Annotated in this window: 44 protein-coding genes; 20 read left to right on the top strand and 24 right to left on the bottom strand. The window is 67.0% G+C overall.

The window, feature by feature from the left end; all coding sequences use genetic code 11:
* The 5 genes from WEB06_21800 to greA form a co-directional block, all read right to left on the bottom strand.
* Window positions 1–224: hypothetical protein (locus WEB06_21800; GenBank protein ID MEX2558254.1), on the bottom strand; the 224-nt coding region annotated here is incomplete at its 3' end.
* 163 nt (window positions 225–387) lie between these two features.
* Window positions 388–1,230, bottom strand: a complete 843-nt coding sequence (locus tag WEB06_21795) for a hypothetical protein (GenBank protein MEX2558253.1) — start codon at window positions 1,228–1,230, stop codon at window positions 388–390.
* 43 nt (window positions 1,231–1,273) lie between these two features.
* The gene (gene metF / locus WEB06_21790; protein ID MEX2558252.1) at window positions 1,274–2,164 is read right to left on the bottom strand and encodes a methylenetetrahydrofolate reductase [NAD(P)H]; all 891 of its coding nucleotides are present in this window, start codon (window positions 2,162–2,164) and stop codon (window positions 1,274–1,276) included.
* A 164-nt stretch (window positions 2,165–2,328) separates the two neighbouring features.
* Window positions 2,329–2,838 (bottom strand): peptidylprolyl isomerase, encoded by a 510-nt coding sequence (locus WEB06_21785; GenBank protein MEX2558251.1) that lies wholly within the window; start codon window positions 2,836–2,838, stop codon window positions 2,329–2,331.
* Between the two features lie 29 nt (window positions 2,839–2,867).
* Entirely contained in the window at window positions 2,868–3,371 is a 504-nt protein-coding gene (gene greA / locus WEB06_21780) for a transcription elongation factor GreA (protein MEX2558250.1), read from the bottom strand.
* Between the two features lie 41 nt (window positions 3,372–3,412).
* On the opposite strand from greA, the gene WEB06_21775 reads away from it, so the two are divergent.
* Entirely contained in the window at window positions 3,413–3,682 is a 270-nt protein-coding gene (locus tag WEB06_21775) for a hypothetical protein (protein ID MEX2558249.1), read from the top strand.
* Between the two features lie 177 nt (window positions 3,683–3,859).
* Window positions 3,860–4,480 (top strand): hypothetical protein, encoded by a 621-nt coding sequence (locus tag WEB06_21770; protein MEX2558248.1) that lies wholly within the window; start codon window positions 3,860–3,862, stop codon window positions 4,478–4,480.
* 3 nt (window positions 4,481–4,483) lie between these two features.
* On the opposite strand, the gene WEB06_21765 is transcribed toward WEB06_21770, so the two are convergent.
* Both WEB06_21765 and WEB06_21760 read right to left on the bottom strand, forming a co-directional pair.
* Window positions 4,484–5,110 (bottom strand): HAD family phosphatase, encoded by a 627-nt coding sequence (locus WEB06_21765; protein ID MEX2558247.1) that lies wholly within the window; start codon window positions 5,108–5,110, stop codon window positions 4,484–4,486.
* Between the two features lie 4 nt (window positions 5,111–5,114).
* Window positions 5,115–6,176 carry a phosphotransferase gene (locus tag WEB06_21760; GenBank protein MEX2558246.1) on the bottom strand — a complete coding sequence of 354 codons (1,062 nt, stop codon included), beginning with the start codon at window positions 6,174–6,176 and terminating at the stop codon, window positions 5,115–5,117.
* Window positions 6,177–6,243: 67 nt separating this feature from the next.
* On the opposite strand from WEB06_21760, the gene WEB06_21755 reads away from it, so the two are divergent.
* Together WEB06_21755 and WEB06_21750 are read left to right on the top strand one after the other, a co-directional pair.
* Window positions 6,244–6,852 carry a PH domain-containing protein gene (locus WEB06_21755; GenBank protein ID MEX2558245.1) on the top strand — a complete coding sequence of 203 codons (609 nt, stop codon included), beginning with the start codon at window positions 6,244–6,246 and terminating at the stop codon, window positions 6,850–6,852.
* Between the two features lie 55 nt (window positions 6,853–6,907).
* The gene (locus tag WEB06_21750) at window positions 6,908–7,369 is read left to right on the top strand and encodes a transcriptional repressor (GenBank protein MEX2558244.1); all 462 of its coding nucleotides are present in this window, start codon (window positions 6,908–6,910) and stop codon (window positions 7,367–7,369) included.
* 21 nt (window positions 7,370–7,390) lie between these two features.
* Here the strand turns inward: WEB06_21750 and WEB06_21745 are convergent, their stop codons facing one another.
* The 6 genes from WEB06_21745 to WEB06_21720 form a co-directional block, all read right to left on the bottom strand.
* Window positions 7,391–8,404 (bottom strand): hypothetical protein, encoded by a 1,014-nt coding sequence (locus tag WEB06_21745; GenBank protein ID MEX2558243.1) that lies wholly within the window; start codon window positions 8,402–8,404, stop codon window positions 7,391–7,393.
* Window positions 8,401–8,757: a helix-turn-helix transcriptional regulator gene (locus tag WEB06_21740; protein ID MEX2558242.1), complete on the bottom strand. Its 357-nt coding sequence runs from the start codon at window positions 8,755–8,757 to the stop codon at window positions 8,401–8,403. Before WEB06_21740 ends, WEB06_21745 begins: the two co-directional genes overlap by 4 nt.
* Before the next feature lie 85 nt (window positions 8,758–8,842).
* Window positions 8,843–10,303, bottom strand: a complete 1,461-nt coding sequence (locus tag WEB06_21735; protein MEX2558241.1) for a M28 family peptidase — start codon at window positions 10,301–10,303, stop codon at window positions 8,843–8,845.
* Window positions 10,304–10,348: 45 nt separating this feature from the next.
* Window positions 10,349–11,194, bottom strand: coding sequence for a metal ABC transporter permease (locus WEB06_21730; protein ID MEX2558240.1), 846 nt, complete (start codon window positions 11,192–11,194; stop codon window positions 10,349–10,351).
* Window positions 11,178–11,993, bottom strand: coding sequence for a metal ABC transporter ATP-binding protein (locus WEB06_21725; protein MEX2558239.1), 816 nt, complete (start codon window positions 11,991–11,993; stop codon window positions 11,178–11,180). Before WEB06_21725 ends, WEB06_21730 begins: the two co-directional genes overlap by 17 nt.
* 4 nt (window positions 11,994–11,997) lie before the next feature.
* Entirely contained in the window at window positions 11,998–12,990 is a 993-nt protein-coding gene (locus tag WEB06_21720; GenBank protein ID MEX2558238.1) for a metal ABC transporter substrate-binding protein, read from the bottom strand.
* 55 nt (window positions 12,991–13,045) lie between these two features.
* Here WEB06_21720 and WEB06_21715 point away from each other — a divergent pair, with 55 nt between their 5' ends.
* Window positions 13,046–14,035 (top strand): ABC transporter ATP-binding protein, encoded by a 990-nt coding sequence (locus WEB06_21715; protein ID MEX2558237.1) that lies wholly within the window; start codon window positions 13,046–13,048, stop codon window positions 14,033–14,035.
* On the top strand, window positions 14,032–15,159 hold the full coding sequence (locus WEB06_21710) for a hypothetical protein (protein ID MEX2558236.1): 1,128 nt from the start codon (window positions 14,032–14,034) through the stop codon (window positions 15,157–15,159). Before WEB06_21715 ends, WEB06_21710 begins: the two co-directional genes overlap by 4 nt.
* Window positions 15,160–15,163: 4 nt before the next feature.
* On the opposite strand, the gene WEB06_21705 is transcribed toward WEB06_21710, so the two are convergent.
* Entirely contained in the window at window positions 15,164–15,517 is a 354-nt protein-coding gene (locus WEB06_21705; protein MEX2558235.1) for a co-chaperone GroES, read from the bottom strand.
* 76 nt (window positions 15,518–15,593) lie between these two features.
* Here WEB06_21705 and WEB06_21700 point away from each other — a divergent pair, with 76 nt between their 5' ends.
* Window positions 15,594–16,397, top strand: coding sequence for an alpha/beta hydrolase (locus WEB06_21700; GenBank protein MEX2558234.1), 804 nt, complete (start codon window positions 15,594–15,596; stop codon window positions 16,395–16,397).
* On the top strand, window positions 16,397–17,155 hold the full coding sequence (locus WEB06_21695; GenBank protein MEX2558233.1) for a hypothetical protein: 759 nt from the start codon (window positions 16,397–16,399) through the stop codon (window positions 17,153–17,155). The genes WEB06_21700 and WEB06_21695 overlap by 1 nt, the downstream gene beginning before the upstream one ends.
* Before the next feature lie 3 nt (window positions 17,156–17,158).
* On the opposite strand, the gene pgl is transcribed toward WEB06_21695, so the two are convergent.
* From pgl to WEB06_21675, 4 genes are read right to left on the bottom strand one after another with little or no spacing between them, the layout of a single operon-like run.
* Complete coding sequence (pgl, locus tag WEB06_21690; GenBank protein ID MEX2558232.1) at window positions 17,159–17,902, bottom strand: 6-phosphogluconolactonase; 744 nt, start codon at window positions 17,900–17,902, stop codon at window positions 17,159–17,161.
* The gene (locus WEB06_21685; GenBank protein MEX2558231.1) at window positions 17,899–19,578 is read right to left on the bottom strand and encodes a transaldolase; all 1,680 of its coding nucleotides are present in this window, start codon (window positions 19,576–19,578) and stop codon (window positions 17,899–17,901) included. Before WEB06_21685 ends, pgl begins: the two co-directional genes overlap by 4 nt.
* Complete coding sequence (locus tag WEB06_21680) at window positions 19,548–19,919, bottom strand: universal stress protein (protein MEX2558230.1); 372 nt, start codon at window positions 19,917–19,919, stop codon at window positions 19,548–19,550. Before WEB06_21680 ends, WEB06_21685 begins: the two co-directional genes overlap by 31 nt.
* A 16-nt stretch (window positions 19,920–19,935) precedes the next feature.
* The gene (locus WEB06_21675; GenBank protein ID MEX2558229.1) at window positions 19,936–20,358 is read right to left on the bottom strand and encodes a universal stress protein; all 423 of its coding nucleotides are present in this window, start codon (window positions 20,356–20,358) and stop codon (window positions 19,936–19,938) included.
* A 126-nt stretch (window positions 20,359–20,484) separates the two neighbouring features.
* On the opposite strand from WEB06_21675, the gene WEB06_21670 reads away from it, so the two are divergent.
* On the top strand, window positions 20,485–21,165 hold the full coding sequence (locus WEB06_21670; protein MEX2558228.1) for a Crp/Fnr family transcriptional regulator: 681 nt from the start codon (window positions 20,485–20,487) through the stop codon (window positions 21,163–21,165).
* Between the two features lie 480 nt (window positions 21,166–21,645).
* Here WEB06_21670 and WEB06_21665 read toward each other — a convergent pair whose 3' ends face one another.
* The gene (locus WEB06_21665; GenBank protein ID MEX2558227.1) at window positions 21,646–21,813 is read right to left on the bottom strand and encodes a hypothetical protein; all 168 of its coding nucleotides are present in this window, start codon (window positions 21,811–21,813) and stop codon (window positions 21,646–21,648) included.
* 125 nt (window positions 21,814–21,938) lie between these two features.
* Between WEB06_21665 and WEB06_21660 the strand changes: the two genes are divergently transcribed.
* Window positions 21,939–22,277 (top strand): Rieske (2Fe-2S) protein, encoded by a 339-nt coding sequence (locus WEB06_21660; protein MEX2558226.1) that lies wholly within the window; start codon window positions 21,939–21,941, stop codon window positions 22,275–22,277.
* A complete protein-coding gene (locus WEB06_21655; protein ID MEX2558225.1) occupies window positions 22,274–22,672 on the top strand; it encodes an antibiotic biosynthesis monooxygenase family protein in 399 nt (132 codons plus the stop codon). The genes WEB06_21660 and WEB06_21655 overlap by 4 nt, the downstream gene beginning before the upstream one ends.
* Before the next feature lie 706 nt (window positions 22,673–23,378).
* Here the strand turns inward: WEB06_21655 and WEB06_21650 are convergent.
* The 3 genes from WEB06_21650 to WEB06_21640 all read right to left on the bottom strand — a co-directional run bounded on the left by WEB06_21650 (window position 23,379) and on the right by WEB06_21640 (window position 28,350).
* Window positions 23,379–26,216, bottom strand: coding sequence for an FAD-linked oxidase C-terminal domain-containing protein (locus tag WEB06_21650; GenBank protein ID MEX2558224.1), 2,838 nt, complete (start codon window positions 26,214–26,216; stop codon window positions 23,379–23,381).
* Window positions 26,217–26,288: 72 nt separating this feature from the next.
* The gene (locus tag WEB06_21645; protein MEX2558223.1) at window positions 26,289–27,500 is read right to left on the bottom strand and encodes an amidohydrolase family protein; all 1,212 of its coding nucleotides are present in this window, start codon (window positions 27,498–27,500) and stop codon (window positions 26,289–26,291) included.
* Between the two features lie 115 nt (window positions 27,501–27,615).
* Window positions 27,616–28,350: an enoyl-CoA hydratase/isomerase family protein gene (locus tag WEB06_21640; GenBank protein MEX2558222.1), complete on the bottom strand. Its 735-nt coding sequence runs from the start codon at window positions 28,348–28,350 to the stop codon at window positions 27,616–27,618.
* A gap of 94 nt (window positions 28,351–28,444) precedes the next feature.
* Here WEB06_21640 and WEB06_21635 point away from each other — a divergent pair, with 94 nt between their 5' ends.
* The 5 genes from WEB06_21635 to WEB06_21615 all read left to right on the top strand — a co-directional run bounded on the left by WEB06_21635 (window position 28,445) and on the right by WEB06_21615 (window position 33,502).
* A complete protein-coding gene (locus WEB06_21635; protein MEX2558221.1) occupies window positions 28,445–29,332 on the top strand; it encodes a cyclase family protein in 888 nt (295 codons plus the stop codon).
* A 15-nt stretch (window positions 29,333–29,347) separates the two neighbouring features.
* Entirely contained in the window at window positions 29,348–30,100 is a 753-nt protein-coding gene (locus WEB06_21630; protein ID MEX2558220.1) for an enoyl-CoA hydratase/isomerase family protein, read from the top strand.
* 410 nt (window positions 30,101–30,510) lie between these two features.
* Window positions 30,511–31,206 (top strand): acyl-CoA dehydrogenase family protein, encoded by a 696-nt coding sequence (locus WEB06_21625; GenBank protein MEX2558219.1) that lies wholly within the window; start codon window positions 30,511–30,513, stop codon window positions 31,204–31,206.
* A 6-nt stretch (window positions 31,207–31,212) separates the two neighbouring features.
* Window positions 31,213–32,352 carry an acyl-CoA dehydrogenase family protein gene (locus WEB06_21620; GenBank protein MEX2558218.1) on the top strand — a complete coding sequence of 380 codons (1,140 nt, stop codon included), beginning with the start codon at window positions 31,213–31,215 and terminating at the stop codon, window positions 32,350–32,352.
* Window positions 32,353–32,401: 49 nt separating this feature from the next.
* Complete coding sequence (locus WEB06_21615) at window positions 32,402–33,502, top strand: acyl-CoA dehydrogenase family protein (protein MEX2558217.1); 1,101 nt, start codon at window positions 32,402–32,404, stop codon at window positions 33,500–33,502.
* Here the strand turns inward: WEB06_21615 and WEB06_21610 are convergent.
* Window positions 33,488–34,453: a D-2-hydroxyacid dehydrogenase gene (locus WEB06_21610; protein ID MEX2558216.1), complete on the bottom strand. Its 966-nt coding sequence runs from the start codon at window positions 34,451–34,453 to the stop codon at window positions 33,488–33,490. The genes WEB06_21615 and WEB06_21610 overlap by 15 nt on opposite strands.
* Before the next feature lie 12 nt (window positions 34,454–34,465).
* Window positions 34,466–36,010 (bottom strand): AMP-binding protein, encoded by a 1,545-nt coding sequence (locus WEB06_21605; protein ID MEX2558215.1) that lies wholly within the window; start codon window positions 36,008–36,010, stop codon window positions 34,466–34,468.
* 112 nt (window positions 36,011–36,122) lie between these two features.
* Here WEB06_21605 and WEB06_21600 point away from each other — a divergent pair, with 112 nt between their 5' ends.
* The 4 genes from WEB06_21600 to WEB06_21585 all read left to right on the top strand — a co-directional run.
* Window positions 36,123–37,298 carry a CaiB/BaiF CoA-transferase family protein gene (locus WEB06_21600; protein MEX2558214.1) on the top strand — a complete coding sequence of 392 codons (1,176 nt, stop codon included), beginning with the start codon at window positions 36,123–36,125 and terminating at the stop codon, window positions 37,296–37,298.
* Between the two features lie 102 nt (window positions 37,299–37,400).
* On the top strand, window positions 37,401–38,165 hold the full coding sequence (locus tag WEB06_21595) for a glucose 1-dehydrogenase (GenBank protein MEX2558213.1): 765 nt from the start codon (window positions 37,401–37,403) through the stop codon (window positions 38,163–38,165).
* Window positions 38,166–38,170: 5 nt separating this feature from the next.
* A complete protein-coding gene (locus WEB06_21590) occupies window positions 38,171–39,367 on the top strand; it encodes an acyl-CoA dehydrogenase family protein (GenBank protein MEX2558212.1) in 1,197 nt (398 codons plus the stop codon).
* A 280-nt stretch (window positions 39,368–39,647) separates the two neighbouring features.
* Window positions 39,648–41,792: ATP-binding cassette domain-containing protein (locus tag WEB06_21585; protein MEX2558211.1), on the top strand; the 2,145-nt coding region annotated here is incomplete at its 3' end.

The following is a 41,792-nucleotide window of genomic DNA, read 5'->3' as shown; positions in this document are numbered from 1 at the left end:
CCCATGATGACGCCGACCTGGAGCGGCTCGTCGCGTGCCGTCGCGACCGCGCTGACCCGCACGCCGGCGCCGAGCGCTCCGAGCACACCGAACGTGCCCGCGATCAAGCTGAGAACGGCCGGCAGCCGAGCGGGGAACGTGCGGTACACGGTCCCCGCCGCCTGGTCTGCCCTCACCCGTTCCCGGCCCGCGAGCCCTGGACCCGCTGTCGTTACGTCGGCCACGGAAACCTCCCTCTTCGGAGTTCCGCCTCGTGCCGCCCAAACCCTGCCGATCGAGACTGATTTCGCCGCTTCGGCCTCGCTGCACAGGGTTTCTACCATTCATCCCTTTGCCGAATCCAGGCAAGGTCGCTGCTCGGCTCGCTCGGGGACGCTGGAGGCCGTATCAACCCTTGGAGCGGCGAAGCTTGTCGAGCCGGGCTTCCGCGCGATCTGCTTCGCGCCGGGCCCCGGTCGCCTCCCTGCGCGCAGCCGTGGCCTCGGACTTCGCGTCGGCCGCCGTGCGAGCGGCCGCATCCGCTCGCTTGCGGACCTGCACGGCTTCGTCGTCGGCTCGCCGCATCGCTTTCTCGAGCCGTTCTGCCTCGGCTTCCGCTCGTTCGGCCTCGCGTGTTGCGCGAACGGACGCGCGCTCCGATTCGAGGACCTGCTTCGAGGTTGGACCGGCCGACGGTTTGGCCTTCGGCGCGGGGCGTGACGGCTTCGACGAAGCTTTCACCCGCGGAGACGGCGAAGCCGGTGCGGTCAGGTCCCCGAAGCCGGTGCGCCGCATCTCCTGAGAGATCAGGCCCCGGCGCAAGAGCGTGCGGCCGGTAGTGTCGGCGGCCGCCGCGTACAGCGTGTCGGAGATCCGGTCGAGGGTTCCACGACCCGAGCCCAGGCCGCTCTCTTTCAGGAGCCATTCCGCCGCCTTCATCAGCTCTCCGACGGCTTCGCGCTCGGCGAGCGTCGCTTCCCAGAGGTCGCCGGCGGACGCCCCTTGCAGGAGCTCCTGCTGCGCCCGCCGGAGCTGGTCGCTCGCCGCGATCAGCACCTCGATCTGCTTGGGGTACCGGCGCGCCAGCTGGTTGACGGCCCACGCCGGCGCCGTCGGCTTTCGGAGCGCCTTGACGCGCGCGGACTCCGCGGCGTCCCCGGCGGTCTTCAGTCGTGCGGCCAGCGCGTCCCGCGCCGGCGTGAATTGGTCGAGCGGGAGCGCGTAGAGGCGATCGACTTCCTGCTCTTCCATCGACGCGATGATAAGCCGCGATCCCGCCGATGCCCCTGGAGCGCTACCGCGCGGCTCGCTCCCGAACGTCGTCGAGCCCGAGGCTGTCGAGGATCGCCAAGACCGAGCGAGACCGGTTCATCGCATAGAAATGGATGCCCGGCACGCCGAACTCGAGCAGCCCCTGGACCTGAACGGTCGCGTAGTCGATACCCATCCGAACGGCCGCTTCCTCATCACCGGTCACCTGCTCGAGCAGCCTGCCGAGCCTTTGGGGGATCTTGGAGCCGCAGAACTGGGTGAACCGGATGGTCTGCTCGGCGGACAGGACCGGGAAGACGCCCGGCACGATGGGAACCGTGACGCCGATCGCTCGGGCCCGTTCGACGTAGCGATAGAAGTCCTCGTTGTCGTAGAAGAGTTGCGTGATGACGACGTCGGCCCCGGCGTCGACCTTCTCCTTCAAGTAGCGAAGGTCCGACTCGGCGCTCTCCGCCTGCGGATGGGTCTCCGGGAAGCCGGCGACGGCGATCGAGAACCAACCGTGTGCACGCGCTTCCCGGACGAGATCGACGCTGTACTGGAACCCGTCCGGATGCGGCGTCCATTCGTCCGCGCCTCGCGGGGGGTCGCCCCGCAACGCGATGATGTTCTCGATCCGCCTCCGCTTGAGATCGGAAAGGACGGCGCGGATCTCGTCCTTCGACTGGCCGGTGACGGTCAGGTGGCACATGACGTTGAGACCGCGCTCTCGGTGGATCCCTTCCACCATCTCGACCGTCGTGTCGCGCGTCCCTCCGCCGGCCCCGTAGGTCACCGAGCAGAACGACGGGTCGAGCCGGGCGAGGACGGCGGTCTCCTCCATCAGCTTCCGGACGCCCTCGGCGGTCTTGGGCGGGAAGAACTCGAGGGAGAGCTTCAGGCCGGGCTGGGCGTAGATGTCTCGGAGCCTCATCGAGCCAACAGGGTACCGTGCTGCGCCCGAAAAGCGCGGCGCTTTTGCCCGAAGTCCCTAGTAAACGTGATCGGTCGGGACCCCCTTCGCGCGGGTGGCTGACATGGCTGACATGTCAGCCACCGTTCAGTGCCTCCGCGCCCGGCCCCCGCGATCCGCCGCGACTAGCTTTCCTCGATCTCGACCGACTCCAGGACCACCGGCTCCTTCGGACGGTCGCTCGACGTGGGGACGTGCGCGATCTTCTGCACGATCTCGAAGCCCGACACGACCTTGCCGAAGATCGTGTGCTTGCCGGTCAAGTGGGGCGTAGCCACCTCGGTGATGAAGAACTGAGAGCCGTTGGTGTTCGGTCCCGCGTTCGCCATCGCGAGCAACCCCGGCTTGTCGAACGAAGGGCCGCCCTTGGTCTCGTCCTCGAACTTGTAGCCCGGGCCGCCCGTTCCGGTGCCGAGCGGGTCACCGCCTTGGATCATGAAGTTCGGGATCACGCGATGAAATACGGTTCCGTTGTAGAGGGAGTCGTAGCGCTTCTCACCCGAGCGCGGATCCGTCCACTCCTTCTTCCCCGTCGCGAGCCCGACGAAGTTGTCGACGGTCTTCGGCGCATGCTCCGGCGTGAGCAGCACGCGGATCTCGCCGAGGGAAGTCTTGAACGTCGCGAACTTCTGCACGAGGAACCCCCTTGTCGGTCGAAGGTGAGCTACGAGCCGTCCCACGGACGGATCGTGATGATCTCGTAGGTGAAGCTTCCGCCGGGCGCCTCGTACGTCACCTTGTCGCCGGGACGCTTGCCTACCAGTACCGCGCCGAGCGGCGACTTCGGCGTGATCGTGCGCGCCCCTTTCGCACGCTCCTCGGGCGAGGCGGCGACGAGATAGGTGTCTTCGTCGTCCGCGTCCCCGTCGGTCGGCCGCACCGTTACGAGCACGCCGGGTTGTACCTCTTTCCCATCCTGGTGCGCCTCGGTAACCACGGCCGTCTTGATCATCCATCCGATCTTGCGGATACGGGCCTCCATCAGGCCCTGCTCTTCCTTGGTCGCGTGATACTCGGCGTTCTCGCTGAGGTCGCCCAGCTCGCGGGCGCGGAGCAAACGCGCGGCGACTTCCTTGCGGCCGGTGGTCGTGAGGTGGTCGTACTCCGCTTGCAGTCGCTCGAAGGCGGCCGGCGAAAGGACCGGCGGCTGCTCGTCTCTGGTCGGCACGACGGGCAAGTCTACCCCTCCTCCGGGTAGCATCCGCCGCCGTGGCGATCGAAGTGACGGCCCGCGCCGTCGAGGTATTGAAGCGAGCGTTCGAGCTCGGGCGCATGGACCCGTCGCAGGTGGGCGTCCGGGTCTCGGTCGCCGAAGGCTTGCGCGGCGAGGAGGTGCGGACCGGCTTCGCGGAGCAGGCCGAGCCGGACGAGACCATCGTGGAAGCCGCCGGCATCCGCCTATTCGTCGCAACCCGGCTCGCCGAGCGCGGTGCGGTGATCGACGTCGCCGCCGAGCACGATCAGATCACGGTTCACTGAATCCGGACATCTTGCGATCTGACCAGGACAACTAGTACAGATGCCCCTGGACGGCGGTGTATCGAACGCGTTGAGTAATCGTTGAATTCGCACTAGGTCCTATCGGAGAACCTCGTTCGCGCGCCTGAGGGGTGGCGACGAGTCCGAGGGGCAACGTCGCCCCAGGAGGATTTCATCATGGCGAAGGCTGCCAAGGTTCTTTGCGATCGTTGTGAGTCGAGGATCACCGTCGGCGTCTCGTTCTGCGACCGGTGCGGCGGCCCGACGCAGTGGGCGTCCCACCAGGAACGTGTCGGCTGGGAGTTGACCCAGTGGCAGGCCGCTGACCGGACACATGCCCCCGGTTCCCCTTCGAAGGGCAACGGATCGGCGCGGCGCTGGATCCCCCGGCCGTTCGGACGCAAGGAGAGCGCTCAGCCGAAGCTGACCTTGGTCCCACCCAAGTCGCAGCAGCGCGTTGAAGTCTCCGCTCCCACGCCGGCGGCGGAGCCCGACCCGGTACCTGCCGTGGCCGCGGTGCCCGAACCGCCCACGCGCAAGCCTGATCCCAAGCCCACGGCCGTCCGTGCCGCGGTGAAGCCGTTCCCCTGGGTACAACCGACCAAGGCCGCCCCGAAGATCGAGCCCCGGATCGAGCCCCGGATCGAAAAGGGTCCGCGCGACGCGGAACCGCTTCGCGATACGCCGGCGACCGTGATGGCGATGCGTCTGTTGAACGCCCGCGTTGCCGAGCTCGACGCGAAGGTTCAGCGGCTCGAGCGAGCGCTCGAGGGCGAAGACGCGATCAGCCTTCCGTAACCCTCATCGAAGCGCGATCCCGAGGAACTCCTCGAGCTGAGGGATCGTCTCGTCGGCCGCGTGGTGCCGGATGCCGAGCATCCCCACGGCGCTCGCTCCTTCCGCGTTGACCTCGAAGTCGTCGGCGAAGACGCAATCGGCCGGCTCCGCTCCGATCCGCTCGCAGGCCAGCAGATAGATCTCCGCTTGCGGTTTGCGCAGCCCGACCTCGCCCGACACCACGACGATGTCGAACAGCTCGTCGAACATCGGACGGTCGTACCCGCCCTCGCCGTAGTTGCCCCCCCACGAGTTCGAGATCAGCCCCGTCGGGACCCCCTGGGCTCGCGCACGGCGGACCGCTCCGATCATTGCCTCGTCGGGCCCCACGCGAGAGAAGAGCCGCACTTTCAGGCCGTCGGGCACGATCGAAGAGCCGAGCCGTTCGTTGAACAGCGCCGCAAGCCGCACGTCGAACTCGACCTGATCGATCGCGCCGGTCTCGACCAAGGTGAACGGGTCGTCCTTCGTGCGTGCCACGTCGCGCATGACGGCCCAGAGGGCCTTCGGGTCGAGGCCCTCGTCCTGAGCGAACCCTTCGAAGGATGCACGGACCGGCGTGGTCAGCACGCCACCGAAGTCGAGGAGCAGCGTCTTAGCCAGAGCGGATGACCTCCAGAGCGCGGGCGCCGATGGCGAGCACTCCCTCGGCCAGCAGCGCGAAGAACGGGTCGTCGGTGGTCCCGCGCAGATGCCGCGCGTACGACCCTTCCAACAGGATGCCGAGCTTCCAGATCGCCAGCGCCGTGTAGAAGCGGATGTCGGTCATCGACCTGCCGGACCGCGACTCGTAGCGGTCCACGAGATCGGCGCGCGTTGCCCAGCCCGGCTTGCCGAACACGTCGTTGAGCGCGCCGTGCAGCGGGTCGGGTGGATCGGACGGCTCACGCCAGAAGGAAAGCATCCAGCCGATGTCGGCGAGCGGATCGCCGATCGTCGCCATCTCCCAGTCTAAGATCGCCACCAGCCTCGCCGGTGCCGCGGGCGCGTACATCGTGTTGTCGAGCTTGTAGTCCCCCTGCACGATCGTGGGTGACTGCTCGGGGGGCTGATGTTTCTCGAGCCAGGCGGCGATGCTCTCATAGTCGGGCAGCGGGCGGGTGAACTTCGTTGCGCCGTCGAGCTGCTTGCGCCAACGGACGAGCTGGCGTTCGATGTATCCGGTGGGCCTCCCCCATCCCTCGAGCCCGACCGCGCGATGGTCGACCGCGTGCAACTCCGCGGCCGCGTCGATCAGCTCCTCACCGATGCGCCTCCGCTCGGCCGGCGCGTCGAGCCACACGGGGACGCGATCGCGGATCACGGTGCCGTCCACCTTCTCCATCAGGTAGAAGGGCGCGCCGATCACGTCGTCTTCTTCACAGAACAGGACCGTCGCAGGAGCGCGAACGCCCGTCCCTTCCAGCGCCTTCAGCACGGTGTATTCGCGCTTCACGTCGTGCGCGGTGGGAAGGTACGGCGGCCGCGGCGGGCGTCGAAGGACCCAGTCGTCGGCGCCGCGGCGGATGAAGAAGGTCTCGTTGGAGTGTCCGGCCTGGTGCCGCTCGACCTCGAGCCCGCCGGTGCCGGGCAGCACCTGCGCGAGGTAGCGCTCCAGCGACGCGGGGTCGACGAGGGGCTGGAGCTCGTCCTCGGAGATCGCGTCGTGCCGGCTCATGGGTCAGGGATTGAATCATCCGCCCCCGTGACGGGCCAACCGCGCGCCGCTGACGTAGCATCGTGCCGTGCCCTTCCCGACGCGTCTCCTGACCGAGGGCGAGGAGGTCATCCTCGACCTCCGTCCTCACTGGATCGCGCTCCTCAAGCCGGTCCTGTGGACGATCGCCATCGCCGTCGTGGCCGGAATCGTCTGGGTGAAGGCGGGCGGCGACGTTCAGGACGAGATCCGGATCGCCATCGTCGCGCTCGCGCTCATCTTGTGGATCCCGCTCGCGTTCGTCCCCGCGGTCCGGTGGCGGTTCACGCTGTTCGTGCTCACGAACGAGCGGGTGATCACGCGGTCCGGCGTCATCGCGAAGCGCTCGAAGGAGATCCCACTCGAGACGATCAACGACGTGACCTTCGGTCAGCGCATCATCGAGCGAGTGCTCGGCGCGGGCGATCTGATCGTCGAGTCCGCCGGCGAGTCGGGTCAGAACCGCTTCACCGACATCCGCCACCCCGAAGCCGTCCAGCTCGAGATCTACCGGGCGGCGGAAGCGCGCAAGGGTCTCGGGAAGCCGGGCGGACCTTCGCTCGGCGACGAGCTGTCGAAGCTCGCGGACCTGCGCGACCGCGGCGTGCTGACGGAAGAGGAGTTCCAGGAGCGCAAGCGCAAGCTCCTCAGCACCTGAGCGGCTTCCTGCATCCAGCTCGCAGGTGCATCATGACGCCGGTACACTTGTTCGCGTGAAGACCAAGGCGCCGCGCCCGGACCACGATCACGCGCTCCGCGAGCTGGACGAGCTCATCCGCTCGCACGGATTGCGCCGGACGCCGCAACGCCAAGCCACGCTCGAGGCCGTCGCCGCCGCGAAGGGGCACGCGACCGCCGAGGAGATCGTCGCGCGCGTTCGCCGCAAGCTTCCGGCCGTGAGCCCCTCGACCGTGTACCGCACGCTCGCTTCGCTCGAGCAAGTCGGGATCCTCTGTCACGCGCACCTCGGGCACACCGCGAGCGTCTACCACGTCGGGACGGCCGGACTGCATCAGCATCTGGTCTGCGAGCGCTGCGGCGCGATGCAGGAGGTCGGTGAGGCCCAGACCCGGCCGTTCGCGAAGGAGCTCGAGCGCCGGTTCGGCTTCCGGGCGAACTTCACCCACTTCGCGGTGCTCGGCGAGTGCAAGTCCTGCGCACGCCGCAAGCGCTGATCGATCACTGTTTCATTCCCGCTAAGTAGCTGGGGAGGCCGATGGGCCAGCGGGACGGGAACCATCGTGGGCATCCGGGATCGTTTCGATTCTTCGTTTCGCGCGCCTGTTGAAGATCACTATTGCGAGAAGTACTGCCACGGGCACGGCTATCTGAGTGGAAGTTTCGATCAAGTGCAGCAGCGAATGATTTCCGAAAGTGACGTCTCCGAGCTGCTGGGGCGACCACAGATTGCTATTCCGGAAAATGGCTACGACGATCGCCGTCAGCGGCAGGGCCAGAAGGAGGGACACTCGCCGGGCCCAGGCCGTGTTGAACCGGAAAGCCACACGAGCGACCAGTAGGACGCCGAGGCAAAACGCCACCCAGGCCTCCCGCGCCGTAATCCAACTTGGCCGAAGTTCCACGTCGTCGGAGACGCCGTAGGCGAAGACTGCGACAAGTGCAGCGGCACCGACCAGATAGGCGATCACGCGAGAACGCCCCAACAGCGCGACGCCGCGTGCCGGCCCGGGCGACCAGGTGAGCGCGAGGGCAGCGAGCAACCCCAGTCCCGCCCATTCCTGCATCTCCCCAGCCCCCAGAGCTCCCAGCACGGCCACCACCCAAGCCGCCGTCACCGACGTGCGCCGCAGCCCCACCAAAGCCAGAAACAGAACCGCAGGCCAGGCCAAAACCACAACACCCAGCACGACGTAGACGCTATTCCAACTGCCGCTGTGTTCGATCACGTTGAGGACCAGGAACCCCCCGGCGAACGAGCCCAGGCCGACGCACATCAGGACGGACGCCAGAACGGAAACGATTGCCAGCGCATCGGACCACTCTCGGCCGAGTCTTTCTGGACGCGCCCGACGAAGCCGGATGAGAAGCGCACCGCGCAGCACGTCAGCCGTGTCACGGATGCCAGGCCAGCGTTGTCCGGGCTTCGCGACCGCGAGCAGCACGCCGATCATTTCCTCTTCGTGGGCGGCCCGATGATCGCGAGGGTAGAGGGCAAGCAGGCGTCGGTAGCGGGTCTCGAGCGAGTTCACCACCCGCCTCCGGCCGGCGCGAAGGCCGTGACCCCCGCCGCGCGGAGCCGACGTGAGGCAGCGTTGGCATGGCGCCGCAGGCGTCCAGCCTCGGCGGCCAGGCGGCCAGCGCCCGTTTCGGTCAGCTTGTAATAGCGGCGCAACCGCGCCTCTACGATCTCCTCATGGTCGACCTCGATCAGCCCCTCCTCGCGCAACCGATCCAGCGCGGTGTACAGCGTGCCGGCCCGCAGGTGGACCCCCCCGTCTGAGATGCGCTCGACGTCGCCAATGATTCCATATCCGTGCTGCGGCTCTGCGGCGAGCGCCGTCAGGATCAGGAAGGTTGGTTCCTGCAGGGCCCGCCCAGTCATGGCGTCACTATATACCGACGGTCTATATATCGCCACCTCCAGCGATCCGAGGCAAAGACTTGTTCGCGCCGGAAGCGCTGGCGGGTCAGCGCTCGTGATCCATGTGGTCGTGGAGCACGCGAGCGAGCTCGGCCGACAGAGCCGCAGACGGTCCGAGCGGCGGCCACAGCGGTTCGATCACCCGTCCGATGGGGAGCAGCGCGATGTCGCCGGCGAGGTCGGCCGTCGCCTCCGCCAGCGCCTCGAGGTCGTCGGGGTAGACGGTCGCGAGCGTGTCGCCGTCGGTGTGGTACTCGGGATAGCCGGACACGGGCCAGGCGAACGGGATCCCCAGCGCCGCGAAGTGATGGACGTCGCTTCGCAGGCGTCCGCCGATCTCGCCGGAACCGACCGGGGCGAAGACCGAGGACAGGATCGGAAGCCCGAGGACACCGTGCGCGGCGAACCGCGCGAGGAACGGCGCCTGCAGCAGCGGCTCCTCGGAGAACACCATCGCGCGCCACTGGAAGACCGGCACGTCGGTTCGAGCGGCGGTGCCGCGGGTCATCCCCTGCACGTCCGACGCCCGCGCGCTCGACGCGTCCAGGTTGATCACCGCCTTGACGTCGTCGATCTGCAACGGTGTGCCGCCGTCTCCGACGGCGAGCCCGGCGGTGAGTGACTCGACCAACCGCTCTGCGCCGATGAGCCCGACTTCCTCCGCGTCCATCAAGCCGACCACGACGCCGATCTCCGGCGGCGCAGCGGCGAGGATCTCCGCGGCCCTCAGGACGGCCGCCGCACCTGACCCGTTGTCGGCGGCAGCCTGGAACCATCCATCCGCATGCGCGAGCAACACGACGTAGTCGTTCACCCCGGCGGGCGGGCGGCGCACCCCGAGTACGTTGCGTCCGAGGGCGGAAACGAACCCGCCCATCGCGCGGAGCCGCACGTCGTGGCCGACGATCGACTCCTCGTCGGTGGCCGCGACGACGGTCGGAAGCAGCCGGCGCGAGCTCTGCGCGAACACGAGGTGGCGGTTGGCGTCGCCTTGCACGACGGCGCCGGCGCCTCCCGCGGCGACGATCGCGTCGAGATCGTCGCCCACCGACACGAAGGGCGCGTTCTTCCACTCGGGACTCGCCGAACGGAAGGGGATGAATCCGCAGTCGCCGGGGCCGACGGCGGCGACCGGCCGCACGCGGCAGGTGATGCCCGAAGCCGGCGTGACCGTCTGAAGGTTGAACGCGCTCTCGACCTTGTAGTCGTAGCCGTCGACGACCCGCTCGAGCATCGGCTGGTGTCCCGGCGTGTAGTCGATCGCGTATCGCGTGAACGCGAAGTCTTGCCGGAGGACGCGGTAGCCGCTCGCGGCCAGCCGGCCGGCGGCGTAGTCGGCGACCGACGCCATGCCCGGCGAGCCCGCGCGCCGGTACTCCGGAGCCGGCGAGCGCTCGACGATGGCGCGGAGGTGATCGAACGCCGAGGGCTCGGCCGCCCGGCCGCCGTCCCAGCCGAGGACGGGCGCCAGGAGGAGCGCCAGCGACAAGACCGCGCGGGACTTCACATCAGAAGGGTTCGCCCGGCCGGGCGGCCGGTCCTGCGAGCACGGTCAGATGTGCGCTTCTGCGCCCCGAAGGCGTCGGGCTCCGCGCGCGCCGTAGACGAGGTAGGTGATCGCGAACAGGCTCGTCGAAACCAACACGATGGACGCGCCCGAGGCGATATCGAGGAACCAGGACAGGTACATGCCGACGAAGCCCGACACCGCTCCGACCAGCACGGAGATCCACAGCATCCGCGAGAAGGAATCGGTGAGCATCCGGGCGATCACCGGCGGCACGACCAGCGCCGCCGCGATCAGCGTCACGCCGAGGATGTTCATGGTGGCAACGATCGCCGCCGCGAGCACGAGCGCAAACAGCGCGTCGATGCGTCCCGTGTTGACCCCCGACGCCTCCGCGACCTCGGGGTCGAACGTCGTGAAGAGCAGCTTGCGATACATCGCGAAGATGATCGCCGCCGCCGTGAGCGTGACCCCGCCGACCACGAGCACGTCGGTGGATGTGACGCCGAGCACGTTGCCGAACAGCGCGGCCTCGAAGTTGCGGTTGAACTTCCGCTGCTGGGAGATGAGCGCGACGCCCACGGCGAAGCTGCCGATCGTGATCACGCCGATCGCCGCGTCGGCCCCGATGATCCTCCGGCGCGCGACGCGGTTGATCATCAGCGCGGAGACGAACCCCCACAGGCCTGCCCCCACGTAGAAGTTGATCTTTGTCACGAAGCTCACGATCGCTCCGCCGAAGATCGCGTGCGACATGCCGTGTCCGATGTAGCTCATCCCCCGCAGGACGACGTACACGCCGATCAACCCGCACAGCGCGCCGGCAAGGACCGACACGAGCATCCCGTTGACGAAGAATTCGAACTCGAACGGCTCAAGCAGGGTGTTCATGGTGCTCCTCTCGCAGCGGGACGACGTCGGCCGGCGCCGGCGTGGTCTCGACGACGATCGGCATCCCGCCGTGGGACAGCACCTCCATCGGCGCGCCGTAGGTCCGCTCGAGCACGTCGGGCGTGATGACCTCCGCCGGCGAACCCATGGCGATGATCTCCTTGTTCAGGCAGACGAGTTCCGGCAGGTGGGCGGCGAGCCCGTTCAGGTCGTGCGTCGTGACCAGGATCGCGAGGCCGTCGTGATGGAGCTCGTGCAGGAGGTGGACGACGTCGTGGCGGGTGCGGACGTCGACGCCGGAGGTAGGCTCGTCGAGCAGGAGCAGCTTCGGCCGCCGGAGCAGCGCCCGCGCGATGAACACGCGCTGCTGCTGCCCGCCGGACAGCTCGCGGATGTGCCGGCCCCCGAGCCCGCCGAGCCCGAGCGTGGAGAGCACCCGGTCCGCCTCGCGCCGCTCCGCGCGCGTTGCCCAAGGTGTCTTGCGCTCGTCGAAACGGGCCATAAGCACGGCCTCGCGGACGGTGACCGGGAAGTACCAGTTCACCGTATCGACCTGCGGAACGTACCCGATCGGGACCACGCCGCCGGGGAACGAGATCCGGCCGGCGACCGGCTTGAGCGCGCCGGTAACTGCGCGCAGCAGGGACGTCTTGCCGGAGCCGCTCGGCCCGACGACGCCGAGGAACGAGCCGGCTTCGATGCTCAGGTCGACGTTGACGAGCACGGGCTCGGCCCGGTACGCGCAGGTGACGCGCTCGAAGCGAACCAGCGTGTTCCCGAGCGGAACCGCCTCGCTCATCCCGCTACTCCCGGTAGGTCGCCGAGCCCTCGCCGGCCACGTTCGTCGTGTCGATCCCGTCGAACGCGGAGACGTCGCCGCCCAGCGCGGACATGAAGGTCCTGTAGTCGAACACCATCAGCCCGAGGTAGGAGTGGGTCGGCTCGCCGGCGCTGCCCGGCAGGTCGTCGTCGCGGAGGTCGTCCACGTACTTCGCTCCCGCCTCGGACGCGATGGTCTTCAGGACCGGGCTCGGGAAGACCTCGGACCCGAAGATCGCCGGGACTTTCTCGTCGCGGATCTGCTCGATGAGGTCGGCGACCTCGCGGGCGCTGGGCTCGGCGAAATCGGACGGCTGGATCGCGCCGATGATCGTCCATCCGTACTCGCGGGCGAAGTACGGGAACGAGTCGTGATAGGTGAGGAGCTTCCGGTTCGCCTCGGGCACCGTCGCCGTCGCGGTGCGGATCGCCTCGTCCAGCGCGTCGATGCGTGCGGCGAACGCATCATAGTTGGCCTTGAACGTCGCCGCGCCGTCGGGGTCGAGCACGGTCAGCTCGTCGCGGATGATCTCCGCGTAGCGCATCGCGTAGAGGGGGTGCGTCCACAGGTGCGGGTTCGGATCACCCGCTTCCTTGGGGAACGAGAAGTCGTAGATGTACTCGGCCGGCGTGATCGTCAGATCGCCGAGCTTCACGATCTTCACGCCGTCGGGAACGTTGGCCTCGGCCAGCTCGAGCGTCGGCTCCTCGAGATGCAGACCGTTGATGAAGACGATGTCGGCCTCGGCCATGACGCGGGCGTCCGACGGGGCGGGCTCGAACTCGTGGCTGTTCTCGCCCTCGGGGACGACGCCGGTGATCGTGACCCGGTCGCCGCCGACGTTCTGCGCGATGTTGGTGATCGGCGAAACCGTGGTGACGACACGCGGCTTGCCGCCGTCGGCGGACCCGTTGCCGCCGCATGCGCCGGCGACGACGGCGAGCCAGGCAGCGATGAGGACGGGGCGGAAGCGCATGGAAACACGCTATCATCCGCCGGTTCGTTGTTGCAACCAGCTCGCAAGTAGCGAATTGCGAGCTTACCTGAGCAACGCACCCCGTCGAAGTCGATCCCTTCGAGGTCGAGGCGGCTATGCTGCCGCCGGGGAGGGTGCCATCGACGCGGTCATCGAGACGTCCGGTCTTTCGAAACGCTTCCGCAAGCGCGTCGCCGTCCATCCGATCGACCTCTCCGTTCCGCCGGGAACCCTGTTCGGCTACCTCGGCCCGAACGGCGCGGGGAAGACCACCACCATCCGGATGTTGCTCGGCCTGGCACGGCCGTCCGCCGGGAGCGCCCGCATGCTCGGTCGCGAGGTGCCCAAAGGGCTGGCCGCGATCCGGATGCAGCTCGGCAGCGTGCTCGAGAACCCGGCCTTCTACCCGAGGATCAGCGCCCGCGAGAATCTGAGGATCCTGGCCCGCACCGCCGCGGATTCGGACGCGCTGACCCTCGTCGATCCGCTGCTGGAGCGTCTCGGCCTGGGCGACCGGGCGAAGGACAAGGTTCGCACCTATTCACATGGGATGCGCCAGCGACTCGGGCTCGCCGCGGCGCTGCTCCACAACCCCGACGTGATCGTGCTCGACGAGCCGGCGACGGCGCTGGACCCGGCCGGCATCCGGGACGTCCGCGGGCTGCTGTCGGCGTTGCGAGACGAGGGCAAGACCATCTTCATCTCGAGCCATCTGCTGTCCGAGGTCGAGCAGCTCTGCGATCACGTCTGCGTGGTGAGCAAGGGACGCCAGGTCTACCAAGGCACGCTCGCCGGCCTCACAGCACGGGCGGTTGCGAAGGTGCGCGTCGAGGTCGAGCGGATCGACGACGCGGAGGCCGCGCTGCGTGCCCTCGGCTGGGCCGTCGAGCGCGAGCCGGACGCGTTGCTCGTCGACGGCGTTCCGCCCGGCGAGGTCAACCGCGCGCTCGCCGACCGCGGCTTGTACGCGCACGGCCTCGCGGGACAGAGCCGCAAGCTCGAGGACGTGTTCTTGGAGCTGACCGAGGAGCCGCCGGCGTCGTGAGCGCTCGTTCGACGCTTTCTCCACTCCGGGCCGCGATCGGCGCCGCCCTGCGGGGCCCATCGCTCCTCATCCTGCTCGTCGCGACCCTCGGCGTCTTCGGACTGATGTCGTGGGGAAGCTTTTCCGATCTGCGGAGCCAGCGGAACGTTCTCGACAAGGCCGAACGCGGCGAGCTGCGCGGCTTCGACCTTTTCCAGCTGCGGATCTCGACGAGCTGCGACGGGCAGACCTGCACCATCGGGACCCACGATGGCCGCTCCACCGGGATCACGTTCCCTCAGCCAACCGAAGAGCAATTCAACAGGTTCGACCCGAACCAGCTGCCGCCCGAGCTCGAGGTCATCGAGCAGAACCTGCCCCAGCTGGTGAGCGCGCTGCGGGAAACGCTCGGGGAGCAGGAGCAGACTCTTTCGCCGCCGTCGACACTGCGATCGCGCATCCGCGCTGCCGGAACGTTCTGGGGCGTTCTTTTCGCCGTGCTGGCCGGCGCGAGCCTGCTGGGCGCAGAGTGGCGTTGGGGCGTGTGGCGGACCTTGTTGACGCATGAGCCGCGGCGCGGCCTCGTGCTGCTGTCGCGGTTCGCGATGCTTTGGATCGTGGTCGGCGGCGGCATGGCGATCACGCTCGGCTTCACGCTCGGTACCGACGCGTTATTCCGCGCGCTCACCGACGTCGACGCCACCGGCGGACCCGGCATCGCGACGCTCGCGCGCTCCGCGGGGGAGTCGCTCCTCTCGCTCGAGTTCTATGCGTCGATGGCCGGCGCACTCGCCACGATCGTGCGAACGAGCTTCGCCGGCATCGGGTCCCTCGTGTTCTTGCTCGCCGAGGGACTCGTGGCCGGGCGGTTCCATTGGTTGCGGCACTTCCTCCCGGCGCAGCAGGTCGCGACCTTGATCCCTCAGTTCGCCGGCGTGGAGACGACCGGGTACGCGTGGTGGCCGCCCGTTCTGGCGGGATCCGTGAGCTGTACGGCGACGCCCGGCGGGTTCGCGGTGACCTGTACGGAGGCCCTCTTGAAACCGATCCCCCACTGGCGCGCTGCGCTCGTGCTCGGCGCCTGGGTCTTGGTGGCTGCGCTGCTGGCGTGGATCTTCGTCCGCCGGCGGGACGTGCCTCAGTAGCGTTCTACAGATACAGCCCGGTGCCGCCGCCGTCGGTGCGATCGGACGCGACGGCGTGGATGTCCCGCTCGCGGAGCAGGATGAACTCCTCGCCGCGTACGTCGACCTCTAGCCCGCCGTCCGGCAGATGCAGGACGTTGTCCCCCAGCTCGATGGCCCGGACGTTGGGGCCGACCGCGACGACCTCGCTCCAGATGCAGCGCTTGTTCACGCTCGCCGCGGTCGCCGGGATGAGCAAGCCGGTCTTGGTGCTGCGCTCGCCTTCGGGTGGACGGCGAACGAGGAGCCGGTCGGCCGTCATGCGGATCGCCTGGCCGGCCTCGTTGGTTGCGTCGATGCGCCTGATCTTCGCGTCCATCCGAGCCTCTAGGATAGCGCCGTCGGTTCGCGACTGCGGGCCGCGTTCCCGGCGGCGTCGTTGTACCCTACCCGCAATGTCCTTGATCGATGGCCCCGATTGCCGCCTGTGGGTGGACGTCCTCGGCGACGGCGAGCCGGTGACCGTCGTCGCGCACGGCATCACCTCGTCGTCCGAGGAGATCGCATACTTCGCGCACAACGCTGTGGGAACGCGCGTCCTGTTCGACTTCCGCGGGCACGGGCGGAGCGAGGCGCCGCCGGAGGAAGCCGGCTACGACTACCCGGCGATGCGCCGCGATCTCGAGTTCGTCGCCGACACGTACGGGGCCACCCGCGCGTTCGGCGTCTCGATGGGTGCCGGCGCGATCCTGAACCTCGTTGCCGACAGGCCCGACCGCTTCGAACGGATCGTGCTCTTCATCCCCGCGCGCGTCGACTCGGCCCACCAAGCCGCGAAGGATCGCTACCCACCGCTCGCTGATCTCTTGGAGAAGATGACCTTGGAAGAGGTCGCGGACCTGGCGGTCGCCGCGCCCGAGTCGCAGCCGCTGTTCGAGACCCGGCCGCAGTGGCGGCACTTGATCCGCGCACGGGTGCTGCGCATGAACGCGACCGGGATCCCGCGAGCCCTGCGGGCCTCGGTCGACGGGGCGCAACCGCTGGCCGACGCGTCCGTCCTCGCCCGCGTCACCGCCCCCACGCTGATCCTCGCCCACGAGGGCGATCCCCTGCACCCCGCCGAGGTCGCGCAACGCCTCGCCGAGCTGTTGCCGAACGCCGAGCTTCGGATGTGGCCGGAGCCGCTTTCGATGCTCGACGATCCGCTCGCGTTCGCGAACCGGGTGGGTGCGTTCCTTTCGGGCGCCGACGCGGCGTGATGCGCCGCTTCGCTCTGGCCGCAGCCTTGCTGCTGGTTCTCGCGGGATGCCGCGATGACTTCTTCGATCCAACCCCCGGCCAGACCGGCCCGGCTCCAACGCGCGTCGAGCTGGTCGCGCGCAACGTCCAGATCCGCGCCGGTGAGAGCAACGCCGTGCGCATCGGGTTCCAGCCGAAGGATGTCGCGGTGCAGTTGCGCGTGGATCGCTCGTCGGTTTCGGGTCGGATCATCGCGTGTCCGCTCAAGGCGATCGACGACCCGATCCCCGAGCAGTCGGCGTGCCTGCCCGACCTCCCGGACGGCGTTCGCGAGGGGCTGACCCTCTCCGGGCTCGGAGCCGTGGCGTTGGTGCGCGAAGGAGACACCGTCACTCTCGGGATCCGCATGGAGTTCGAGGAATCCGGACGCGGGATAGTGTTCCGCCTGCCGGTCATCCCACGTCCGGCCGGAGCGTCGGTCTGCAAGGACAACGGCTGCAATCCGTTCCTCGAGATGCTGCCGGTTCACGGCGGCACCTTCACCGCGACCGCACGATGGACCGGCGGCTCGGGCGTGCTCGAGGTCCTCGAGGGGCGCGTGCTCGCGCGGTCATTCTCCTCGACGGGCATCCCCTACCGGATCGCCGCACAGGCGAGCGGTCCTTCGCCCGTAACGGTGACCGCGACACTCAGCTCTCCATCCGAGTTTGCGCTCGCGCTGCGGAACACCAGCGCGGACGATCTCACCGACATCGAGATCGAAGCGAACTGGCCGTAAGTCTCAGACGTCCCCGTTCTCGGTGGTCAGGTCGAACAGCTCGTCCGGGTCGCGACGCGGGCGCGGCGGGATCGGAGCGCCGGCTGCGGCCTCGTCGAGCAGAAGGTGCGCACCGAGCACACGCGCCGCCGGCGTCGTACCGCCCGACAGGATGTCGGCTACGGCCTTCGCCTTGTCGCGACCCGTCGCGAGGATCAGCGTCCGGCGCGCGGCGTTGAGCACGGGAAGGGTCAGCGTGACGCGACGCACCCACCCGTGCTCGCGTTCGGTCGCCACGACCCAACGCTCACGCTCATCCAGCTCGGGCGAACCGGGGAACAACGACGCCGTGTGTCCGTCGGCTCCGATCCCGAGCAGCATCAGATCGAAGGCCGGGGTCTGATCGACGAACCGCTCGCGCAGGAGCGCCTCGTATCCCCGCGCTGCTTCGTCGGGATCGATCTCCCCGCGGATGCGGCTTACGTTGCCGTTGTCGCCGATCGTGTCGGCGACCAGCCGATAGTTCGAGGCGTGGTCTTCCGGAGGAACGCATCGTTCGTCGGCGAAGAAGAGCTCCACACCACTCGCCTCGAGCGTCCCGCGTGCTCCCAACCGCTCGTACGTTCGTCTGGGCGTCGAGCCACCGGAGAGCACGACCAGCGCGCGCTCGCGCGTCGACAGCGCATCGGACACGGTTTCGTCGACCAGCGCGCAAACCCGTTCGGCGAGCGACTCCGGGTCGGGGAAGGTCTCTACGGGGCGGGTCACCGAGGGAGAGCGCTACGGATCATGCGCGCGATCACCGGCAGTCCGGCCTCGACGCCTTCGGTGAGGTGGAGCCGCAGGATCCTCCGGTCGCGCGAGGCGAGCGCCTCGTAGTCGCCGGCGGCTTGCGCCGCCTGCAGGACACCGAACGTGTAGGGCCGGCCGGGGATCGGTACATCGTCGGTTTGCTCGGCGGTGATCTGGATGAACAAGCCGTTATCGGGGCCGCCTTTGTGCAGCTGGCCCGTCGAATGCAGGTAGCGCGGGCCGAATCCGACCGTGGTCGCGAATCGCCGCGCGTCGCGGATGGAGGTGCGGATCTCACGCAGCGATCGCTCGACCGAGGGCGAGCGAGGCAGGAACGCCTGCAGCGCGACGTACCGGTCGCGATGGAAGTATCCGAACAGTGCGTCGAGCGCCTCGGTCACCGACTCGGTCTCCACCGGCTCGTAGAGCAGGACGCCGTCCTCCTCTGCGACGGGATCGGGTCCGGGGATCGCGCCGTCTCGCACGTACGCTTCGATCAGCCGCGCGGTGTTCTGCTTGGACTCCGAGACATTCGGCTCGTCGAACGGATCGATCCCCAGCCGCCATCCGGCGGCCGCCGTCGCGAACTCCCACAGGAAGAACTGGGCGCCCAGCGCCTCGCGCGAAGGCACGTCGATCGTGAGAACCGGGTGCCCCTCTTCGCGCAGCGCCGCCATCGCGGCCGAGTTTTCGTCCGAGCCCGCGAGCCGCAGATGCACGAAGACGCGATCGTCGTCGTAGGCGGCCGGGGTTCCGAGCGGCTCGCCGTCGACCGGGATCAGCCCGACATCCAGCTTCCCCGTCGACTCCGCGAGGAGCTGCTCCGCCCACGCGCCGAACGCTTCCAAGCCGGCCGACGGCACGAACGTGACCTTGTCGCGACCCTCATCCGCGAGCTCTGCCAGCCCGACGCCGAGCACCAGCCCCGGCCCTTCCGGGTCTCTGCAAAGCTCCATCGCCTGCTGCGCCGCGTCGAGCAGGGGCGCGATCGCGACACCGATCGCCGCCGACGGCACGAGCCCGAAATAGGACAGCGCCGAGTAGCGGCCGCCGATATCCGGCGGGTTCAGGAAGGTTTCGCCGAAGACCTTTTCGCTCGCGAGCGCCTCCAGCGCCGAGCCGGGATCGGTGATCGCCGCGAACCGCTCCGGCGCCCCGGTCCGCTCGAGGAAGTACGCGGCGTGCGAACGCGTCTCGATCGTCTCGCCCGACTTCGAGGCGACGATGTACCGAGCGTCGGGAACCGGCAGCGAGGCTTCCGCAGTTCGTACCTCGGTCGGGTCGGTCGAGTCGAGCACCGTTAGAGGACGCCCGAACACCTTGGAGATGACCTCTGGAGCGAGCGAGGATCCCCCCATCCCGAGCAGCCCGACGGGCGCACCGGACGACGACGCGGCGAACGCGCTCAGTTGATCCAGATGCCGGGCGGACCATTCGGCGGCGTCGAGCCAGCCGAGGCGGTTCGCGATCGCCCGCTGGACCGCGTGGTTCTCCGACCAAAGTGAGGCGTCGCGACGCCAGATGCGAGCGGTGACGTCGGCGGCCTTCGCGTCTTCAAGCGCGTCGGCGACGTCGCGACCTTGCTTGCCCCATTCGGCGTCGAGCACGACGCGCGAGACCGCTAGGTAGTCTTGACGATGAGGACGTTGCACGGCGCGTGGTGCGACACCTGATTCGGCACCGAACCCAACAGGAACCGCTTCGCGCCGGTCATGCCCTTGTTCCCGACCACGATGAGGTCCACGGCCTCACGTTCGGCGACCTCGCAGATCATGTCGGCCGGATCACCCGACACGCTCTGCGTCTTGATGGTGACGCCGGACTTGCCGTGCGCCTTCTCCGCCTGGGAGAGAACCTTCTTCCCGTCCTTGGCGTCGCCGACGTGCAGCAGGAGAACCTCGGCGCCCGACGCCTTCGCCACGTCCACACCGACCTCGGCCGCGTGCGAGGCCGTGACCGACCCGTCGGTCGCGATCAGCACCTTCTTGTACACGTTGGCCTCCCGTTGCTCAGGTCGTGTGGACGATCAGGACGTTGCTGGGCGCATGGTGAGAGATCTGGTTGGGGACCGATCCGAGCAGGAAGCGCTTCGTGCCGGTCATGCCCTTGTTGCCGACGACGATGAGGTCGACGCCCTCTTCCTCGGCCACATCGATCAAGCCTTCCGCGGGATCGCCTTCCCTGACCACCGTCTTGATCTTGAGGCCCGTGCCGAGATGCTTCTCGGCGTCGCGGAGGATCGCCTGGCCGATCTCCTGGCCCGGGTAGGCGTCCGCGCGGCCGAAGGTCGAGCCGACGTCGGAGCGCGGTGGGGCGTAGGCGGTAAGGACGACCAGCTCGGCACCCATCGCTTTGGCCAGTTCGGCGGCGTGCTCGACGGCCCTGTTCGCCGTGTCGGACCCGTCGGTCCCGACGAGGATCTTCTTGAACATGCGTCCCCCCTTGGAGCCGGCTACCCCATAGGTCATGCGGCGGAGCGCGGATTCTTCCTCGGCAAACCTTACCGGAGCGCCCGAGATGCCCGAAAATCCACTACCATCCGCAACCTAGGGGGACTCGTGGACCGGAAGCAGCTGATCTCCGGGGTGGCGCTGTTCTCATCGCTGCCCGAGAGCGACCGCGAGGCCCTGGCCGGATCCCTCGTCCGCCAGTCCTACGACCGCGGCGACACCGTATTCCGCCAGGGAGATACCGGCGCGCACCTCTATCTGGTCGAGAACGGACGGGTAAAGATCACGACGCTGGCGCCGGACGGACGCGAGGCGTTCGTCGCGATCATCGGGCCGGGACAAGTGTTCGGAGAGCTGTCGCTGTTCATCGAGCAGCAACGCACCGCGGACGCCAGGACGATGGAACCGACCGTTCTGCACGCGCTTGCGCACGACGACTTCCGGCCCTACGTGACCGCCCATCCCGAGGTGGCATGGGAGCTGCTGCGGGTGCTCGTGCTCATGGTTCGGCGGCAGGACCAGGCGATCCAGGACATGGTGTTCCTCGATGTCGGCGGCCGGGTGGCGCGGCGGTTGCTGGACCTGGCCGCGCAGCACGGTGAGCCGGACAACCTTGGTATCCGCGTGAAGGTCCCGATCACACAAGAGGAGCTGGCGCAGATGGTCGGCGCCTCACGCGAAAGCGTGAACAAAGCCGTGGGCTCCTTCATGGACCGAGGCTGGGTCGCGCTCGACGGACGGAATTACGTGATCCTGGATGAGGGGTCCCTCAAGAAGCGGTTGAAGTAGCGTTCAGTTCGCGCGCCAGTTTCGACGCGCAGCTACGGAACGCTCTTGAGCTTCTCTTGCCGGTCTCCAAGGTGAGGTCACGCCCGAGTGCGATCGAGGCGATTCGGAGGTCCGGCTCGTCCAGTCGCCTCCCCTCCAGTTCCAACCGGTGTGGTAGAGACCTGGAGCGGCATCGCGAAGCCGCCGGGCAGGGATCCTCTTGACATCTGAGGTGTCCTTGGTAAAGTCAACTATTGTATGATACAAGAATCCAACCGAGCCGCGAGATCGCCCAGTCATGAGGAACGGCTTGAGCGCGCATGGGCCTCGGTTGCCAAGTCGTTCTCGGCAAAGCGGACCCCGGCTTCCGACAAGCTGAATCTCAGCACAGCCCAATACCACACCTTGCGATTCGTCTGCGAGCGTCATTCCGTGCGGATGACCGAACTCGCTCAAGCGCTCGGCACCGCGGAGAGCACGGCGACAAGAATGATTGACAAGCTAGTCCGTGATGGCCTCGTCACGCGACATGCCGAGGAACTCGATCGTCGCTCTGTCTCCGTACGGGCTACCAAGCGGGGGCGTGCCTTGTTCACCACGGCGAGGCGCCTTCGCATCGAGGATGTCGCTCTCGTGCTCCGTCCGCTCGAGCCGTCCGAGCGCGAACATCTCTGCCGGCTCTTCGAAAAGCTGGCCACCGGCGCGACCTCGAGCGAAGGCAAGCGCACCGCGCCACCTAGCTCCCGAGCTCTTCGGACACTCCCATGATGCGCGTGAGGCGACGAATCGGATATTTGGACGAGTTCGTGGAGGGAATGCCGCGCCGCAAGCTCATCGGAATTCGGTGGATCGTGGTCTTCCGGATCGGCGATCGGCTGTACGCGCTCGAGGATCGTTGCCCACATGAGGGAACGCCGCTCAGCATTGGCACGCCCAGCGGCATGACCGTTCGATGCCGCAGCCACGGTTTGGCGTTCGATCTCGAATCCGGCGTTTGTGCAGCCAACGATGACTTCCAAGTGCGGAACTTCCGCGTGCACGTGCGCAAGGGAAAGGTGTGGGTGACTCCTGCGCGAGTCCGCCGCCGCCACGCCCCGGCGACGAGGACATCATCGATTAGGGAGACGCGGTGACGCCGACCGATCCATCTATGGAAGCCGCCGGCCTTTCGCCCAATGTGGGAGAAGGAATGTCGGCGCGCCCAACGTGGCTCTCGGTACTTCAGTTCTTCGTGAAGGAATCCGAAACCGACGTCTTCGAGAACGACCTGGAGGAGATGCATCAGCTGGCCAGGAAACAGCCGGGCTACATCTGGGGGCATTACAGTCGGTCGCTGGTGGACGGGCGCTATTTCGTTATCAGCGAGTGGGAGTCCTACGTCGACATGAAGAAATGGGAACATCAGCCACGCCATGAGGAGATCGGCGAAACAAACGAGTCGCGGTACGTGGCGCGGCGGGACATGCAGAACCGCAAGTTTATCCCGTGGTACAAACCCGGCGCTGAACGAAAGTCCTGGACGGGGTAACAGCACCCTGCTCTTCGCTCACAGCACCCCGAAAGGACCTCGCACTTCTCGAATCGAGCTATTCCCCGTCATGTCGGAGCCCATATGGAACCAGAGCGCTCCGCACTTAGGATGCGTGGTTCTCGAGAGAGCCCAGTGAGGAAGGCTCAGGTGTTGATCGGGGTCGGGCCACGAAGCTGCTTGCGGATGTGGCCAAGTTCCTGTCCGAGTCGAAGACTCAATAACAGGAAGTGAATGGCGAGAGGCGGCGTGAGTAGAAACATTCCCGACTAGTGATCCGTCACCGACCAGGAGATCCTCCGGTACCACTCGCCGGCCCGGAGGATGTCGACCGTTCTGTCCGGGCGGCCCGAGAGGCCCCTGAGTCATGGTCTCAAACTGGGCCCCACGTCCGGGTCCGAATCCTCACCGCGATCGCGGACGCGATCGATCGGGCGCCAACGAGCTCGCTCAGCTCGAGTCCCTTGACTCCGGGAAGCCGGTCAGCCAGGCGGAGTCGGAGCCGGCGCGGCGGCGCGCACTTCCGCTATTACGCGGGATGGTGTGAAAAGGTCTACGGCTAAACGATCCGGGCCAGAGCATTCGTCTACACGCACCGGGAATCAGTCGGAGTATGCGAACAGATCTGTACACCACCATCAAGTCTGCCTGGCTGTCGTTGTGAGACATCGAGCGGCAGGATCGCCGACGGCTGATCCCCCGCCGCTCACCCGCCGGCGGCCAGCCGACTGGCGAGGAATTCGATCGGGTGCTGGGCTCTACGGCCTGCAAGGTCGGAGATCTGGTGGCGACACGAGGTTCCCGTGGCAACGACGCTCACGTCGTTACCGACCCGGGCTACGGCGGGAACGAGGACGCGCTCAGCCATCGCCTTCGACAGAGCGTACCGGTCGGCCAGGTACCCGAAAGCTCCCGCCATTCCACAACACCCCGCGTCGAGAACCTCGAGCTCGAGCTCGGGGACGAGCAGGAGCGCCTTCTCGGTGCCTGCTGTTCCCCAGAGTGCCCGCTGATGACAGTGAGGATGAAAAACGACCCGACCGCCGCGCTCGAAAGCGATTGACGACGCAGCGTCCACGACATAATCCTCGACCATCGAGCAACGCTCGGCGATATCTGAGACGTCGCCGATGAGGTGCTGCCAGTCGTCGGTCACGGCCGACAGGCACGACGGCTCGCAGAAGACAATCGGTGCGGTGGTTGCCCGCAACGCCGCCGCGGCGCGGCGCGCGACCTTCCGCGCTTTGTCAACGTATCCCTCGGAAAGCATGACACGGCCGCAGCATCCCACGGGTGCGAGCCCCAAGCTCCGACCGGCCGCCTCGAGCACTCGAGCGCTCGCCTGCCCGATCCACGGCTCTTGAAAGGTGATGAAGCAGTCGGGGTACAACAGGACCTCACCTTTGGCCGTCGGCATCCTCGCCGTCAGCGGTCGCCGGACCAGCTGGGGAAGCGCGCGTTCCGACGCGATCCCGAGCCGCCGCTTTACCCACCTCGATCGCAACACGTGGTTCGCGACCGGAGCGATAGGCGCCCCGAGATACGAGAGGGCACGCACGTTGGCGATGGCTCGCTGGAGCACGCGGGCTCCCTCGGATCGTCTGACGGCGTCCATCCACTCGACCTTCAGGCGTGCCATATCCACCCGGGCCGGGCATTCGGTCTTGCAGGCTTTGCAGCCGACGCAGGTCTCCATGACCTCTCGAGCGACGGGTGTGGCGATGTCGGACAGCTGGAGCGCGCCCGACACGACAGACCGGAGCAAGTTGGCGCGCGCGCGCGTGCTGTGCTCCTCGGCGCCGGTTGCCGCGGCCGGCGGGCACATCGTGCCGACAGAGCGCTTGCGGCACAATCCAGCGCCGAAGCAGCGCTCGACGGCGGAGGCGAAGCCCCCCTGGTCGGAGAGATCGATAGCCGTCCGAATGTCGCGCCTGCGATACTCAGCGCCATAGCGAAGGTTCGCCAATGGGTGAGGACCGTCGACGACTTTCCCGGGATTGAGCAGACGGGTTGGATCGAAAGCGGCTTTCAACGCCCGGAACTGAGCGTAAATGTCGGATCCGAAGAGGCGTTCGTTCCAATAGGTGCGTGACAGCCCGTCGCCGTGCTCGCCGCAGAGATCGCCACCCCAGGCCTGCACCAAGTCGACCGTCTCGGACATCAATGACTCGAGTCGGTTCAGGTCTACGCTGCTCGTCATGTCGAGAAAGGGGCGGACGTGGATGAGGCCTGTCGATGCATGCCCGTACCAGACGGGAGTCATCTCGTGGGACGCAAACAGACGGTCGAACTCCCGGATATAGCCCGGCAGGCGTTCGACCGACACGATCGTGTCCTCAACGAACGCTTGCGGCAACAGTGGCCCTCCTGCCACCGCGGACATTGCGCCGATGCCAGCCTCACGGATGGCCCACATGCGCGCACACTCCCCTGGGTCAACAAAACTCGCGCGCGACAGCACCCCCGAGGCCGAGCGCAGCACTCGATCCATGCGATCGAAGCCTGCCGCCGCTTCCGCCGTCGAGTCTCCTTGATACTCGATGAGCAAAAGCGCGCCGACATCGGGGTCAACCGCGGCGACGGCGGGCTCGTGGAAAGGGTCCCGCCGGGCCATCTCCAGCATCGACCGAGAGACAAGCTCGACGGCGCACGGCGCCGTATCGACGAGGTCGGGCACCGCAGCCATAGCGACGTGAAGGTCCGTGAAGCCGATAACCGCAAGCACGCGCGAGGCGGGCAGCGGGTCGAGCGTCAGCTCCACAGCCGTCACGATCCCGAGCGTTCCTTCCGAGCCGGCGAATAGCTTCGCTGCGTCGGGCCGGTCGGCGCAGAGATGCTCGAGGAGATACCCGGAACCGCGGCGGGACAGCGTATGGAACCGCTGACCGAGGAGCGGCGTCGCCGCTTCTCGTACACGCTCCAGGTCCGCCGCTAGATCGGGCGGAGCGCCTGCGGCGCCCACGGTCCCGTCCGTCGATTCGACGAGACGGACATGCTTCCCACCGGGAAGGACGGCTTCGATGGCGTGCGTGTGGTCCACGCTCGCCCCTGACACGATGGAGTGCGTCCCTCCCGAGTTGCTCCCGACCATCCCCCCGATCGTGCACTGCCGTTTCGTCGCGGGATCCGGGCCGAACTCCAGGCCGACGTCGCGCAAGGCGCGGTTCAGCTGCCACCACGACACGCCAGGTTGGACTCGCGCCAGACGCGCCTCCGCATCGATCCACTCGATACGGTCCAGCCGGCTGGTGTCCAGGTTGAGGCCAGGCCCGACGCACTGGCCGGACAGCGAAGTGCCGGCGCCGCGCGCGGTAATCGAAATTCCTTCCCTGCTACAAACATCGACCGCGGCCGCGATATCGTCGACATGGGCCGCGATCAGGACGGCAACGGGATCGATCGAGTAGGGAGAGGCGTCCGTGGCGTAAAGACGCCTCGTGATCACGTCCGTATGCAACTCTCCGCGGATCACGCCCTTCAACGCATGAGCGAAGCGGGCCGGCGCGTCGTCGGTCCGCGCCTCAACTCGCTCGCGCGCGCTCATGCACTACGCGGCTGGGCCGGAGCCCAAGGACACATTAGCTGTGGCCCGGCCGCCCCGAGCCATATTCGACCTCTACCGAGCTCGGGGGCCGTTTACTGCGGTTACGCGTCCGGCCACTTGGTCGACCGTGAGTCCGAACAGCCGAAGCGCGTTCTCACACAGGATCATCCGCTGCTCCTGCGCTGGTACGCCCTGCATTTGCGCGTCGATGCTCGCGCGAGAGCTCGGCCAATCCGCGCCGCTGTGCGGGTAGTCGGACGACCACATCATTGTGTGGGGGCCCACGAGATCGCGGTTACGGATAGCGTAGCGGTCCAACTGAAACGTGGCGAAGCACTGCCGGTACCAATAGTCGGAGGGCAGCATCGGAAGCCGGCAGTTCGTCCAGAATCGGTGTCGGTTGTAGTTGTCGTCTGTTTGCTCGAGGAAGAAGGGCACCCAACCCGCCCCGACCTCGGCCGCGGCGACCCGCAGGCGCGGGTGACGTTCCAGGATGCCACCGAGGATGAAGTGGCTCATGATCGGGATCATGCTGATGGCCTGGCGTTCCTGGTTGAGAAAAGGCAGCGTAATCTTGTTTGTCGCGTCCTTCGTCTTCTCATCGTGCTGCGCTTCGGCGGCGTCGCCAGCAGTCTCGACCTCTCCGCCCTCCCGAAACCCGACATGGACGATGATGGCCAGGTCGAGTTCCTCGGCCAGCGACCAGAAGCGATCTTCCTCGTCATGCATGGGATCGTCGCCGCCGCTCGGCCAATTCGTGAGCATGACCCCCCGGATGCAGGGAAGATCGCGAACGCGCTTGGCCTCAGCCATCGCGTCGTCCACACCGGTCACGGGCAGGATGGCCAGTCCGATTAGACGGTCGGGTGCCGCCGAGGCGAACTCAGAGATCCAGTCGTTGTACGCTCGCACGCAGGCAATCTGAAGCTCCCGGTCCGAGTGCGAGAAAATAGACGCGCCGGCAAGGACGTAGGTCGGAAACAGGACGTGGATATCCACCATGTCGATCGCGATGTCGTCGAGGCGTGCGATCGGATCCCATGCGCCGGAGCGGAGCCCCTCGTAGCCTGTCGACTTCAGCGTCCACTGGACGGGGGATGTTCCGACCGCGTTGGCGAGGGGCGTGATCGACTGGGTCCGGGTCTCGAACACCCACAGCTTGCCGCCGCGAGGATTGTCGGCGAAGCGAGGAGCGCGCTCTCGGAATTTGGCCGGAACTCGTTTCTCCCAGAGATCCGGCGGCTCATTGATGTGCGTGTCAGCATCGATGATCGGAAAGTCCATCGCCTCTCACCCCTTTTTGCGGCAAGTCGACCGAAACTCATTTTCGCGCAAGCAGTATACTCATTTATCATCGCCTCCAGGAGGAGCGCAAGTCGTTCCGCCGGGGGCGGCTTTTCTAGGTGGGTTGGTGCTGCAGCGCTCGGGCGGCGGCGTCATGGAAGTGCGGATCTTCCAGGAAGCCGATCTGGTATTCGAGCGCCGCCGCAAGATGAGCGGCGAGATCCCCCTCGCGGATCAGGCGCTTGGATGCTACGAGGCGATCTCGCGGCTGCTGAGCCAAGACGCGAGCGGCCTGCCGGGCGGCCTCATCGGGATCCGGGGCAAGTTGGCCCAGGCCCCACGAAACGATCTCGTCGGTCATGATTTCGCGCCCACCCGCGCAGAGCAGCTTCCACGCCGCTTGAACTCCTCCGCGGCCACACGCGTAGTAAAGGCCACCCGTAGCAGGAATGAGATTCAGGGACGACCACCCTTGCCGTACGGTGATCCCCGGGCGGAAGAAGCTCACGTCGCAGGCTAGAGCCAGGTCTAATCCGAGCCCGATTGCGGGTCCCGCCACAGCGGCGATTACGGGAACGGGCAGGAGCACCAGCGTCCGAAACAAACCTTGGAAAGCTCCGTAGAGACCCCGGCGGAGAGCGTCGTCACCTTCGCCGACGAGGGCAATCACCGCTCGGAGGTTCCCGCCAGCGCAGAAGACAGGCCCGTCGGCGCGAAGGACCACGCAACGGCAATCCTCGGACTCGGCGACGGCCAATCGGGCCGTAAGCTCACTGGCCTCCGCCGGTCCGAGCGCGTTACGAACCGCGGGCCAATCGATTACGACCTCGAGAATGCCATCTTTGACCATCGACGCTTCCTACTCGGAGACTCACTTTCACCAACATACGGAGGCTGCGATCAAGTTGACAAAGGCTACAGTACCAATATAGTACACTCTTTGCATGTCGCGTGGAGGGAGATCGGTGACCGAGCCGAACGGCCGATCGAACTGGGGCCGCTGGGGCCCGGACGACCAGCGGGGGGCGCTGAACCTCCTGACGGGAGAACGAGTTCTGCAGGCCTTGGCGCGGCCTCGCTCCGGCGAAGTATTCGCGCTGGGAACGGAGATCAGCAGACGCGGCCCTATTTCCGGCGCCCACCGAAACCCGACGTGGCAGATGACGATGCAAATTCAGCATCCAGACGACCCCGGTCGTGGTCGAGCCGAGGACATCCTGGTGATGCACACCCACGCGCACACGCACCTCGACGGGCTTGCGCACGTGTGGGTTGATGGTCTCCTCTACAACGGCGTGCGATCGCAGGCGGTAAGCCGTGGAGGCACGAAGCACGCAAGCGTCGAACACTATGGCGCGATCATTGGTACGGCTGCGATTCTTGACGTGTCTCGACGCCGCACCCTCGAAGAAGGCGACGTGATCACAGCCGACGATCTGGAGCTTTCGGCCCGCGACGCGGGACTCGACGCGCAGGACGCAGATATCCTTCTTATCCGCACTCGCTGGATAGAGATGCACGGTACCGAACCGGCGAGGTACGCCAAGGGAGAGCCGGGACTCGGCCCCGACGGTGCCGATTGGATCGCGGCGAAGGATCCCGCGGTCGTGGGGATGGACAACTTCGGAATCGACCCCTTTCCTGCGACGGACAACGCCAACCCGCTCGCGTGTCACGAGCTATTCCTCCGGGATCTCGGCGTCCCCCTCATTGAGAACCTCGACCTTGCCGGCCCGGTAGCAATGGGCGCGTTCGAAGGGCTCTTCATTGCAACCCCACTCAGGATCAGGCGGGGACTCGGCAGCCCGCTCAATCCCGTCCTCGTCGTGTAACTGTTGAGGGGAGCCATGACGGTTCGCACGGAACTCCTGGACGGGATCCTAGTCATCACCCTCGACCGCCAGGAGCGGATGAACGCCTTACCCCCCTCCATGGCCGAGGAGATAGCCGCAGCCTGGCAACGGGCCCGCGACGACGGCGACGTGCGCGTCACCATATTCACCGGGGCGGGCGATCGCGCGTTTTGTAGCGGGATGGACCTCTCCACTGCCGACGAACTCGAAGGCATGACCGAGCCCCCGCCCCTCGGCCCTCTCGAGAACGACTTATGGAAGCCGGTCATCGTGGCCGTCAACGGCGTGTGCGCGGGCGCGGGGCTCCACTTCGTGGCCGAGGCCGACATCGCCATCGCGGCCTCGCACGCAACGTTCGTCGATCCACACGTCACCGTGGGGCAGGTGTCCGCATACGAGCCCATCCTGCTCAGCAGGCGCATTCCGTTCGGAGCGGTCGCGCGGCTTTCTTTGCTCGGGCGCGCCGAGCGGATCGACGCGGAGACCGCTCGCTCCCTCGGACTCGTGAGCGAGGTCATGGAAGGATCCGTGTTGATGGCCCGAGCCATGGAATTGGCCGAGGTGCTCAAGGCCAACTCGCCGGCGGCCATGATCGGCACGAAGAAGGCACTGTGGATGGGACTGGAGCACGGACTCTCGGGCGCACTCGTAGAAGGATGGAAGCTCCTCACCAATCACTGGGACCACCCCGACGCCTCCGAGGGACCTCGGGCGTTCGTCGAGAAACGTCCCCCACGATGGCAGTGACGACCCCGAGCCAGCGCTCGTCGGAAACCTTCGTTCCGACGCCACTTCAAGCCGACCTCGCCGCGGCGGCTCGCGAGTTCCTGTCGCGACACGCGGAGCCATCGACCAAGAATCCGGAACGGTCCGGCGACGTCGAACTCTGGCGTCGTGTCGGAATGGAGCTCGGGTGGGCCGGAATCACCATCGCGGAGCGCCACGGAGGACTCGGGCTGACATTCGCTGATTTGTGCGTGGTCGTAGAAGAAGCTGGCCGTGTGCTGCTGGGCGTCCCGCTTGCAGACAACGCAATCTGCGCAGCCGGGATCGCCACGTACGCCCCCCCCAGAGCGGCGGAGTCCGTGTTGCCTTCTATGGCTGCCGGAGAGCGATTCGGGACTGTAGCGTTCGATTCTCTCGTCAAGGCGACGCGGGTGGGTACATCCGTGCGCCTTTCTGGGGAAGCCCGGTTTGTGATCCACGGCAGGACGGCGGACCTCGCGCTCGTGCCGGCGCGAGGGGACGCGGGGCCGCTCCTCGTCCTCGTTCAGGGCTTGGCGCTCGGGGCGGCCGACCGCCGGAACATCCTGGCGACGGACCAAACCCGCCCCGTCGGGCTGATCCGCTTTGACGCCTCCGAGGTGCCGGCCGACGCTGTGCTGCAGGAGGGCGCCGCAGCGGAAGCCGCCGTCGCCAGACTTCGTGGAATGCGGGCGGTCGCCCTCGCCAATGAAAGCGTTGGAGGAGCCGATCGCGCGCTCGAGATGGCGACGGCGTACGCGCTACAGCGAGAGCAGTTTGGGCGGATCATCGGAAGCTTCCAGGCGATCAAGCACAAGCTCGCGAACATGCTCGTGCTCGTCGAGCACGCGCGAACAGCGGCTCGGTACGCGGCAGCATCCCCTGTGGATGAGGAACGCGACCTCCTCTTCCGCGCCGCCGTCGCGAAAGCCTACTGCGGTGACGCATGCGTCAGCGTCGCCGCCGACACGATCCAGGTCCACGGCGGCATCGGGTTCACCTGGGAGCACGCGGCTCACCTGTACTACAAGCGGGCCTGCCTCAATGCGGAGCTGGTGTGGTCAACGCTCTCCTGCCGCGAGTTCATCCGCCGTTCACTCTTCGGCTAACCGGCCATGGAGGCGGAACTCACACACGAGCAGGAGCGATTCCGCTCGGAGTTGCGAGCCTGGCTGAAGGAGAACGTTCCTCGGGACCCAGAACCCGCCGAGCCGCACGCGGCGTTCCAGCGGCGCCGATCATGGCACAGACGCCTGGCAAGCGCAGGCTACGTCGGCGTCGACTGGCCGGTCGAATATGGTGCACGATCACTCGGTCCCGTCGAGCGCGTGCTCCTCGACGATGAGCTGGGTCGCGCTGGCGCGCCCACGATCGCCGGACTGATCGGCGTCTATGACATCGCGCCGGCCATCATCGCGTTTGGCACCAGCGAGCAGCGGTCCCGGTTCGTCGCGCCGATCCGAGCTGGGGAGGAGATCTGGTGCCAGGGGATGAGTGAGCCGGGCGCTGGGAGCGACCTCGCTGCGCTGGGGACGCGAGCCTTTCGCAACGGCGACCATTTCGTCGTCGACGGACACAAGATCTGGTGCTCGAACGCCGACGAAGCCGATTGGTGCCAGCTCTTCGTGCGCACGAGCAGCGACGGCCCGAAGCACGCGGGGATTACGTGCATCCTCGTCAACATGCGCACGCCGGGGATCGAGGTGCGTCCGATCAAAGTCATCACCGGCTCGGCGGATTTCTGCGAAGTCTTCCTCGACGGCGTCCGCGTCCCCGGCGCGAACGTGCTCGGCGAAGTCGGAGGCGGATGGTCCGTGGCCATCCACACCCTGATGAACGAGCGGCTCGGCGCCCTCACGCTCCAGACCGGCATCCGGCGGATGCTCGAGGAGGCGATCGACCTCGCGAGGACCAACGGCCGTAGCTTCGACCCGGTGCTGCGCCAGGCCCTCGGGGACGCATACGCGTCCGCCACCGTCTTGCAGGCGCTCGGGCTGCGGGTCCTGCGCGGCCTGTCGGGCGGCTCGCCCGGCCCCGAGGGCTCGGTTCTAAAGGTCTTCGGGGCCGACCTTACGCAGCGCATCGCGGAACTCGGTCTCGACATCGCAGAAACCGGTCCCCGCCCGGTCGAACACGCCGCCGTCCGCTGGCAGCACCGGTTCCTCGAGAGTCGCGCTATCACGATCGCAGGCGGAACATCTGAAGTGTTGCGCAACGTGATCGGAGAGCGCATCCTCGGACTTCCGAAAGGCTGATCGCGTGCCGCTCGGAACGAGCGACGACGGAGCGATTCTCGGAAAGGCCATGCGAGCGTTCGTAGAGGCCGAGTGTCCAATCGGCGGGATTCGCGAACTCGCGCAAACCCCAAACGGATTCGATCCGACACTTTGGCGCCGAGGGGGCGACCTTGGTCTGCTCTCGGTATCAATCCCACAGCAGGACGGCGGGCTCGGCCAGGGAATCGCTGCGACATGCGCCGTCGCCGAAGAGGTGGGGCGTGGCCTCTTGCCCGGCCCATTCGCATCGACCATCGTCGCCGCGCACGTCCTCGCCGCGGCGGGCTCGCGCGAACAACGCCGCGAGGTGCTCCCGGCCATCCTCGCCGGCGACCAGATCGTTACCGTCGCGCTGTGTGACGACACCGGCCCTTACAAGCCCATCAGCGCGGTGGCCGAGAACGCCGGCGGCTCCTACGTCCTCAATGGGTCCACGTGCCCTGCCGAGCACGCCGACGTCGCGGACTGGTTACTGGTTGTCGCCCGGGTCGACGAGCGGCGGCTCGTTCAGTTCCTGGTTCCCCGCAACGCCGGAATCACCATTACCCCGCACCCGACGTTGGACCTCACCAGGCGATTGTTCGTCGTCTCCTTCGATGGTGTGGCCGTGCAGGCCGACGCGCTCGTCGGTGACATCGGTGTCGCTACCATCGAAAGGGCAATCGATATCGCTTCGGTGCTCGTGGCCGCCGGGAGCGTCGGTGGGGCGACCCGCGTCCTCGAGATGTCGACGACCCACGCGCGTGAGCGCGTGCAGTTCGGCCGGGCGATCGGGAGCTTCCAGGCCGTCAAGCACAAGTGCGCGAACATGCTGATCGCGCTGGAGGGGTGTCGGGCGGCCACATCGCACGCGGCCACAGCGCTCGACAACGGCGCATCGGGCGCGTCCCTCGCAGCCAGTAGCGCAAAGTCATTCGTCGGGGACGCTTATCCGCGGATCGCGGGGGACGCCCTCCAGATCCACGGCGGCATGGGCTTTACATGGGAGCTCGACGTCCACCTATACCTGCGCCGGGCGAAGGCCGACCATGCAATCTTCGGCACACCCCGCTGGCATCGCGAGCGGCTGTGCAGGCTCCTCGGACTTGCCACGACCCGGGGACCGAGGAGCGGCTCAGCACCCCGGTGAGTCCAGGTCGTTGGGCAGTGGGTACCCCGATGCCTTGTCTACCACGTTCCGAAGCGGACGGCCGTCAACGAATCGTTGGACGTTGTCGATGACGAGATCTACGAGTCCCTCGAACAGTGAGGTAGTAAACGCGGAGCAGTGGGGCGAGACGACCGCGCCGTCGACGTCCCACCAAGGGCTCGTAGTCGAAAGCGGCTCCTCCGCGAACACGTCGAGCGCAGCCCGGATCCGGCCCGAGGCGAGCTCATCGACGAGCGCCGCCTCGTCGATCAACTCGCCTCGTCCGACGTTTACGACGAGACTTTGGTCCCTTAAAGCCGCTAGCTCCCGCGCACCGATCAGTCCGCGGGTTTGGTCGGTCAGGGGTGCGGCGAGCACGAGGTATTCGGTGCGAGAAAGCACGCTCGTGAGCGATTCCGGCCCGATCACCTCGTCGCACGGCCCGGGACCGGCCTCTGGCCGACGTCGTACGCCGACAAGATGCATGCCGAACGCTCGCCCGAGCTCCGCAACCGCCCGGCCGATCGGGCCGAGGCCCACGATGGTGAGCGTCGCACCGGCGAGCTCGCCGAGCCATACTTGGTTCCACGTCCGAGAGGCCTGCATCTCGTCGAGGAGACGCAGCTTCTTGGCGCTCTCGAGGATCCGCGCGAACACGAATTCGGCAATGGGTCTCGCCGCGGTCCCGCCACCGGTGGTGAGGATGATGGGGCTTGCCGCAAGCTCAGCTGTCAGGACGTGCTCGACGCCGGCCGGCAGCGCCTGAATCCAGCGGACCCCCGCTTCGCAGGCGCGGTCGAACTCGTCCTTCGTCAGCTTCATCCCTACGAGGAGTGCCCCACTCGGGCCTGCGCCGAGGGAGGCGAGCCGCACGGGAAGATTCTGCCGCATAAGACGCTCCGCGATTGCGTCCCGGATCCGGTCGGTGAGCTCAGTGTGAAGGAGCAACATCGGTTGACCCCGTCAGCTCCGGGGCGGGGCGTCCGCGCCCGGGTACCCGCCGCCGCCGTATGCGGCGTCGACGCCGACCCGGTCGACGCCCCCGTCAGGCGTTCGCGGGAGTGAGGTCACGAACTCCACGATCCTCGGCTTTTTGTAGGAGGCGATTCGCGTCCGGCAGTGATCGATGATCTCGTCCGCCGTCGCCGAGTGCCCATCCCGCAGGGCGATCAGCGCCTTCACGCTCTGCGTCCACTTCGGATCGGGAACGCCGATGATGCAGACCTCTCTCACGGCAGGATGCAGAAGGATGCAGGCCTCGACCTCGGCCGGATAGATGTTCTCGGCCGCCGACTTGATCATCGTCGTCTTCGGCCCGATGAAGGTGATCGACCCGTCGGCTTCGCGACGCCCAAGGTCGTTGGTGTGATGCCAGCCGTCGAGCTGGCGCTGCGCATTGAGCTCGGGGCGGTTGTGGTAGCCGAGCATAACGGTCGGACCGCGGCACACGAGCTCGCCGACCTGGCCGTCGGGGACCTCCTGGCCGTCGTCGCCGACGATTCGCATAAGCCCCATCGGCGAGGTCCGGCCGTGACGACCGAGCAGGATCCCGCCGAGGGCGCTGGTCGTGACCAGGGCCGCGACCTCCGTCTGCCCGTAGAGCCCGGGTCTGGTCGCCCACGGGCTGGTGTCCATCGTGACCATCGCGTTCCACTCCGCAGAGCCGGGGAGGCTCCGGAAGCTGGTGAGATCGTACGTCCCCTCGCGATTCGCCTCGACCATCTGGCTACGACTCGGTTCCATGATGAATCCGGCAGTGCACCGCTCTTTGTCGATCAGCCTGCAGAGCTCCGGCGCGTCCACGCGACGTGCGACGACGATCGTGCCGCCAAGGTGGAACGTCGCCGTGGCGTGGACAAATGTCCAGATGTGGAAGAGGGGGCCCGAGGCGAGGTAGACGGTTTCGCTCGAAAGGTCCTCGATCAGCGCCAGGATCAGGTCCTGAACCAGAATCGCGGTATGGCTAAGGAGGGCGCCGTTCGGCCGGCCGTCGAACGCTGCGGTGTACATCTGCAAGAGGGGAAGCCCTGAATCGACGCGGGCGGGCGGATCGCCCGCCTCCACAGAGAGGAACTCCTCGTAGCTGCCCGGCCCGGTGCTGTCGTGCTGCAGCCAAACCGCACTCGAGCCTGCCAGCTCACGTGCCCGAAGAATCGTCGCACCGATCTCGTCCTCCTGCCAAATTACGACGGCTGGTTCGGCGTCGGCGATGACGAACGCGATCTCCTCGGAGCTCTGCCGCCAGTTGACGGGACAGAAGACGGCGCCGAGCTTCGCGGCGGCGAGGAGACACTCGAGGGCGCGATGGCAGTTTTGCCCGAGCCAGAGCACGCGGGCGCCTTCGCCGACGCCGCATCCCCGGAGGCCGTTCGCGAGGCGATTAACCCGCTCGTTCAGCGCCGCGAAAGTTAGCCGGACCTCGCCACAGACGAGCGCGTTTTCGGAGTGCCGCGTCCTCCCGTGCTCACGGAGCACATCCCCGAGCGTCAGGGAATGAATGACGTCCATTGCACCGGATCCTTCCTCTCCCGTCTACGAACAGCGCCACCAATAAGGAGAAGAAAGGTATCCTCTATTCTCCCGGACGACAAGGCCACCTAGCTGGTAGAGGAGTCGAGACATGGACCGCCAGCCGCTCGAGCATGTGCGCGTCGTGGACCTGACCCGCCTTCTCCCCGGGGCCTTCTGCACATTAATGCTGGCCGATCTCGGCGCGGACGTCCTGAAAATCGAAGAGGTTGGGCGAGGCGATTACATCCGCTCCTTCCCACCGATGAAGGGGGGGTTCAGCGCCGGCCATCTTGCCCTCAACCGCGGCAAGCGATCGATGACTCTCAACCTGAAGAACCCCGCCGGCGCTGAGATCCTTAGGCGGCTCGCGGCGTCGGCCGACGTAGTCGTCGAGTCGTTCCGTCCTGGCGTGATGGACCGGTTGGGCGCGGGATACGAGACGCTTCGCTCGATCAATCCTCGCTTGGTGTACTGCGCGATCACCGGGTTCGGGCAAGACGGCCCCTACCGACGGCGTGCCGGTCACGACATCAACTATCTCGGCCTCGCCGGCGTCCTCAGTATCACGGGGGGCCGGGATGGGCCCCCGATCATTCCGGGCGTTCAGATCGCAGACATCGGGGGTGGCGGGCTCATGGCTGCAGTGGGCATCCTCGCCGCGCTCGCGGTCCGGGATCGGACCGATCAAGGTCGCCTGGTCGACATCTCCATGTTCGATGGTGTGCTCAGTTGGGTCTCCGCCTACGCGGCGGAATACTTCATCAGCGGCGTTGTCCCCAAGCGCGGCGAAATGATGCTAAACGGCGGCCTGGCCTGCTACCGGCCGTACCGATGCTCGGACGGAAAATACGTCTCGCTCGGCGCACTCGAACCCCAGTTCTGGGCCGCGTTCTGCAATGCTATTGGGCTCCCAGAACTCATCGATCGTCACTTCGCGCCACTCGACGAGCAGGAGCGCATGGCCGCGCAGATCGAGGAGGTCATCCAGACGCGTCCCCGCGATGACTGGGTGCGGCAGCTATCGGATCTGGACACCTGCGTCGCCGCAGTCAACGACATTGCCGAGGTGCTTTCTGACCCTCATGTGGTTGCGCGCGCCAACGTGGGCGTACAGCCCACGCCCGAAGGGCCTATCCGTGCCGTCCGCGGTCCCATTCGGCTGGGCGAGTCTCCCCGCGAATTCCCATCGGCTCCCGAACTCGGTCAGCACACGCTTGAGGTGCTCGAGGACTTGGGTTATTCGGTAGAGGAGGTCGCCGGACTGCGATCGGCAGGGGCGGTCTGAGCAATTAGCCGCCTCGGTGCGAGTTTGAAATTGAGTATACTCGTTAGGTGTCGGGGCGGGAGTCGCGGAGCGCGGGCCCGGCCGATTCTGGGAGGGATGGGCATGGAAGTGGACCTCGCGGGCAAGGCCGCGATCGTCACCGGGGCCGGGCGTGGCATCGGGCGTGCTTACGCCGAGGCGCTCGCCGCGTCTGGGGCGGCGGTCGCTGTCGCTGACATCGACGCCGCTGGTGGCGAGGAGACGGTGAAGCTCATCGCCGAGGCCGGAGGCCGCGCGATCTTCCTGCAGATCGACGTCTCCCACGAAGAGAGCACACGAGTGATGGCCACTGCGACGGCCGACCATTTCGGGGGAGTTGACATCCTCGTGAACAACGCGGGGATCTGGGGCGGCCTCACCCCCGTCCCCATCGGAGAGCTACCACTAGATCGCTGGAACAAGATCATGTCCGTGAATCTCACCGGAATGTTCCTCTGCGCGAGAGCGGCCGCGCCGTTCATGATGGAGCGGGGTGGCGGCGCGATCGTGAACCAAAGCTCGATCGGCGCCTACACCGGCGGCCCCAAGATGGCGGACTACTGCACGTCCAAGGGGGCAGTGGGCGCGCTCACGAAGACGCTGGCGCGCGCCTATGGTCCCCAGGGGATCCGCGTTAACGCCGTGGCGCCCGGCTCAATCGCGACGGAGGCCACGATCGAAATCCTCTCCGATCAGGGAGTCGAGCGATTCGTCGACCAGCAGTGCATAAAGCGTGCGGGGCAGGCCGACGACCTCACCGGTCCCCTGCTCTTCCTCGTGAGCGATCAATCCAAGTTCGTTACCGGCCAGGTCCTCGTCGTCGACGGCGGGATCGTCATGCAGGGGTGATTCATTTGCCCGTCAACACGCCCGGCGCCGATGCCGATCCCGATGAGGACGCGCTCGTCGAGGAGTTCCAAACGTGGCTCGCGTCCAACACGCGTTCGGAGTGGCGCGACATCGAACGCCACCGGCCCTTCGATGAGCGCGCCCGCGCATCGCGCGACTGGGAAGCGGCTCTCGGCCGCGCCGGCTGGCTCGGGCTCACCATCCCGACGGAGTATGGCGGCCGTGGCATGTCCATGAAGGGCGCCGCCCTGATCGCGGCCAAACTAGCTGAAGCCGGAGCCCCCGAGCTCTTCAATACGGTCGGACTCGATACGGTGGCGCCGGCCCTCGTTCGCTACGGCACTGAGGAACAAAAGCGCAGGTTCCTCCCCGCCATCCTGGCCGGGCAGCTCTGGTGCCAAGGGTTTTCCGAGCCGGATTCCGGCAGCGACCTTGCGAGCCTCAAGACGCGCGCCGAGTGGCAGGAGGACCGCTTCATCGTCAACGGGCAGAAGGTATGGAGCTCGTTCGCCTCCGTCGCCGACTACTGCATCCTCCTGGCCCGAACGGATCCTGAGGCTCCCAAACACCGAGGGATCAGCTGCTTCTTGATGCCGATGAGCGCTCCCGGGCTCGACGTCGTGCCCATCCGTCAGATCACAGGCGACGCCGAGTTCTTCGAGCTCTTCTTGAAGGACTGTGAACTCACCCCGGAGGATCTCCTCGGACCGCCGGGCGCCGGATGGCGGATCACGATGGACGTGCTCTCCCACGAGCGGAACTCCATGTTCACGCTGCTCGGTACCGTGCATCGTGATCTCGAGGGGCTGCTCGACCTGATCCGCAGCCTGCCGGCCGACGCCATCGGCCGCGCAGAGCTAGAGTCTCGCGCAGTTGACGCGTTCGTCCGTGAGACGATCGTTCAGTGGAGCAACCAACGCGCGACTGAATGCATGGCCGCCGGGCAACCCGATGTCAGACTCGATTCGACGATGAAGCTCACGTGGAGCGAGCTGCACCAGGAGATGGCTAAGATCGCAATCGCCGCCGTCGGCCCGTTCGGTCTCGTCGAGGCGCACGACCCCTCGGCGCTCGACGAGGGTCGTTGGCTCTTCACGTATCTCCACTCGCGCGCCGAAACAATTTACGCCGGCACGTCCGAGATCCACCGCAACATCATCGCCGAACGCGTTCTAGGTCTCCCGAGAGACCAGCGCGCCTAACTCCTCATCGTTGGCGGAGCCGGCTCTCTCGGGCCGGGAACGACCGCCGACCGCCCGCCGTCCTGCGACCTTTTCTATCGATCCAGGCGGTGATCCGAGGAGCGCCGGGGAGGACACTGAAACCTAATATAGTGTACTCTTCCCTGCGGCCCCGCCTCGCTCCGGGCGACCGGACTGCGGGTCGATGGACGAGGCGGCGCCGGACATAGCCCCAAGCCTCTGATGAAACCGGGGAATGATGGGTCTCATTTTCGCGGGCTTTGAGGTCACTTCTCCCGTGGTGCTCCTCGGAGCTGTCACCGGAATGACCTACGGCATCCTCGCCGTCGGCCTCGTCCTCATCTACCGGTCCAGCCGCATCGTCAACTTCGCTCACGGCGAGATCGGCGCCTTCGGGGCCGCGCTCTTGGGACTCGCCGTGACGCGGTGGCGCGTCCCCTACTGGATTGCCTTCCTGCTTGCCCTCACCGGCGCGGCCGCGGTCGGGGCACTGGGCGAGGTGGCGATCGTTCGGCGACTCCGCCGAGCGCCGTCGCTCATGAGCATCGTTGCGACACTGGGCTTTGCCCAGTTCCTCATCTTCTTCTCATCGGCGTTCAACGCTCAGGCCACCGCCGGACAGGCGTATCCACAGCCCTCGTGGTTACCCGAGTTCGATGTGGGGCCGCTTCGCGTGACCCCCTCGTACTCTGGGATGCTCTTCGTGACCCCGCTCCTCGTCCTCGCGCTCGCTCTGTTCCTCAAACGCAGCCGGACCGGGTTGGCCATACGGGCGTCAGCGAACAACCAGGACGCAGCCCGGCTATCTGCCGTGTTTGCGAGCCGGATGTCGACTCTAACCTGGTCGATTGCGGGGGCTGTGTCTGCGTTCACCGCGATCATGGTTCTGCCGACCCGTGGCTTCACGAGCCAGCAATTCCTGGGTCCTGGGCTCCTCCTCCGAGCCCTCGCCGCCGCCGTCATCGCGCGGATGGTTAGCCTTCCGGCAGCCCTCGCCGCCGGCATCGGCATTGGTATCCTCGAGCAGCTCCTCCTCTGGAACTCCCCGAGCGGCGGATTGGTCGAGGCGATGCTGTTCGTCGTAATCCTGGTCGCTTTGCTCCTTCAGCGGCGGTCGGGCGTCCGCGAAGAGGAGCGCGGCGGCTGGACGGCAGTTCAGCCGTGGCTCCCGCTTCCGGACCGGCTCCGCGAGATCCGGTCGATCCGAAATCTCGGCAGGATGGTCGCCGGCGGGGGATTCGCGGTCGCACTCGTCATGACGCTGTTCATCACCAACGCCACAGCCATCATCCTCGTGGCGATCGCGGCCTTCGGAATGGTCGGTCTGTCGCTGGGTATCGTGACCGGCCTCGGAGGGCAGCTCTCGCTCGGCCAGTTCGCCCTCGCCGGCGTGGGAGCCACCGCCTCGTTCGCCGTGGCGACGAGGACGGGAAACTTCTTCTTAGCCTTCGCCTGCGCCGGCCTGGTCGCGGGGGCGGTCTCCCTCGTGATCGGCGTACCGTCCCTCCGCATCCGGGGGCTAATGCTGGCCGTCACGACGCTCGGGTTCGCGCTCGCAGCCGAGTCCTGGCTTTTCCGGCAGGGCTGGACCCTCGGCGACGGAGCAGACCCCGGACGACCGATCATCGGCTCGATCGCCATCGACACCGGCAAGAAGTACTACCTGTTCTCGCTCGCGGTGCTGGCAGGTGGCCTGTGGATCTCCCGGAACGTCTGGCGAGGCGGGATCGGATTGCGCCTGCGCGCGCTTCGCGACAACGAGGACGGCGCGCGGGCGTTCACGATCCCGGTGACCCGTGTGAAACTCCAGGCGTTCGTCCTCGGCGGGTTCCTGGCCGGCATAGCCGGAGCCACGTACGGTCATGCGCTCTCGTTCCTTTCGGGGCTCGCGTTCCCGATCTCCGCCAGCATCGACGTCGCCGCCATGACCGTGCTCGGTGGGATCGGGATCCTTACCGGGCCAATCATCGGAGCGCTGTACATCATCGGCGTGCCTCGATTTATCGACCTGGACAGCGCGGGCCTCGCGGCCACCGCGCTCGGCTGGCTGATCCTCATCATGTACTTCCCGGGCGGCATCGCGCAGCTGCTTGCCGCGGTGCGAGGACGGATCATCGGCTTCCTGGCTCGACGCGTAGGCGCCGACCCCGAGGCGCCGGGCTCGGAGGAGTTTCCGACGGCGGCTCCCGACCTCCCGGTCGGCGCCCGGCTCATTCCCCCGGCGGAACGCAACGACGGCGAGGTACTCCTCGAGGTTCGCGACCTGACGAAGCACTACGGAGGCGTGCGCGCCGTGGACGGCGTCGACCTAACCGTCCGCCCCGGGGAGACACTGGGCATCATCGGGCCCAACGGCGCGGGAAAGACCACCCTCTTCGAGCTCATCGGAGGGTTCGTCCGCCCTGACTCCGGCCGCGTGCTCTTC

The sequence above is a fragment of the Actinomycetota bacterium genome, from assembly GCA_040905475.1.
Classification (GTDB): domain Bacteria; phylum Actinomycetota; class AC-67; order AC-67; family AC-67; genus DATFGK01.
Note: the sequence above shows the minus strand (reverse complement) of the source record. Positions and strands in the feature narration are given on the sequence as shown.

What these genes read in the sequence shown, in the direction of transcription:
- WEB06_21795 (MEX2558253.1), bottom strand. Translation starts at nt 1,230, where the DNA reads ATGGAAGAGCAGGAAGTCGATCGCCTCTACGCGCTCCCGCTCGACCAA.
- metF (MEX2558252.1), bottom strand. Translation starts at nt 2,164, where the DNA reads ATGAGGCTCCGAGACATCTACGCCCAGCCCGGCCTGAAGCTCTCCCTC.
- WEB06_21770 (MEX2558248.1), top strand. Translation starts at nt 3,860, where the DNA reads ATGGCGAAGGCTGCCAAGGTTCTTTGCGATCGTTGTGAGTCGAGGATC.
- WEB06_21760 (MEX2558246.1), bottom strand. Translation starts at nt 6,176, where the DNA reads ATGAGCCGGCACGACGCGATCTCCGAGGACGAGCTCCAGCCCCTCGTC.
- WEB06_21740 (MEX2558242.1), bottom strand. Translation starts at nt 8,757, where the DNA reads ATGACTGGGCGGGCCCTGCAGGAACCAACCTTCCTGATCCTGACGGCG.
- WEB06_21730 (MEX2558240.1), bottom strand. Translation starts at nt 11,194, where the DNA reads ATGAACACCCTGCTTGAGCCGTTCGAGTTCGAATTCTTCGTCAACGGG.
- WEB06_21725 (MEX2558239.1), bottom strand. Translation starts at nt 11,993, where the DNA reads ATGAGCGAGGCGGTTCCGCTCGGGAACACGCTGGTTCGCTTCGAGCGC.
- WEB06_21720 (MEX2558238.1), bottom strand. Translation starts at nt 12,990, where the DNA reads ATGCGCTTCCGCCCCGTCCTCATCGCTGCCTGGCTCGCCGTCGTCGCC.
- WEB06_21705 (MEX2558235.1), bottom strand. Translation starts at nt 15,517, where the DNA reads ATGGACGCGAAGATCAGGCGCATCGACGCAACCAACGAGGCCGGCCAG.
- WEB06_21700 (MEX2558234.1), top strand. Translation starts at nt 15,594, where the DNA reads ATGTCCTTGATCGATGGCCCCGATTGCCGCCTGTGGGTGGACGTCCTC.
- WEB06_21695 (MEX2558233.1), top strand. Translation starts at nt 16,397, where the DNA reads ATGCGCCGCTTCGCTCTGGCCGCAGCCTTGCTGCTGGTTCTCGCGGGA.
- WEB06_21675 (MEX2558229.1), bottom strand. Translation starts at nt 20,358, where the DNA reads ATGTTCAAGAAGATCCTCGTCGGGACCGACGGGTCCGACACGGCGAAC.
- WEB06_21665 (MEX2558227.1), bottom strand. Translation starts at nt 21,813, where the DNA reads ATGTTCGCGCTCGGACGGCTCGAGCGGACGGAGCACGAGAGCGACATC.
- WEB06_21650 (MEX2558224.1), bottom strand. Translation starts at nt 26,216, where the DNA reads ATGAGCGCGCGCGAGCGAGTTGAGGCGCGGACCGACGACGCGCCGGCC.
- WEB06_21645 (MEX2558223.1), bottom strand. Translation starts at nt 27,500, where the DNA reads ATGGACTTTCCGATCATCGATGCTGACACGCACATCAATGAGCCGCCG.
- WEB06_21640 (MEX2558222.1), bottom strand. Translation starts at nt 28,350, where the DNA reads ATGGTCAAAGATGGCATTCTCGAGGTCGTAATCGATTGGCCCGCGGTT.
- WEB06_21635 (MEX2558221.1), top strand. Translation starts at nt 28,445, where the DNA reads ATGTCGCGTGGAGGGAGATCGGTGACCGAGCCGAACGGCCGATCGAAC.
- WEB06_21630 (MEX2558220.1), top strand. Translation starts at nt 29,348, where the DNA reads ATGACGGTTCGCACGGAACTCCTGGACGGGATCCTAGTCATCACCCTC.
- WEB06_21620 (MEX2558218.1), top strand. Translation starts at nt 31,213, where the DNA reads ATGGAGGCGGAACTCACACACGAGCAGGAGCGATTCCGCTCGGAGTTG.
- WEB06_21615 (MEX2558217.1), top strand. Translation starts at nt 32,402, where the DNA reads ATGCGAGCGTTCGTAGAGGCCGAGTGTCCAATCGGCGGGATTCGCGAA.
- WEB06_21610 (MEX2558216.1), bottom strand. Translation starts at nt 34,453, where the DNA reads ATGTTGCTCCTTCACACTGAGCTCACCGACCGGATCCGGGACGCAATC.
- WEB06_21605 (MEX2558215.1), bottom strand. Translation starts at nt 36,010, where the DNA reads ATGGACGTCATTCATTCCCTGACGCTCGGGGATGTGCTCCGTGAGCAC.
- WEB06_21600 (MEX2558214.1), top strand. Translation starts at nt 36,123, where the DNA reads ATGGACCGCCAGCCGCTCGAGCATGTGCGCGTCGTGGACCTGACCCGC.
- WEB06_21595 (MEX2558213.1), top strand. Translation starts at nt 37,401, where the DNA reads ATGGAAGTGGACCTCGCGGGCAAGGCCGCGATCGTCACCGGGGCCGGG.